The 57671-nt window shown below is 62.6% G+C and carries 46 protein-coding genes (2 of these 46 running past the window's edge); 30 read left to right on the top strand and 16 right to left on the bottom strand.

The genetic code is table 11. The features are described from left to right. The 4 genes from DS839_RS15135 to DS839_RS15120 all read right to left on the bottom strand — a co-directional run. Positions 1 to 156 carry the 5' end (the start) of a DUF2231 domain-containing protein gene (locus DS839_RS15135; protein ID WP_119271197.1) on the bottom strand. 366 nt of this gene lie to the left of the window's left edge, so only the first 156 of its 522 coding nucleotides appear in the window; the start codon lies at positions 154 to 156; its stop codon lies beyond the left edge, outside the window. Between the two features lie 75 nt (positions 157 to 231). Continuing rightward, entirely contained in the window at positions 232 to 951 is a 720-nt protein-coding gene (locus DS839_RS15130) for a hypothetical protein (RefSeq protein ID WP_119271195.1), read from the bottom strand. A gap of 146 nt (positions 952 to 1097) precedes the next feature. Beyond that, positions 1098 to 1340 carry a DUF2630 family protein gene (locus tag DS839_RS15125; RefSeq protein ID WP_119271193.1) on the bottom strand — a complete coding sequence of 81 codons (243 nt, stop codon included), beginning with the start codon at positions 1338 to 1340 and terminating at the stop codon, positions 1098 to 1100. 91 nt (positions 1341 to 1431) lie between these two features. Continuing rightward, positions 1432 to 4230 (bottom strand): ATP-binding protein, encoded by a 2799-nt coding sequence (locus DS839_RS15120; RefSeq protein WP_162918541.1) that lies wholly within the window; start codon positions 4228 to 4230, stop codon positions 1432 to 1434. A 308-nt stretch (positions 4231 to 4538) separates the two neighbouring features. Between DS839_RS15120 and DS839_RS15115 the strand changes: the two genes are divergently transcribed. From DS839_RS15115 to DS839_RS15085, 7 genes are all read left to right on the top strand, one after another. Then, positions 4539 to 4949 (top strand): DUF302 domain-containing protein, encoded by a 411-nt coding sequence (locus DS839_RS15115; RefSeq protein WP_119271189.1) that lies wholly within the window; start codon positions 4539 to 4541, stop codon positions 4947 to 4949. An 81-nt stretch (positions 4950 to 5030) separates the two neighbouring features. Further along, entirely contained in the window at positions 5031 to 5537 is a 507-nt protein-coding gene (locus DS839_RS15110; protein WP_162918540.1) for a (2Fe-2S)-binding protein, read from the top strand. Next, the gene (locus tag DS839_RS15105) at positions 5534 to 6550 is read left to right on the top strand and encodes an FAD binding domain-containing protein (protein WP_119271185.1); all 1017 of its coding nucleotides are present in this window, start codon (positions 5534 to 5536) and stop codon (positions 6548 to 6550) included. The genes DS839_RS15110 and DS839_RS15105 overlap by 4 nt, the downstream gene beginning before the upstream one ends. Before the next feature lie 106 nt (positions 6551 to 6656). Beyond that, the gene (locus tag DS839_RS15100; RefSeq protein WP_119271183.1) at positions 6657 to 8927 is read left to right on the top strand and encodes a xanthine dehydrogenase family protein molybdopterin-binding subunit; all 2271 of its coding nucleotides are present in this window, start codon (positions 6657 to 6659) and stop codon (positions 8925 to 8927) included. Positions 8928 to 9007: 80 nt separating this feature from the next. After that, a complete protein-coding gene (locus tag DS839_RS15095) occupies positions 9008 to 11890 on the top strand; it encodes an ATP-binding protein (protein WP_119271181.1) in 2883 nt (960 codons plus the stop codon). A gap of 167 nt (positions 11891 to 12057) precedes the next feature. Continuing rightward, on the top strand, positions 12058 to 13356 hold the full coding sequence (locus DS839_RS15090) for an epoxide hydrolase family protein (protein ID WP_119271179.1): 1299 nt from the start codon (positions 12058 to 12060) through the stop codon (positions 13354 to 13356). A 108-nt stretch (positions 13357 to 13464) separates the two neighbouring features. Then, the gene (locus DS839_RS15085; RefSeq protein WP_119271177.1) at positions 13465 to 14487 is read left to right on the top strand and encodes an alpha/beta fold hydrolase; all 1023 of its coding nucleotides are present in this window, start codon (positions 13465 to 13467) and stop codon (positions 14485 to 14487) included. On the opposite strand, the gene DS839_RS15080 is transcribed toward DS839_RS15085, so the two are convergent. Then, the gene (locus DS839_RS15080; protein WP_119271175.1) at positions 14484 to 14786 is read right to left on the bottom strand and encodes a DUF1330 domain-containing protein; all 303 of its coding nucleotides are present in this window, start codon (positions 14784 to 14786) and stop codon (positions 14484 to 14486) included. The genes DS839_RS15085 and DS839_RS15080 overlap by 4 nt on opposite strands. 301 nt (positions 14787 to 15087) lie before the next feature. Here DS839_RS15080 and DS839_RS15075 point away from each other — a divergent pair, with 301 nt between their 5' ends. Both DS839_RS15075 and DS839_RS15070 read left to right on the top strand, forming a co-directional pair. After that, positions 15088 to 20931: a DUF6531 domain-containing protein gene (locus DS839_RS15075; protein ID WP_119271173.1), complete on the top strand. Its 5844-nt coding sequence runs from the start codon at positions 15088 to 15090 to the stop codon at positions 20929 to 20931. Between the two features lie 92 nt (positions 20932 to 21023). Then, a complete protein-coding gene (locus DS839_RS15070) occupies positions 21024 to 23345 on the top strand; it encodes a PASTA domain-containing protein (protein ID WP_119271171.1) in 2322 nt (773 codons plus the stop codon). A 96-nt stretch (positions 23346 to 23441) separates the two neighbouring features. Here DS839_RS15070 and DS839_RS15065 read toward each other — a convergent pair whose 3' ends face one another. Beyond that, complete coding sequence (locus DS839_RS15065) at positions 23442 to 24272, bottom strand: hypothetical protein (protein WP_119271169.1); 831 nt, start codon at positions 24270 to 24272, stop codon at positions 23442 to 23444. 144 nt (positions 24273 to 24416) lie between these two features. On the opposite strand from DS839_RS15065, the gene zwf reads away from it, so the two are divergent. From zwf to DS839_RS15050, 3 genes are all read left to right on the top strand, one after another. After that, the gene (zwf, locus tag DS839_RS15060; protein WP_119271167.1) at positions 24417 to 25880 is read left to right on the top strand and encodes a glucose-6-phosphate dehydrogenase; all 1464 of its coding nucleotides are present in this window, start codon (positions 24417 to 24419) and stop codon (positions 25878 to 25880) included. Between the two features lie 15 nt (positions 25881 to 25895). Beyond that, positions 25896 to 26282, top strand: coding sequence for an ester cyclase (locus tag DS839_RS15055; RefSeq protein ID WP_119271165.1), 387 nt, complete (start codon positions 25896 to 25898; stop codon positions 26280 to 26282). 87 nt (positions 26283 to 26369) lie between these two features. Continuing rightward, a complete protein-coding gene (locus DS839_RS15050; RefSeq protein WP_119271164.1) occupies positions 26370 to 27095 on the top strand; it encodes a hypothetical protein in 726 nt (241 codons plus the stop codon). Positions 27096 to 27111: 16 nt separating this feature from the next. On the opposite strand, the gene DS839_RS15045 is transcribed toward DS839_RS15050, so the two are convergent. After that, positions 27112 to 28308 carry an MFS transporter gene (locus DS839_RS15045; RefSeq protein WP_119271163.1) on the bottom strand — a complete coding sequence of 399 codons (1197 nt, stop codon included), beginning with the start codon at positions 28306 to 28308 and terminating at the stop codon, positions 27112 to 27114. 185 nt (positions 28309 to 28493) lie between these two features. Between DS839_RS15045 and DS839_RS15040 the strand changes: the two genes are divergently transcribed. From DS839_RS15040 to DS839_RS15010, 7 genes are all read left to right on the top strand, one after another. Further along, positions 28494 to 30131 carry a PEP-utilizing enzyme gene (locus tag DS839_RS15040; protein ID WP_368911670.1) on the top strand — a complete coding sequence of 546 codons (1638 nt, stop codon included), beginning with the start codon at positions 28494 to 28496 and terminating at the stop codon, positions 30129 to 30131. Beyond that, positions 30128 to 31381 (top strand): PEP/pyruvate-binding domain-containing protein, encoded by a 1254-nt coding sequence (locus DS839_RS15035; protein WP_119271162.1) that lies wholly within the window; start codon positions 30128 to 30130, stop codon positions 31379 to 31381. Before DS839_RS15040 ends, DS839_RS15035 begins: the two co-directional genes overlap by 4 nt. 50 nt (positions 31382 to 31431) lie before the next feature. Further along, entirely contained in the window at positions 31432 to 31866 is a 435-nt protein-coding gene (locus DS839_RS15030) for an antitoxin Xre-like helix-turn-helix domain-containing protein (RefSeq protein WP_119271161.1), read from the top strand. Beyond that, positions 31853 to 32554: an RES family NAD+ phosphorylase gene (locus DS839_RS15025; protein WP_368911669.1), complete on the top strand. Its 702-nt coding sequence runs from the start codon at positions 31853 to 31855 to the stop codon at positions 32552 to 32554. The genes DS839_RS15030 and DS839_RS15025 overlap by 14 nt, the downstream gene beginning before the upstream one ends. 82 nt (positions 32555 to 32636) lie before the next feature. Beyond that, entirely contained in the window at positions 32637 to 34220 is a 1584-nt protein-coding gene (locus DS839_RS15020) for an adenylate/guanylate cyclase domain-containing protein (RefSeq protein ID WP_119271160.1), read from the top strand. Between the two features lie 57 nt (positions 34221 to 34277). After that, complete coding sequence (gene soxR, locus DS839_RS15015) at positions 34278 to 34733, top strand: redox-sensitive transcriptional activator SoxR (protein ID WP_119271159.1); 456 nt, start codon at positions 34278 to 34280, stop codon at positions 34731 to 34733. A 73-nt stretch (positions 34734 to 34806) separates the two neighbouring features. Then, entirely contained in the window at positions 34807 to 36270 is a 1464-nt protein-coding gene (locus DS839_RS15010; protein WP_119271158.1) for an MFS transporter, read from the top strand. A gap of 4 nt (positions 36271 to 36274) precedes the next feature. On the opposite strand, the gene DS839_RS15005 is transcribed toward DS839_RS15010, so the two are convergent. Together DS839_RS15005 and DS839_RS15000 are read right to left on the bottom strand one after the other, a co-directional pair. Next, the gene (locus DS839_RS15005) at positions 36275 to 36817 is read right to left on the bottom strand and encodes a DUF4865 family protein (RefSeq protein ID WP_119271157.1); all 543 of its coding nucleotides are present in this window, start codon (positions 36815 to 36817) and stop codon (positions 36275 to 36277) included. After that, positions 36817 to 37215, bottom strand: a complete 399-nt coding sequence (locus DS839_RS15000; RefSeq protein ID WP_119271156.1) for a tautomerase family protein — start codon at positions 37213 to 37215, stop codon at positions 36817 to 36819. Before DS839_RS15000 ends, DS839_RS15005 begins: the two co-directional genes overlap by 1 nt. Positions 37216 to 37311: 96 nt before the next feature. Between DS839_RS15000 and DS839_RS14995 the strand changes: the two genes are divergently transcribed. Then, on the top strand, positions 37312 to 38223 hold the full coding sequence (locus DS839_RS14995) for a LysR substrate-binding domain-containing protein (RefSeq protein WP_119271155.1): 912 nt from the start codon (positions 37312 to 37314) through the stop codon (positions 38221 to 38223). A gap of 8 nt (positions 38224 to 38231) precedes the next feature. On the opposite strand, the gene DS839_RS14990 is transcribed toward DS839_RS14995, so the two are convergent. From DS839_RS14990 to DS839_RS14960, 7 genes are read right to left on the bottom strand one after another with little or no spacing between them, the layout of a single operon-like run. Continuing rightward, positions 38232 to 38528 (bottom strand): HigA family addiction module antitoxin, encoded by a 297-nt coding sequence (locus DS839_RS14990; protein WP_119271154.1) that lies wholly within the window; start codon positions 38526 to 38528, stop codon positions 38232 to 38234. A 26-nt stretch (positions 38529 to 38554) separates the two neighbouring features. Then, a complete protein-coding gene (locus DS839_RS14985) occupies positions 38555 to 38833 on the bottom strand; it encodes a type II toxin-antitoxin system RelE/ParE family toxin (protein ID WP_119271250.1) in 279 nt (92 codons plus the stop codon). A 59-nt stretch (positions 38834 to 38892) separates the two neighbouring features. After that, positions 38893 to 39846 (bottom strand): ABC transporter ATP-binding protein, encoded by a 954-nt coding sequence (locus tag DS839_RS14980; RefSeq protein WP_119271153.1) that lies wholly within the window; start codon positions 39844 to 39846, stop codon positions 38893 to 38895. Beyond that, on the bottom strand, positions 39843 to 40799 hold the full coding sequence (locus tag DS839_RS14975) for an ABC transporter ATP-binding protein (RefSeq protein WP_119271152.1): 957 nt from the start codon (positions 40797 to 40799) through the stop codon (positions 39843 to 39845). The genes DS839_RS14980 and DS839_RS14975 overlap by 4 nt, the downstream gene beginning before the upstream one ends. Beyond that, complete coding sequence (locus DS839_RS14970; RefSeq protein ID WP_119271151.1) at positions 40796 to 41677, bottom strand: ABC transporter permease; 882 nt, start codon at positions 41675 to 41677, stop codon at positions 40796 to 40798. The genes DS839_RS14975 and DS839_RS14970 overlap by 4 nt, the downstream gene beginning before the upstream one ends. Continuing rightward, positions 41670 to 42626 (bottom strand): ABC transporter permease, encoded by a 957-nt coding sequence (locus DS839_RS14965; protein ID WP_119271150.1) that lies wholly within the window; start codon positions 42624 to 42626, stop codon positions 41670 to 41672. Before DS839_RS14965 ends, DS839_RS14970 begins: the two co-directional genes overlap by 8 nt. A gap of 36 nt (positions 42627 to 42662) precedes the next feature. Beyond that, the gene (locus DS839_RS14960; protein WP_119271149.1) at positions 42663 to 44342 is read right to left on the bottom strand and encodes a peptide ABC transporter substrate-binding protein; all 1680 of its coding nucleotides are present in this window, start codon (positions 44340 to 44342) and stop codon (positions 42663 to 42665) included. Between the two features lie 190 nt (positions 44343 to 44532). On the opposite strand from DS839_RS14960, the gene DS839_RS14955 reads away from it, so the two are divergent. The 10 genes from DS839_RS14955 to DS839_RS14910 all read left to right on the top strand — a co-directional run. Continuing rightward, entirely contained in the window at positions 44533 to 46947 is a 2415-nt protein-coding gene (locus DS839_RS14955; RefSeq protein ID WP_119271148.1) for a GcvT family protein, read from the top strand. A 21-nt stretch (positions 46948 to 46968) separates the two neighbouring features. Further along, positions 46969 to 48222 (top strand): sarcosine oxidase subunit beta family protein, encoded by a 1254-nt coding sequence (locus DS839_RS14950; protein WP_119271147.1) that lies wholly within the window; start codon positions 46969 to 46971, stop codon positions 48220 to 48222. A 15-nt stretch (positions 48223 to 48237) separates the two neighbouring features. Further along, complete coding sequence (locus DS839_RS14945; RefSeq protein ID WP_119271146.1) at positions 48238 to 48507, top strand: sarcosine oxidase subunit delta; 270 nt, start codon at positions 48238 to 48240, stop codon at positions 48505 to 48507. Further along, complete coding sequence (locus DS839_RS14940) at positions 48504 to 51284, top strand: 2Fe-2S iron-sulfur cluster-binding protein (protein WP_119271145.1); 2781 nt, start codon at positions 48504 to 48506, stop codon at positions 51282 to 51284. The genes DS839_RS14945 and DS839_RS14940 overlap by 4 nt, the downstream gene beginning before the upstream one ends. Further along, the gene (locus tag DS839_RS14935) at positions 51277 to 51801 is read left to right on the top strand and encodes a hypothetical protein (protein ID WP_119271144.1); all 525 of its coding nucleotides are present in this window, start codon (positions 51277 to 51279) and stop codon (positions 51799 to 51801) included. The genes DS839_RS14940 and DS839_RS14935 overlap by 8 nt, the downstream gene beginning before the upstream one ends. 6 nt (positions 51802 to 51807) lie before the next feature. Then, positions 51808 to 52470: a TetR/AcrR family transcriptional regulator gene (locus DS839_RS14930; protein WP_119271143.1), complete on the top strand. Its 663-nt coding sequence runs from the start codon at positions 51808 to 51810 to the stop codon at positions 52468 to 52470. Positions 52471 to 52528: 58 nt separating this feature from the next. Continuing rightward, on the top strand, positions 52529 to 53875 hold the full coding sequence (locus DS839_RS14925) for a c-type cytochrome (RefSeq protein ID WP_119271142.1): 1347 nt from the start codon (positions 52529 to 52531) through the stop codon (positions 53873 to 53875). A gap of 2 nt (positions 53876 to 53877) precedes the next feature. Further along, on the top strand, positions 53878 to 54354 hold the full coding sequence (locus DS839_RS14920) for a (2Fe-2S)-binding protein (RefSeq protein WP_119271141.1): 477 nt from the start codon (positions 53878 to 53880) through the stop codon (positions 54352 to 54354). Next, positions 54354 to 56573, top strand: coding sequence for a xanthine dehydrogenase family protein molybdopterin-binding subunit (locus DS839_RS14915; protein ID WP_119271140.1), 2220 nt, complete (start codon positions 54354 to 54356; stop codon positions 56571 to 56573). The genes DS839_RS14920 and DS839_RS14915 overlap by 1 nt, the downstream gene beginning before the upstream one ends. A gap of 68 nt (positions 56574 to 56641) precedes the next feature. Next, positions 56642 to 57671: the start of a GH36-type glycosyl hydrolase domain-containing protein gene (locus DS839_RS14910; protein WP_119271139.1), read on the top strand. 2222 nt of this gene lie beyond the right edge of the window; only the first 1030 of its 3252 coding nucleotides appear in the window; the start codon lies at positions 56642 to 56644; its stop codon lies beyond the right edge, outside the window.

The raw sequence follows: 57671 nt of genomic DNA, 5'->3' as shown, positions 1-57671 counted from the left end.
GCGCGCCCAGAAGGCATCGCCGGTGCCCTGGAAAGCCAGATCGGTCAGGAGTGCCCCGATGAGGAACGCGATCGGAAATGCGACCAGAAGCGGGTGGAGCGGATGTCCGTCTATTGCCGCCGTGCTGCGCAATCGCGAAGGCTGCCTACTGTCCATTGGGTGCCTCCTTTATGAACCAGGGCCAAACACCTGACGGGGGGCAAGGTTCCTATTTGGCGCGGCCGGCGGCTGTTATGAGAACCGCACGTCGCTGATATCGATCGAGACCAGCAGCGTGGAGAGATCCGGCCTGCGGTCGGACCGGCAGACATAGACCCGCCGTTTGCTGGGCAGGCGAATGCCGTCCGCGCCGATATAGTCGTGGACGAGCTGCGCGGCGGCAAATCCGCCGGCGACATCAACCGCATAGTCATGCCGGCGCAGCAACAGGTCATCGCCGAAGTAGAAATCCTGCACCGCGCTATGGGTTGCGATCATGCCGGAGAATTCCGCGCGCAATACGCTCCAGGTTTCGCCATGCTCGATCCACGGCTCGATCTCATAGACCCGGACTCCCTCGCGCGCGAGAAGGAAAGGCGTCGTCAAATAGAGCCACAAGGCATAGCCGTTGAAATAGGCACGGTGCAGCGGATCCCAAGCCGTCCTCACGTCGTGGCCGGTGAACGCGGCGCGGGGATTTTCGCGCTCGGCCACGATCGAGCCGTCACCACGACGGATCGCTATCCGGTCGGGGGCAAATTCGGTGTGCCAGTCGGGATCGCCAAAGGGCTTGAGGGAAGCGCGCTGCTGATGCAGGTCCACGGTCATCCGGCGCGGGTCCGGGTCTTGAGCCAGCCCCTTCAGCGCCCAGAGGCCGCCGCCCGTGACGATCGTCGCCTCCACCCGATTGAGCGCGCGCCAGCGGCTGAAACCGCCATGGGCACGCACGATGTCGGACAGCAGTTCATTCATTCGCGTCGCCTCCGGAAACCTCCACGCCGGGAGAATCGGACAAGAGCGGCGACAAAGCGAGTTTACTGTTGTTAAGAGGTGTAAAGGCGCGGCAGCGACGCGGCCCGCGCGACCGAGACTATCGAACCCCTAATGAGGTACTCTCTTTAGCCTTGATATTTCTCGACAATTCGCGCGTCGCGAAGCTGGGCCTCGCTCGGGTCCTTGCCATATTCCCGCAACGCGCGCCGCTGCCTGAGCAAATCCCAGCACTGGTCAAGCTGCACGCCAATGCCGCGCAGCTTCTCTATGTCAGCGTCCGAAGGCTCGCCCTTCTTATAGAGCCGCTGCTCCTCCGCCACGAGTTCGCCAATCTTGTTGAAGACCGAGGCATCGGTGTCCGTTTTCATGGGATGGCCTTTCTCTTCATTCAGCCTGTCTGAGTGGGAACATACACTTGCCAGCCGTCCGATCAGAGTAAAAGGTTGTTAATTCTCCAAATCACGAAAGAGCGGTCAGCAATGTCCTGGCCTCGCGCATATCCTGAGTGTCAAAGTCTTCGCTGAAACTTCCAAAGGCCCGCGATAAAGCGCCTTGCGCCTCCGCATCGCGGCCCTGGGCGCGGTGAAGCTTCGCCAAGCTCACAGCAGAACGCAGCTGCCAGGCGGCGGTTCCCTGGCGCTCGGACGAGGCGATCGCTTCCAGGAAGCATTGTTCCGCCTTCTGCGCGGCATCGGGATCACCTGCGCGCAACAGGATTTCGCCGCGGATGCGCAGCAATTCCGCAAGAAACCAGCGCTCGCCATTGCGCTCACAACGGGCGAGCGCCTTGTCGACGGCCGCGAGCGCCTCCTGCGGCCGATGCGCGCTTCCGAGCGCTGCCGCATATTCACCGAGAAACATGGTGTAGTAGACGCCGTACTGAATGTCGCGCAGGTCATCGACTGCCGCGCCCAGCATGAGTACGCCATCATCGATCCCATCGCGCCTGGTGACGAGGAGGGCATGGAAGCAGCGCCCGTAGATCCGCCAGAAGTCCAGGGCCTGGCGAGCCGATTGATCGAGAAGCATCGTGACATAGCGCTCCACGGCCTTGAGATCGCCGACATAGAACGCAATCGGACATGCGGCCTGGACCAATATCTGGCAGAGCGAAAGCACGTTCTTGCCGGCAATCGCGCCTTCGACCATCGTCTCGACAAGGCGCATCGCCTGACCGGCGGATCCCTGCAGCCACAAGATGCGCGCCAGAAAGCACTGGGCCGTGGCGCGCTGGTCGAAGACGTAGCGAATGATCTCAGCGCCGATCACCGGGGATTCGTAATGGTCCAGCATGCGCTCGATGTAGCGCCGGGCCTCCTGCTGATCGCCCATGAGGTGAAACAGGTAGCCGATCATGCGATCGCCGACGAGGCGGTCCTGCTCATTTGCCTGGCGGGCGGCCAGGTCGGAGAATTTCTGCGCCATCGTCAAAGCGGTGCGCAATTCGCAGCGGTTGAGAAGAGCCGCCCACAGCCCCCAGAGCGCCCGGAGCTGATGATCGATGTCACCTTGCTGTTCCGCGAGCTCGAGGACCTGCTGCCAGGCGGCCTCGGTCTCGGGCACCAAACCCGTCGTCTGCATCAGCGCCCAGGCGCGGGCGGCGTGAAGACGCATGTCGCGGTCGCTGTTCCGGCTCGCTTCAGGTGCGGCGAGGGCGCGGTCTATGCGTTCGGCGCATTCGCTGATGAGCGACAGCTGAAACCACAGTGGGATAGTGGCGATGGTGAGCGCGACGCCGGTTGCGGCATCGCCCGAAGCTGAAAATGCCCAATCCAAGGCCGCTCTTGCATTGTCGAGGAGGTGGCGATGGCGGTCGAGCCATTCAGCCGCGGGCCGCGTCTCCCAGCTGGCCTCGGCCCGTTCCAGCAAGGCTTTGTAATGCTCGGCATGAGTTCGGGCGATCCGATCGCGCTCACCGCTTTCTTCGAGCTTGAACAGCGCATAGTCGCGCGTGGTGTCGAGCAGCCGATAGAAGGCCGTCGTGCTGTCCGTGTCGGCCACGACGAGCGATTTGACGACCAGGTTGGCGATGGCATCCACCGCGTTGTCAGGCATGATGCCGGTGCCTGCCAAGACGGCGCTGGCCGACTCCATCGTGAACGGGCCGGCGAAAACGGCGAGACGGCGCAGGACCAGACCCTCGGCGTCAGGAAGATGGGAGTAGCTCCAGTCAAGGGTCGCGCTCAGTGTCCGGTGGCGCGGCAAAGCCGTGCGCCGGCCTTGCATCAGAAGCTGGAAGCGATCGCTGAGCAGCGCCGCCAAGCCCGTTACGCCGAAAGCATCGACGCGTCCCGCCGCGATCTCGATCGCCAGCGCAATGCCATCAAGCCTGCGGCAAATCGCGGCCACAATAGGTGCGTCCCTGTCGGTGAGCTCGAAATCGCCGCTGCTTGCGAGGGCCCGCTCGACAAAAAGCTGAACGGAAGGAAAAGCGAGGGCCTCGGCCGCCGTGAGTTTCGCGGCGTCGTCCGGAACACCCAGGGGCGCCAGGCGGTAAACATGCTCGCCTTCCGCGCGCAGGCTCTCCCGGCTTGTCGCCAGGACGAATGTTCCTTTGGCGCCTTTGAAGATCTCCTCGGCGAGGACTGCCGCTGCTTCGATCACATTCTCGCAGCTGTCGAGCACGATCAGGATATTCTTCTCTTTCAGGAACTGGATGAGGTGCGGCAAGGGATTGTCGGAGCGCACCGCGACGCCGAGCTGGGCTGCGAGCGCCGATGCCGCGAGCTGCGGGTCGGTCAGCGGGGCAAGATCGACAAAACAGACACCGTCCTTGACCGAGGCCAGAACGCGATCCGCGATGGCAATGGCGACGGTCGTCTTTCCGATGCCTCCGGGACCGACGATCGAAATGAACCGATGCTGTCTCAGCCGCTCGGCAAGGTCTGCGACGATATCGGCGCGACCGACCATGCGGGCGAGCGGCACCGGCATGCCCGCCGGCCTGTCCACTGGCTCCGCCGGCACGACGGCTGCGCTCGCCTGCGTCGTGCTGACAGGGGCGACGAAGCAATAGCCGCGGCCGGCAATGTTGCTGATGTAGCGCTTGCCGTCCTGACCATCACCCAAAGCGCGGCGCAAGGTCGCGACATGAACCCTGAGATTGCCCTCTTCCACGAAGATGTTCGGCCAGACCCGCGCCAGCAGCTCCTGCTTGCTGACGATCTGGCCCTGCTTCTCAACCAGGGCCAGCAGGATGTCGCAGGCCCGGCTGCCGATACGGACAGGCTTGCCGGCGTCGAGCAAAAGCTGCCGCACGGGGAAAAACTCGAATGACCCGAAGGAAATGCAATGATCGGTTGAAATCCTGTCCTCGTCCGGCATTTCGTATTTTTGAACAACTCCGTGAGGACAAGTCGCGACGGATTTATACTTCAATTTTACTCCCACATCCCTGCTGAATCCAGCCGATGCCAGGGTTGTGATTTCCCCGGGGGCGCAACGCCGCTTCGGTCTTGGAATTCAACGACTTCTACCTGGGTAACGAAGATTCACAACCATTAACTCTGCCCCCGGCTGCACTGCAGGCATGCTCGCTTGGGGGATCCAGCGAGAAGAGGATGAGAATGGAGATCGCCGGCTTCAAGACGCAAAGCAGCGGCTTCGGGCCCGATGAAACGATAAAGCGCCTTGCGGCTGCGATCGAGGCGCGCGGAATGACCGTCTTTGCCCGTATCGATCATGCTGCCGCCGCCCACCGGGCCGGCCTGACGCTCTGGCCGACAGCCGTGATCCTCTTCGGCGATCCCCATATGGGAACGCCGCTGATGCAGGTCGCCCGGACAGTGGCCATCGACCTGCCGCTGAGAGCCATGATTTGGCGGGACCCGTCCGGAGCAACCTGGCTCTCTTACAACGATCCCAAATGGATCTTCGAGCGGCACGGCTTGGATCCGAATGCAGACCCCGCTCGTGCCCTCAGGGAAGCCCTCATCGCCAGCGTCCAGGAAGCGGTTGGCGCGCTTCAACCCGAATAACGAAAATTTACAACCATTAACTCCCACCCTCCGAGCCCGCGGCGCATGCTGGCCACATCTGAGAAACGCGGAGTTGAAAAAATGGCGCAAACAGGCAAAACCCAGCCCACCATCCCGATACCGCCGAGGATCCGGACGACACTCATCGTCAACGGCGTCGAAAGGGAACTCGACGCATCGCCGTGGACGACGCTGCTCGATGCCTTGCGCGACCACCTCGATCTGACCGGCACCAAGAAGGGCTGCGACCATGGCCAATGCGGCGCCTGCACGGTGCTGGTCGACGGACGGCGCGTCGTCTCCTGCCTGACGCTTGCCGTCATGAAGGATGGCGCCAGGATCACCACCATCGAGGGATTGAGCGAAGACGGCACGCCCAATGCCCTGCAGCAGGCCTTCATCGATCATGACGCCTTCCAGTGCGGCTATTGCACGCCCGGACAGATCTGCTCGGCTACGGGCCTGATCGCCGAAGGCAAGGCCAAGACGGCCGAAGAAATACGCGAGCTCATGAGCGGCAATATCTGCCGTTGCGGCGCCTATCCCAATATCGTGGCGGCGATCCAGCAAGCGATGGGACAGTCATGATCAATTTCGAATATCAGCGGGCGAGCGACGTCGCCGAGGCCATGCGCTTCATCACCGCCGATCCATCAGCGAAATTCATCGCGGGCGGCACCAACCTCATCGACCTCATGAAGGGAGATATCGAACGCCCCTCGCGCCTGATCGACATTTCGCGATTGCCGCTCAAGGCCATCGAGGCAACGGCCGATGGCGGACTGCGCATCGGCGCGCTCGTGCCGAATTCCGATCTCGCCTATCATCCGCTGATCACGGAACGCTATCCCTTGGTCGCGAGCGCGATCCTGGCCGGCGCATCGGCGCAATTGCGCAATATGGCCTCGACCGGCGGCAACCTGCTGCAGCGGACCCGCTGCCCATATTTCTATGACACCGCCACACCCTGCAACAAGCGCGAGCCCGGCAGTGGATGCTCGGCCATCGAGGGGCTCAACCGCATGCATGCGATCCTCGGTGCAAGCGACGCGTGCATCGCAACGCACCCTTCCGACATGTGCGTGGCGCTCGTCGCTCTCGATGCCAAGGTCCATGCACGGGGACCGGCAGGGGAGCGCGTCATCGCCTTTTCGGACTTCCACCGACTGCCAGGGGATACGCCGCAACACGAAACCAATCTGCACAGTGACGAGATTTTGACGGCGATCGAGCTTCCGGCGCAAGGCTTCGCGGCAAACCACTCCTATCTCAAGATCCGCGACCGCCTCTCCTATGCCTTCGCCCTGGTATCGATCGCCGCCGCGCTCGAGCTTGACGGCAACAAGATCACCGAAGCCCGCCTGGCCTTGGGCGGCGTCGCGCACAAGCCGTGGCGCGACCGGGAGGCCGAGGCGAGCTTGCGCGGACAGACCGCCGATGCCGCCGCCTTTCGTCGCGCAGCCGATATCCTGCTGCACGGTGCCAAGGGGTACCCGCACAATACCTTCAAGATCGATCTCGCCCGCCGCGGGATCATCCGGACGCTGACCCAGGCCGCGCGCGGCACGCCGCAAGTGCAATCCAGCAAGAAGATCATGTGAGGCTTGAATGACGACAGACATCAGCCGCCGCGACGTCCTGCAAGGTGCAGTCGCGCTGGGAGCCCTCGGTCACGGAACATGGGCCAAGGCAGAGGAGACAACGCCAATGACGACAGCGACGCAGCAGGCCCTGACGCCGGGCAACGGCAAGCCCTATGTCGGCGCCGCCATACCTCGCATCGACGGCCACGCCAAGGTCACCGGCGCCGCCAAATACGCCGCCGAGTTTACTGCCCCGGGCCTGCTTCACGGCAGCGTCGTCACTTCCACCATCACCAAGGGCCGCATCACGCGGATCGACGCAAGCGCGGCGCTCGGCGTCGAGGGCGTGATCGACGTGCTCACGCATGACAATCGGCCGGCGATGGCGAATAGCGATAAGGCCTATCACGACGATGCCGCGCCCGCCGGGTCGCCCTTTCGGCCGCTCTATGACGACAGGATCATGTTCAACGGCCAGCCTATTGCGCTGGTCGTCGCCGAAGCGCCGGAGATCGCGCGTTTCGCGGCGTCCCTCGTGCGGGTGGACTATGAGAGTGAGCCGCATGTCACGGACATATACCGCCAGCGCGACCATGCGGTTGCGCCGAAAGCCCCGACCAATCCCTTCGAGGCCATGTTCGCGCCGCCGCCCGCCCGTGGCGATGCCGATGCCGCACTCGCCGCGGCAGAGACGCAGCATCGGGCCGAATACTACGTCCCGATCGAGCACCACAATCCGATGGAGCTCTATGCCACGACGGTGATGTGGGAGAAGGACGGCAAGCTCACCGTCTATGACAAGACCCAGGGCGTGCAGAACGTGCAGCGCTATCTGTGCGGCGTGTTCGACATGAAGCCGGAAGATGTGCGCGTCATGTCGGCCTTCATGGGCGGCGGATTCGGCTCGGGGCTGCGCCCGCAATATCAAGTCGTGCTGGCGGTTCTGGCAGCTCGGGCCACGAAGCGCCCGGTGCGCGTCGTGCTCACCCGGCAGCAGCTCTATGAGCTGGGTTACCGGCCTGCCATGATCCAGCGGATCGAGCTTGGCGCCAAGGCCGATGGAACCCTCGCGGCCATCACCCATGACGCGGTCACGGTGACATCGCAATATGAGGAATTTCATCGCCAGGAGACGGGCTGGTCGGCTCTCCTCTACGCTTGCGCCAATGCGAAATATGCCCACAGGCTCGCGCGTCTCGATTTGGCGACGTCGGCCGATATGCGCGCGCCGAGTGCCGCCTCCAGCGTCTATGCGTTGGAATGCGCGATGGACGAGCTTGCCGTGGCGCTCAAGCTCGATCCGCTCGAGCTTCGCTACAAATGCTATTCGGATCGCGACCAGATCGCCGATCGGCCCTATAGCAGCAAGGCCTTGCGCGATTGCTATCGGCAGGGTGCTGAAGCTTTCGGCTGGGACAAGCGCAATCCCGTAGCGCGCTCGATGCGCGACGGCGGCGATCTCGTCGGCTGGGGCATGGCGACCGGCATATGGGAAGCCTTGCAAGTGCCCATTACCGTGCGTGTCGGGCTCGATGCGCAAGGGCATGCGGAAGTGTCCAGTGCTACATCCGACATCGGCACCGGCACCTATACGATCATGGCGCAGGTCGCGGCCGACATGCTGGGCCTGCCGATCGCGAATATTGCGATCAAGCTCGGCGATTCGACCTTGCCGAGCTCGCCGGTCGAGGGCGGATCCTGGATCGCGGCCTCGGTGTCGAACGGGATCGTCACGACATGCGCGTCGGTGCGTGAAGAATTGCTGCGCCTGGCAAAGCAATTGCCGAATTCACCGTTCGCGAGCGTTCAGCCGCAAGATGTCCTGCTGGCCGAGGGCAGGCTGGTGAGCAGCAAGGATGCTTCGCGTGCCGTGCCGGTCGGCGATATCCTGCGGCATGCCGGCGTGAACCGTATCGAGCAGGAGAAGACCACCGAATTTCCCGATGACGGCTCACATGCGCACAACACCCATTCGGCGATCTTCGCGGAAGTGAAAGTGGACGAAGAGCTCGGCGTGATCCGCGTGACCCGCGTGGTCAGCGCCGTCGCCGGCGGGCGCATCCTCAACGCCAAGACCGCCCACAGCCAGATCCTGGGCAGTGTCGTGTGGGGCATCGGCATGGCGCTGCATGAGGAAACGCTGATCGACCACAGATTCGGGCGCATCATGAACGCCAACATCGCCGAATATCATGTGCCGGTGAACGCCGATATCGGCGACATCGAGGTGATCTTCGTCGATGAACGAGACGATCTCGTCAATCCGCTCGGCATCAAGGGACTGGGCGAGATCGGCATCGTCGGGGTCGCCGCGGCCGTCGCCAATGCGGTCTATCACGCGACCGGCAAGCGGGTGCGCGACCTGCCGATCACGCTGGACAAGGTGAGTTCATGATACACACCCGCCGGAGTCGACAGGACTAACGCCCTCCATTAGGTTTCCCCGGGGCCAATCCTTGTTGAACGGAGCTAGGGGTGACCGATCAGGCTCCACTTGCGCCGCCGGGCGTTTTCGAGTTCGGGCCCTTTCGCCTGCTCCCCGCCCGGAAGCTGCTGCTCTTGTCCGACCAACCCGTCCGCCTGGGCAGCCGGGCGCTCGATATCCTGATCATGCTCGTCGAGCGTTCGGGCGAGCTTGTCGGCAAGGACGAGATCATCGCCCGGGTCTGGCCGAATACCTTCGTCGAGGAAGGCAGCCTCAGGGTTCATGTCGCGGCGATCCGCCGGGCGCTCGGCGACGGTCAGGCCGGAAAGCGCTACATCGCCAATGTCCCGGGCCGCGGCTATCAATTCCTGGCCCAGGTCGAACGCGCCGCAGGGCAGCCTGCGGCAGGGCAACCATCGCCCGCATCCGGTGCCGGGCAGGGTCTCCCGCTTTCGCTTGCCCGCATCGTCGGCCGTGACGATACCGTTCGCCTCATCGCAGCACGGCTTGTTCAATCGCGCTTCATCACCATCGTGGGACCAGGAGGAATTGGCAAGACCACGGTCGCGCTGGCGGTGGTCGATGCCCTGGCTCAGTCCTTTGCCGACGGCGCCCGGTTCGTCGATCTGGCACCGATCGGCAATTCCGGGCTTGTCGCAAGCGCGGTTGCGTCTGCGCTGGGCCTCCCGATTCGCACCGACGACCCGGCCACGGACCTCGCCGCCGCCCTTGCGGACAGGAAGATGCTGATCGTTCTCGACAGCTGCGAGCATGTCACGGAGACCGCGGCCCTGCTGGCCGAAGCATTGCGAAAGGGGGCGCCCGGCGTGCATCTTCTCGCAACCAGCCGCGAACCGCTGCGCGCCGAGGGCGAACGGGTGCATCGCCTGTCGCCGCTCGCCACGCCATTGTCGCCCGCCGGCCTCACGGCCGCGCAAGCCTTGGCGTTTCCGGCGATCCAGCTCTTCGTCGAACGGGCCGCCGCAAGCCTCGACGGCTTCACGCTGAGCGATAGCGACACTCCGCTCGTCGTCGATATCTGCCGCAGGCTCGACGGCATTGCGCTCGCGATCGAAATCGTGGCGGGTCGCGTGGATACGTTCGGCATCGCCGGCATCGCCGAGCTCCTGAATTATCGTTTCGGTCTGCTCCTGCGCGGCCGGCGCACGGCGCTGCCGCGGCATCAGACGCTCAGTTCCGCGATCGACTGGAGCTATACTCTGCTGCCCGAATGGGAGCGCGTGATCTTCAGGCGCTTCGCGGTATTCGCGGGCGGCGCCACGCTCCCATCCGCGAGCGCCGTCACCGCCAAGGCGGACATGGCCGCCTCGGATGCCGTCGAGGCCATCGCCAATCTGGTCGCGAAATCGCTGGTGACTGCCGATGTCATGGGGACCACCGCCCGATACCGTCTGCTCGACACGACGCGCGCCTATGCGCGCGAGAAGCTGATCGAGAGCGGAGAACTCGAGCCGTTCACCCGTCGGCACGCGGAACACTACAAGGAGTTGTTCGAGCGCGCCGAGATGGAATGGTCGACAAGGGCCAGCGAGGAATGGTTCGCCGTCTATGGTGCGGACATCGACAATGTGCGGGCGGCATTGGACTGGACGTTCTCACCCGACGGCGATGGATCGATCGGTGCGGCGCTCACCATCGCCGCCGAGCCCCTGTGGACTTATCTTTCGCTGATCGACGAATGCCGCCGGCGCGTGGAGCAGGCCCTTGCAGGCCTGCCACCGGAAAGCCATGGCACGCGCCGCCATATGCAGCTTCTGGCGGCGCTCGGCTCGACGCTGCTCTATGGGAATGAAGGTGGCGGGCGGGGCGTCCGCGAAATCGGGGCGATCTGGGCCCAGACCCTCGAGATCGCCGAAAAGCTCGACGACATCGACTATCGCCTGAAGGCCCTGTGGGGATCGTGGATCGATCATTTCAACCGAGGAGAACATCGCGCTGCCCTGGAGCTGGCCCGGAAGTTCCGCGACCTGGCCGCCAACGCGTCCGCGTCAGCCGACCAGTCGGTCGGGGATCGGATGATCGGCTTTTCGCTGCACCTTTTGGGGGACTTGGCCGATGCGCGCCGGCACATCGAGCGCATGCTCGGCAGCTATGTGGCCCCGCTCCGCCGCTCGCATGTCATTCGCTTCCAGTTCGACCAGCGGATCACCGCCGAAATGACCCTGGCGCAGATCCTCTGGCTGCAGGGACTGCCTGATCAGGCCATGCGCACCGCAGAGGCTGGCGTAGAGGAAGCGACCGCGCTCGGCCACGCGATGTCCTTATGCAACATCCTGGCACAGGCCGCCTGTCCGATCGCCCTTCTGACCGGCGATCTCGAGGCAGCCCACCGCTTCATCGCCCTGTTGCTCGCCACCGCGGCCAAGAATGCGCTCAACATGTGGGAGATATGGGGGCGCTGCTTTCACGGGCTTCTCCTGACGCGCAGCGGTGATCCGGCTCTCGGCCTCGAAGAGCTTCGCAAGGCATTCAGCGAGCTTCCGCCGGCACGCTTCGCGTTGCGCTACACGGCCTTCCTTGGCGAACTGGCCGAAGCTCTCTCCAATGCAGGCCAAGTGGCGCAAGGCGTTGCGGCTATCGACAAAGCCCTGGAGCGATCCAGGCACAATGAGGAACTGTGGTGCCTGGCCGAACTTCTTCGCATCAAGGGACAGATCGTGCTCAAGGAGGGTGGAGCGCATGCGGCGCAGGCCTCGGAGCAGCATATGATGCAGTCGCTCGCCTGGGCCGGCCGTCAAGGGGCTCTCGCGTGGGAACTGCGCACGGCGACAAGCCTGGCGCGACGGTGGCGGGAGGAGGGACGCGCGGAAGCGGCACGCGATCTCCTGGCCCCGATCTATGCGCGCTTTCATGAAGGCTTCGGTACGGCCGATCTTATTGCGGCGCACAATCTCTTGCAGGCATTGCGATAAGCGGATTTGTCAAGCGACCGCCAGATTCAGCCTTGCAATTCAAGCTTTTCACCCCCGGCTAACGAAAATTTACAACCATTTACTCCCCTTGCAGCGGCGCCCGGCGCACACTGCCCGGCGTCAGATGAGCTGCGGCAGTAAGGCCCATCGAATCCGAGGAGGACATCATGACCGACCAATCCGCAGGACTTACGCGTCGTGCTTTGCTTGCCACGTCCACCGCTGCTGCCGGTCTTGGGATGGCGGCCCTTGCCACATCCGAGGCGGTGGCGGCCACCGACCCCAACGCGATCCGGCCCTTCAGCGTGAAGGTCTCGGATGACGAGCTCGCCGACCTGCGCCGGCGCATCACGGCGACCAAGTGGCCCGAGGCGGAAACGGTTAGGGATTCATCACAAGGCGTGCAATTCGCGACGATCCAGAAGCTCGCGCATTATTGGGCGAGCGATTACGACTGGCGCAGGATCGAGGCGCGGCTGAGTGCCATTCCACAATTCATGACCGAGATCGACGGGCTCGACATCCATTTCATTCACATGAAGTCGCAGCACGAGAATGCACTGCCGGTGATCATCACGCATGGCTGGCCGGGCTCGATCCTCGAGCAGCTCAAGCTCATCGATCCGCTGACCAATCCCACGGCCCATGGTGGGAGTGCCGCGGACGCGTTCGATGTGGTCATACCGTCCCTGCCGGGCCACGGCTACTCAGCCAAGCCGACCGCGACCGGCTGGGATCCCCAGCGCATCGCACGCGCCTGGGTGGTGCTGATGAAGCGTCTGGGCTACACCCATTATGTGGCGCAAGGCGGCGACTGGGGCGATGCCGTGACGGAGCAAATGGCTTTGCTGAAGCCGCCGGGACTGCTCGGCATCCATGTCAACATGCCGGCGACCGTTCCCGACGATGTGGCAAAAGCCCTGCATGACGGCGGCCCGCCGCCCGCCGGCCTCTCGGCCGAAGAGCGGAAGGCCTATGACGAGCTCGACACCTTCTACAAGCACGGTCTTGGCTATGCGATCGAGATGGGCAACCGGCCGCAGACACTATACGGGATCGCGGACTCACCGGTCGGCATGGCGGCGTGGATGATCGATCATGACGAAAAGAGCTATCAGCTGATCGCCCGCGTTTTCGACGGACATCCCGAAGGACTGACGCGCGATGACATTCTCGACAATGCCACGCTCTACTGGCTGACGAACACCTCGATCTCGGCGGCGCGTCTCTATTGGGAGAGCAAGCTGGCCTTCTTTGCGCCGAAGAACGTCACCATCCCCGTGGCCGTCAGTGTCTTTCCGGACGAGCTCTATGAGGCGCCGTTGAGCTGGGCCACTCGGGCCTATCGCAAGCTCATCCATTACAACAAGCTGCCCAAGGGCGGCCACTTCGCCGCCTGGGAGCAGCCGAAGCTCCTGACGTCCGAGCTCCGCGTCGCCTTCAGGTCGCTGCGCAAGGGCAGTTGAAGCAAGCAAGACCGGCTTGCCGTCTCGTCTTCCTCCCAGATCGGGCGATCGGTGTAGAATGAGCACCGATCGCCTGTTGTCATTTATCTTTTGAGAAAGCGGTTCATCATGGACGCAATGAAATCTCGCGAGACCATCGATCACCGGCGCCGGCGCATTGTCGGCGCTGCGGCCATTGCCCTTGCCGCCATCGAGCTCGGCATAAGTCAGCCGGCGCAGGCAGCATCTGCCTCCTTCGGCGCGCTCAAGGAAATCGAGGCCGGTGTCCTGAAGGTGGGCTATGCCGAAGCAGGCCCTGCCGACGGCGCAGCCGTCATCCTGCTGCATGGCTGGCCTTACGACATCCATATGTATGTCGACGTGGCACCACTCCTGGCGGCGAAAGGCTATCGGGTGATCGTGCCTTATCTGCGCGGCTATGGCACGACGCGCTTCCTGGCGAAGGAGGCGATGCGCAACGGCCAGCAACCGGCGCTCGCCGTCGACATCATCAACTTGATGGATGCGCTGAAGATCGACAAGGCCGTGATCGGCGGCTGCGACTGGGGTGCCCGGACTGCCGACATTATCGCAGCACTTTGGCCGGAGCGCTGCAAGGCGCTGGTCTCGGTGAGCGGCTATCTCATCGGCAACCAGCAGGCCGGCAAGCTGCCGCTGCCGCCCAAGGCCGAATTGCAATGGTGGTATCAATATTATTTCGCCACCGATCGCGGCCGCGCCGGCTACGAGAAATATACGCGCGACTTCGCCAGGCTGATCTGGCAGCTGGCGTCGCCGAAATGGAATTTCGACGACGCCACCTTCGCGCAGAGCGCCGCCGCTTTCGACAATCCCGATCACGTCGCGATCGTGATCCACAATTACCGCTGGCGGTTGGGCCTGGCGGAGGGCGAGGCGCAATTCGACGATCTGGAGAAGCGATTGGCGCAGGCGCCGGTCATCGGCGTGCCCACGATCACGCTCGAAGGCGACGCCAATGGCGCGCCCCATCCCGAGCCGGATGCCTACCGAAAGATGTTCTCCGGCCCATATGCGCACCGCACCATCACGGGGGGCATCGGGCACAATCTGCCGCAGGAAGCCCCGCAAGCCTTCGCTGACGCCATCACCGACGTCGATAGCAAAAGCTAGCCACCCGCAACGGGGTGCACGCCTTCGACAAAGAGCAGCCGCCGGTCGAGGGCGTGGGGGCGGAATTTGAGCGCCTCGGCATAGGCGGGTGATGCATACCATTCCTTGGCAATCGCCATAGTCGGGAATTCGACGATGATCGTCTTGCGAGCGGGACCGCCTTTGATGAGCTCCGCCGTCCCGCCACGGGCCAGGTAGCGCCCGCCATATCGGGCGATGCTGTCGGCCGCCAGGCGGCGATAGGAGTCCATCGATTCACGGTCGCGGATTTCGACCTCGGAGATCACATAGGCTGCCAAGGCGTCACTCGTTGGCAGAGTCCAGGACAGGGGTGCCCCATCGAGGTGAACTAGTCTTGGAGCACCTTCGTTGGGCTGACCGCAGTGTCGAGCTGGGCAAGGTGTATCTAGCCAGGCAGTAACATTTTGAAATGAGTTGTGGTTTTGGTCGTTTGATGATTTCAAAATCCAATTCAGCCTCGCTGTTTGGGAAGGCGGCTCGGCAATAAAGCCTGCGGCACCGCCGTAACACGGGCATCAACTCGAAAAGGTGATATAGTAGTTGAAAGGACGGCAACGCGGGGTCGAGAGAAATCGAGACATGCCCGAGGGATACGCCGATAGCCTTTCATCTCCTCCCGAAGGATCTACGGAGTGGTGGCTGCGCCAGATCTCGCTTGATCTGAAAAAGCTCTACGGGGAAGGCCACTACAAGGATCCCTGCTCGGCGGCGGAAGAATTCTACAACAACAACGTCGAACGAGACGCCTTGGGCACGCCGACAGGCAAACTGGTGTTTAAGGAGGATTCCGAGAAGAACACGTGGCAGCTTCTTACGCGGGCCTGCGAGGAGTTCAAGTTAATCCATGGCGGTACCCCGGAGCCGAAACCAAAGCCGACGCGCGTCACCAAGGCAACGGCGACGAATCCCGATGTTCCGCCTCCCGAATCTGACACACCCGAGCACCAAGGCGCGCCGGATGTCGAAGTCTGGGGGCTGCTCAGCATACGTCCGAAACCTGCGCACGTTACGCTCCAGACAGCACCCTATCGCGTGTACGATCCAACCGAGCCTATTCCTGCAGAGGAAATTCCCCAGCGTCTGGAACCTACGTCACCGGCTGGTCCGCCTCCCCCGCCCGATGACTCAGAATTGATTCGTCGTCTTCTGGTCAATGAACCGCTCCCGGAGCAGCGGAGCTGGAGTCACTCTGGCCAAATAGCTCTCTTGCCCGTCGGTGATGGCGATCCGGTCGATCTCTTCACGGGCGCTCTAACGATCAGCGAGGTTGATTTCGACATCCCCACGCCATTCCTCCCCCTGCGCTTGGTGCGCATGTACCGCAGCGGGCTTCCATATTTTGGTCCGTGGGGCTTTAACTGGGATCACAATTACAACGTATATTTGCGTGAATTATCCGATGGCGGCATCGCCCTGTGGAGCGGAAGCTTACATGAAGACTATTTCCGCTGGACGGGCGACGCGTTTGAGCCGGACTACGGAGTCCATAAGCGTCTAGAACGCCTTGGCGAAAAACAGTACAGGTTGACTCACTCAGGTGGCGTCACCTGGGAATTTGCCTATCCCGAAAACTGGTCCAACCTGGAGCGCATTCCGCTACTGGACATCTTTGACCGTCACCGGAATAGGATCAAACTCGGGTACGACGGAGAGAACCGTTTGCACCATGTTCGCGATGAGGCTGGACGTGGCCTTTTCTTCCATTACGGTACGTGCAACCTCCTGGAAGCGATCGAAGATCACAGCGGCAAGCGGCGTGTTGAATATTGGCACCATCCCGAAATTGAGCATCTCGTCGGCGTGAAAACGTTACCGACCGCCACTTATCCTAAAGGCGCCACTACGTGTTATGAGTATGACTTTCTCAACCCCCATCCCGCCGCGCGACACAACTTGCGAAGAGTCGTCGACGCTGAAGGCCAGACCTATCTGCAAAACGAATACGGCGGACCTGAAGCTGGCTGGGCATTCAACCGGATAACGCAACAACTGCATGGCGATTTTCTGTACCAGTTCGAGTACGAACAAATACAGTATGTTCCAGAGGATCCCGTCTACGCCGATGTGCTAGCCAGACGCACAGTTGTTCACCCGCCGGACGGTTCGCTTCACACCTATACATTCAACTATCGTGGAGATCTGATCAACTATCGCTTCCGGCTCAACCGTGATGGGTCCTATCGTGTGGTCGTATACGCGTGGGAGTACGACACACAGGGCAACATGACGAAAGAGATTGGTCCAGCTGTCACGACCCATTTTGAGTACGATCACGAGAATCAGGATCCCTGCGCGCGCGGCAATCTACGGAATGTAGCGCTTGAATCCCGGCTAATGCCGGATAAGCGTACGATGTTTCAGGGCTGGTATGATCCAATCTATCAGCTTCCCCTGCTCATCCGCGACGAAAACGATCAAGCTACACAATTTGAATATGACATCGGCGTGGGGGCGACCGGAAGGCTGCGGAGAATCGAGCTGCCGACGGTGACTCTGCCAGAGGACGGCGGCACGCAAGAATGTGTTACTCGGTTGGAAACCAATAGCCGCGGACAAGTGATGGCGATGATTTCGCCAGGAGGCGTCCGTGACGAACTCTACTACTATCCCAAGGACCAGCAACAACCACCGTCAGGGTCCAGCGAGCCGAAGCCTCCGATCTTGGAAGGCTTCATCAAGACATTGATTCAAGATGTGGCCGGGGTCGCCTACAAAACTGAATACACCTACGATGCTGCTGGTCTGCCGGCGAAAGTTTCCAAGCCCGCAGGCGTTGTCACCGAATTCATTTACAACGCGCTAGGACAACTTGAGGAGAAGGCGCTCCCCGCAGTCGCAGGTTCTGTCGCTCGAACGCGCACGAATTTCACGAGAGAGGGTGTACCGCTTCGCGTCGAGCGGCCAAGAGGCGACTATGCTGATAGTGTCATCACCCAGGATGCGATTGTTGATGAATACCGGCTGGATATCCTTGGCAACGTCAAAGAGCTGATCCTAGGAGCCAATACAAACCGGCCGCGAAATACGAAGTTCTATCGTGATCATGCTGGCCGCGCGCGTGAGACAATCGATCCCACTGGCACGCGCGCTCAACGCTGCTTTGATGAGCGCGGTTTGCTGCTGGAGGAAACTATTGGAGCCGAGACAGCAGAAGCGCTTACGACACGTTTGACCTACGATGTGGATGGCTCACTGCGCCGCGTCAAAGAGCCGAATGGGACAGTCACCGAGGTAACGAAACGAGATCTCTGGCGGCGTCCTCTCGAAATGCGACTTGCAAACGGTGCTCTAAAGAAGTTCGAGTGGCAGCCAATGGACCGTTTGGGGGAGATCCGTGTCGAAGAGGAGCCGGGTGATGGGACGCGCATCCTCGCACGTGAGCAGTTCGATTATGACGAGCGAGGCCGATTGATACGCGAGAGAGTCCACATCATCAACGACAACCCGGGCGGAACCCAAGTGCTCAGCACTACGTACGTCTATGATCCTGATGACCGACTTCGCAGGATCCGTATGCCCCGTGGCGGCATTCTGAAGTTTGACTATGATGGCGTGAGTCGCCTTGTCCATGCGGAGGATGTGTTTGGCAATGTCGAGACCACCGTGTATGGCACAAATAACAATTTGGCCACCGTTACGCGCAAGGAAATCGAGCCGGGCGGCACGCGCACGACGTCCTGGCAATATGAATATGATAGTCGCCGCAGGCTGGAGAAGATAACGTCGCCCGGTGGGGCCGAAGTTACGCACGTCCATGATGACCGCAACCTCATCGTGGAGCGTCGCGAACCACTCGGCGTCATCACCAAATATCGCTACGGCTTGCTGGGGGAACTTGAGCAGAAGCTACTCGACCCGACTGGTCTAAACATCAAATCAGAATACAAACATGATCTGCTAGGTCGTCTTACACACTTCGTTGATCCGATCGGAGAGACAACACAGTGGCATCGTGACGCGATCGGCCGTATTGTCGATGTGGTGCTGCCCGACGGATCGCACTGGCAACAGAGTTTCAACAGCCAAGGGCAACTAGCGACGCGTACTACACCTGCGGGCTCGCAATTTCTGTTCACTTATTACGCGCACAGCGGTGAGCTGCGAAGCATCGAGTGCGTGCCCGGGATAGTCGTCCTTGCCGTCCCTAAACACGAGTTCGCCTACGATCTGCTCGGCCGCCAAGTACAAGCATCCTTCCCCAACCACACGGTTGTGCAGAAATTTGATAGTGTTGGGCGCTTGGTTGCTGAATCCAGTCAGGGCAAGACCTTGCAGGTCAGGTTCGATGACCTCGCTGGCCAGGTTGACCTCGTTTATCCCGACGGTCGCGTGGAACGGACGACGGTCGATCTCGGTGGTCGACCGACACAAGTATCATTGGTTACACCTGGCTCGCTTGGCGGGACTCCCGACTCATTCATTGCCCAGTTTGTGTACGCAGGTAGGGACCGGCTACATTCCATCGTCACCAGAAACGGCATCACTGCTGAACTGGTCTACGATGATGCGCTCCGTCTCATACGACTTGGGCACACGAAGGCGGGGCAGGTGCTGGAGTCCTGTCGATATCGCTATGACCGGCGGAATCGACGGCGACTGATGCAACTCCTGGGACCTCCTCAAAGCAATCGATTGCACCGCTTCGACTCCCGGGACCGGCTCAATTATGCGTCTTCAGATTTTCCTCTAGCTCAAATTTCCGATGCGGCGACGCAACAGGAACAGGACCTAGACATCGCGGCTGCCGAGCAGGCGAGCGCGGCCGCTCAGAGGAAGGAAACATTCTCACTCGACGACGCCGACCGCCGCCAGCAGCGACAGCTTATGCTCAGCAGCAGCTCTATCAACACGCTTTACAACTATGCGACCGGGCACAAGGTCACGCAAATCGGCTCCGAAACGATCTTGTACTCCGCCGATGGACCACGAGAGAAGGATGGGAAGCACCGCTACGACATTGATGCATTGGGCCGGATCGTACAAATTCGGGAAGCCGCATCGGGCTCCGTGCAAGCCAAGTTTACTTATGATCCTTTATCGCGGCCTGCGAGAATGGATGTCGGCGGACAAACATATCAGCGTTGGTTCAGGGGCAGCCGGTGGGTTCATGAGGAGAGATTTCCACTTGCTGGTGTGCGCCAGATGACGCCACATCCACTCTGGCCTTCACCGATCGAGCAGCGAACAACCGGAAGCACGACAACACTTCACTTCGATGGCTTGTTCTCGACCCTCTTCGTCACGGACGCCACCGGAGCCGTGGTGGAGCGCGACCGCTTCGATGTCTTTGGCAAAGAGTCGCGCTTCATGGCCGACGGTATCACACCGTTTTCGGTCAGTGTGGCGGAATCAGATCCGATATTCGGAGCAATGCCGTTGCTTTCTGCGCTCGGTCTATATGAAACCCCTGCACGGCTTTACGACCCGGAACACGGATTGTTCATCTCACGCGACCCGAAACTCTATGCGGACGGTCCATCGCCGTATCTCTATGCGCTTCACAATCCCGCGGATTTCGTAGATCCGCGCGGCACTGACAAAAAAGCCTCAGACGATTTCGTTAGGCAAACCATTGCGGTACTGCGTGCCACAGAAAGACCCGAGTACAGGGCCGCCTTTATGGCGAACCTGGCTGCTCAGCGCCCGGATCTCTTCAAAGCGTCAGCGGTGGAACGCGGCGTGACCAATGTTGTTTTGGGAATAGCTGTAGTCGGTGGTGCAATCCTCGCTGTTCCGTCAGGGGGCAGTAGTCTTGCAGTCGCGGGTGCTTTCGTCACAGCCTTCGGAGGAGGCACTGCAATTGGATTTGGTGCTATCCAGATAACTGGGGGGCTATTTGGCGGGGTGTCCGCCGAGGAGGCAGAACAAATCGATGTGCTAGTCAGTCACACATCAACTATCTTTGATCCTTACTCCGGACCTGCTTATCTGACGATATACGTGTTGACGGGCGACGCAGATCGAGCACTTCACGCCGGAATGTATTTTGGTCTTTTGAGTCTGGGAAGTGGTGGCAAGGTCAACTACTCCAGGCTTTACGCCGCACACCCGGGATGGAACGTAGGTAGAGAAGCCGCGATGAATCGCGCGTTAAAAATGATCCTCGCGGACCCGGAACATCCCCTACGTTTCCTAGTAAATCCCACCACAAAAGATTGGATGGCGCGTTCGCACCTTAGTGAGCTACCGGCTGTTCAGGCGGGGCATAAAGTTTCAAGGTGGACGGGAGAGCCAGAGTTCATTGGAATAGAAGAAGCGTTTCCCAATCAGTGGACCGGTTGGAGGGGCGAGAGAGGGAAGCGGGCATGGTGGGATAAGGAGTTCATCGATGTTAGAGGCATCCCGGTTGAAGCCGAGTCTGCAAAAGGCTGGGCAGCACAGCCTGAAGGTATCAAGCTCTTACCCTTCATTAGTCCCCGATAGAAGGCGTCAACCGGCGGCATGTGCGCTGGGGAGTTGCATCCGCGGTGCTTCTTCTTCTCGCGCTGTTTCCGAACCCTGGATGGGAGGATCTCATGACGATTAGCGCTCTCTCTCTACCCGTTGATATCCCGTGGAAGCGGCTTTGCGTCAGTGCGGACATGATTGATGAAAAGGTCTGCGACCGGGTATTTCCATATCGCTGGCGCTCCTCTGTCGCCATCTTCTCATACGAACCTCCAGATGAACACCAAACATATGAGAACATGATCGTCTCATACCTGAAGGTTGCGTGCACTATCACCGGTTTGCAGGTGGGTGACGAAATCAGGCAACAACTGGGGATTCCTCCTGATACCAAAATAACTCCCTTTAGCGACACTAGCGTTACTCAATTGGGAATCGATTCACTAAACGAATATTATGGCTGCTATGGAGCGATTCTCGAGGTATCGCTCAAGCCAACGGGCTCCGCTGCCAGCGACAAATCCAAATATCCCTACTTTATGGACTTCGAACCCAAGAAGCGCGAGGTGTACGAACTTGTCTCCGAAACTGGCGAAGTCATGTCACGATCCCTTTCTGGCATCAAAGTCCAAAAAGGGATGACTACAACACAATCTCATGAAGTCTTGGATGTTTTCAAAGGAGGCAGCCTTGAAGCGAAGGGGCCCGGAGGAGCTGGAGCTGGGATTTCCGTTCAGGGAGAATGGGGTACAAAAGACGTAACTCAGCAGGAATATTCCAATCTCCGTTCGAGCGACCAATCGCGGGAGATGCGAGAGCTGTTCTCCCATACTACACAACTCACGCAGATGTATCATCAGTTCACGAGCTACCATTTGGGCACAAATCGGGCCGTTTTCTTCGTTCTTCCCCGGCCCCATATTGTTCAAACTGAGCATACTTTTGTTAATGGACCACGCGAACTTGAAGGAATACAGGAAGTCTTTCTGGTCGTCATGCGACCCAAAGAGGTGCAAGAATTCTGTGTCGAGGCGTATCTGGAAACAGCTCATATCGCTTGGGAGAAACAACACGGCAGATCAGAAAAATTAGTGCATCTCCAAGCATCGTTTCCGCAGGACCCTAAAGCGGCAGGATATGGGCCGCCGGATGCAACGGCATACAATATAGATTACCACTCATGGGATTATACGGCGACCTACACAGCGCCACCAGGGCTGGAAATTGACGTCGATCGCAATGGTGCAGAGGTTAAGGCGGTTCAGACTGTTCCGTCCGAGATCGATTCGCCTGGTAGTAAAATGAACAAAGCACCGGTGCAATATACAGCGCCCGAAGTGGTCATGGGCACCGAGCTGAACCAAGTAAGCGTCACCGGGAAAGTTGGCCCCCAATTCGTGAGAGACCAGGAATTTCCCGATGATACTGTCATTCGAGCCTGCTTGCCTCCACTAAGTGTAAAAATCGATCTTCTCGTTTTTCTGCGCAAGAGCGGCTTGGTACCTACTGAGGTCCCTGCAACGCTTTTCATAACGGGCCGCGGAGTGTGCTGCTGTCCTCCTGAACGGGTCTCTGTCCGTCCGATTGGTACAGCCGTCCTCATTGAAAGGACCAGGCCTGAGTGGTCTAATTTGGGCATAACTGCGGGTACGATGTTGGTTAAGCAGGCAAATAGGCTTCGCGCAGAGATCGGCACCGCGATGCTTCAGAGCGTTAATGATCCCCACCGTTACCCCCGGGACACGGTAAGCATGCTCGAAACGCAATTCCTATCCCGCCGCATCGCTAACAAGATCGGGCTCCCGGGCCATCCGGATAATCAGTTGGTTCAGGACATAGACGGCGTGAGGTCTGATGTTCGTGACAGAATTGTCGCCACCATGCCCCGCTTGCGGCGGGCAGACGTGCTGCGTATGCAGCTGCAGGAGACGATGGATCGCTTTGGCCTTACTCATCAAGAAGCCGTTCACTTGCGCCGAGCCGCATTTGGCCTTGAACAAGGGCCCCTCGATCCGAAAGACCGTTGGGATCCGCCTCGAAGCCGCGTAAAGCACAAAGTGCCTAATCTAGCTGGCATACCGCTCAAGGAGGCGAGGCTGCTACTGGAAGAAGAGGAACTCTTGATAGGAGAACTGGCCTACCAGGATAGCGAGCAACCGAAGGATATCGCCTTGAGCCAATCTCCAGCGGCTGGCGAAGAGGTCAATCGTGGAACAGAAATAAACCTAGTCCTCGCTACCGGCCTATCCGTTCTGATCCCTGATGTTGTAGGTAAGCCTCTGACAGATGCGTTGTGTATGTTGCATGATGCCGGCTTACGGTCTTCGCCTGACCTTGAATTCAGCAGTCGCCGCGAACATCCCAGGCACACGGTGATTGAGATAACCCCCAAGGCTCGCACTTACATAACCCCAAACGCACGGGTAGTGCTCGAGGTGGCGCGATCGTGACTATGGCACATCAGAACGGGCGGATGATGGGCGATACTGGACTCGAACCAATGGCCCCTGCGATGTGAAATGAGAGAGCATTTCGTCGGCCGACACTCAGAGATCGGAAAAATACGCTTCAACTGCTGTTGGATTTATGCCATCGGAACCGCGCCACCACATCGCGGGATAGCGCCAGTCGTTATAATGCTGGCTCGTATGCTCACGCTCGAAGGCTAATGTAAATTCACCAAAGTATCCGCTGCGGTTCTTCGGCTGAAGTATGCCGCAGATACAAAGGATTTCGATCAGTACCCTTCGTTCATATTTGGACGAAGCGAAAAGTCCAGCCAGTGCTTTTTCCAGGAGACTTGCAGTAGCTGTAGGTGGAAGAGACGCGGCGACCTTCAGTATCTGGCGCATCACGCGTTTGTCGGCATCTGTCGGATGCTGTGGCTCGATCTCACGGAAAAGAGACAAATCCAACCACGCATATGCGAGGTCATCACGCCGTACACCGCCCCATTTGTGCCGCTCAAAATTCAAAACGTTGAGATCGATTTCCTCAGGCGAGGGGAATTCGTAGAACCCGCAATATTGGCAACATCTTGCTCCGGACGGCACCAGCCTATTTGGAACAGAAGCAATTGTATGGGAAGGAAAATTCGCGGCGAAGCCATAGCTGCCGAGCGCCGATCTCGCATCCAGGCGACGCGTGCCCAGACTCGCCAAGAAGGCGTTTGATATGTTGGTCTTGTCGGCGAGCCTCTTCTCCGACAGAAGCTGATTGACAGCCTGATCATGCGTGAGCGAGATCGCATCGAACATATAGCGCTTGCTCTTCGCGTAAGCGAATTCAGTCGGGTCGAGTTGTCGATCTGCATCCGACTTCCAGCCCGTTTTCCAGTATGCATTGAACAGAATGTCTTTGGCTCGCTTGTCAGGCATTATTCGTTTGGCCCCCAGTACAATGGCGGACTCATCACGCGGCGGAGAGGAGATGTCAATCCGGTCAGCCTGGACGTACCGTCTTGAAGTTGGCACGAATTTCGTTCCATCATCGCCGCAGGTGAACCGAGGGGACCAGCAGCAATGGTGAAGAACGCATCCCGGATGGGTCCAAAGCATCCGCAAGTGCTCATCCTGGTGGGGGCGACGGGCGATCTCTCGCGGCGGAAGCTGCTGCCCGGGCTGTTCCACCTGTGCAGCTCAGGCTTCATCACCGGCTGCCGGATCATCGGCATGGCGCTCGAGGATCTCGACACCGACGGTTTCCGCAAGCTGGCGCGCGAGGCGCTCGAGAAATTCTCGAGCCGGGCAGTGAAGGAGGCCGATTGGAAGGCCTTCGCCGACACTTTAAGCTACGTGCCCCTCTCGGCCGGCGCCCCGGCGCTCAAGGCGGCAGTCGAGGTGGCCGAGAAGTCGCTCGGCGGCGACAGCCGGCGCATACATTATCTGAGCGTGCCGCCCGCCGCGGCTCTGGCCGCGGTGCGCCTTCTCGGCGAAGCCGGGCTCGTCGCCAACAGCCGCATCATTATGGAAAAGCCCTTCGGCACCGATCTCGCCAGCGCCGTCTCGCTGAACGCGCAGTTGCACCAGGTGTTCGCGGAAGAGCAGATATTCCGCATCGATCATTTCCTCGGCAAGGAAGCGGCGCAGAACATCCTCGCCTTCCGCTTCGGCAACGGGCTGTTCGAGCCGATCTGGAACCGCAACTTCATCGACCATGTGCAGATCGACGTGCCCGAGACGCTCGATCTCGGCAAGCGCGCCGGCTTTTATGAAAGCGTCGGCGCCTATCGCGACATGGTGGTGACGCATCTCTTTCAGATCCTCGGCTTCATGGCGATGGAGGCGCCGACCGCGCTCGAGCCCAAGCCGATCAGCGAGGAGAAGAACAAGGTCTTCCGCTCGATGCTGCCGCTCGATCCTCGCGATGTGGTGCGCGGCCAGTTCGCCGGCTACCGGTCGGAGGAGGGGATCGATCCCGAATCCGACACCGAGACCTTCATCGCCCTCAAATGCGCCATCGACAATTGGCGCTGGGCCGGCGTGCCCTTCTTCCTGCGCACCGGCAAGCGCATGGCGGAAGGGCAAAGGATCATCTCCATCGCCTTCCGCGAGCCGCCCAAGAGCATGTTCCCGGCGGGCTCCGGCGTCGGCGCGCAGGGACCGGACCATCTGACCTTCGACCTCGCCGATGCGTCCAAGGTGTCGCTCTCCTTCTATGGCAAGCGGCCGGGTCCCGGCATGCGGCTTGACAAGCTCAGCATGCAGTTCGCCATGCACGAGACGGGCTGGATCGGTGACGTGCTGGAAGCCTATGAACGGCTCATCCTCGATGCCATGCGCGGTGACCACACGCTGTTCACCACCGCCGAAGGCATCGAGCGCCTGTGGGAAGTCTCGACCCCGCTTCTGGAAAACCCGCCGCCGGTCAGCCTCTATCAGCCGGGCTCCTGGGGACCGAAAGCGATCCACCAGCTCATAGCACCGCATGCCTGGCGCTTGCCTTTCGAACGGGCCTGGCGCGATCCGAACAAGACAAGCGGGTGAAGAGGCTCGATCGCGATGACAGAGGCCGATCTGCGCGACATCTATCGAGACTATATTGCCTGTCTGAATGAGCAGGATTGGCCGAAGCTCGGACAGTTCGTTCACGATGAGGCGCGCCATAACGACCGGCAGATCGGGCTGTCAGGCTATCGCCAGATGCTGGAGCGGGATTTCGCCGAAATTCCGGACCTTCATTTCGATATCCAGCTGCTGATGTCCGATCCGCCCTATATTGCGAGCCGGCTAGGTTTCAACTGCACGCCAAAGGGAAAATTCCTTGGGCTCCCCGTAAACGGGAAGAGAGTCTCCTTCACAGAAAATGTATTCTACGAATTTCGGCGAGAGAAGATCTGGCAAGTGTGGTCGGTGATAGATAAGGCCTCTATCGAGGCCCAGCTTTAGGTCGCGACCGTCCCATTTTCTGTGGAAGTATACTTGCCGACTCGGCTGCAAGCATGGCTCCCTATGGGCGCTACCGAGGAGGGGTCGATGCGCACGGCTCATGGGTTTCTGTTGCGACAGGCGTTGCTGCTGATCGGCCTGACATTGCTGGCGAGCCAGCCGGCATTTGCATCGCAGGAACAATTCCCCGTCAATAGCACGACGATCCGCGCGCTCATCGAGTCCTCTCGCTATGACAATGGCGACATTGTTTCGCTGCGCAAGAATATCGGATTGTACATTCTCGAGGACGACGCGAGCGACGCCTCCGAGCGGGAGCTGTTCAGCAAGCTTGTCTTTTCAGAAATGCAGCTTCTCGGCCGTATGTTGCCGCTGACCTTCGCGAAGGGTCCAAGGCCCAAGGATCCACTTGCCGAGAAATTCTCTCAATTGGTCATATTCAGGGACCCCGGCGATATGAAAATCGCCGAATATGAAAGTGAGCTTCCTGGTTTCATGCGGGCGGTCGAAAATGTCAAAGACCAGTTGAGCGACGATGCCTGTCGATTCTTCTATGAACAGGACTCGACCAGTTCCGATGACCTCCTGGTCGCCTACGTATTTGTCGGTCGCAATCACCCTCGTCCCTCGACTTGCCTGCACTCCGGCATATTGAAGTCGTTCGGGGTTCAGCGGAAGCCGGGAGACAGATCGCCTTATTCCGAGCGGTTCCTGGTCGATCTCATCGGCATGCAGCTGATCGATCACTGCTCGCAGATGCATGGCCCGCAACGGGTATCTTGCGTCCTTGGCAAGATCGATGCGTTCAAATGACGGGATTTGAGAGCCGTCAGCGCGCGTATTTCAATCCGAAGCCCAGTGCCGCCAGAGAAAACAGCGCGATCATCGCCGCAAAGGCGAGGCTCGCGGTGATGGCGCCCGCCAGGGTCGAGATGATGCCGATGCCGATCACCGGCAGCGCATTGCCGCAGAAGCAGCAGATGAAGAAGGCTGACACCACCTCGGCGCGGCGGTCCTGGGGCGCTAACTGGTTCACCACTTGCAGGCCGCCGCGATAGCCCAAGGCCGCGGCGATGCCGCAGCTCGCGGTCACGATGATCATGACCGGCAAGGAAGCGAGGATCTGCGCCGCGACGATCAAGGCGGTGGTCGGGATCATCAGGCCGAGCCCTGCCAGCATGGCGGTGCGGGTCGAGAGGCGCGCCGTCAGGAGGATGGTGGCCGATGCCACGATGGCGAGCTCGAAGAAGACCGCGCCCGCCACCGCATGGCTCGTCTCGTGGAGCTGCTGCGCCAGGATGCTGGGCGCCAATGCCGCATAGAAGCCGACAAGCGCCATGGCGCCGAAGCCGCTCACGGCCGGGGCGACAAAGGGCGCGCGGATCTTCTCCGGAACCGAAAGCCGCGGCCGGAAAGAGAGCGGCGCCGGCCGGGCCGTCTCGCGCGTGCGCCAGATCAGGACCGCGACGAGGGCAAGGGCGACGAGATAGACCATGAAGGTCAGGCGCAAGGGCAAAGGCGCAAAGTCGGCGAGGAGGCCCGAGGCCAAGGCACCGACGCCGAGCCCCAGAAAATTGGTGCTGGTCGCGATCAGGCTCGCCCGGGATTTGTCTTCATGGGCGACGAGCTCGGCGAGCCAGGCGGTTCCCGTTCCCGCGCCGACGCCAATGGCGAAACCGCTCAGGATGCGGGCGATGTCGAGGGAGACGACATTGCCGGCAAGCAGGAAGATGAAGGCGCTCATAACCGCGACCGCCATCGCGGCGAGCGCCACCGGGCGGCGCCCGACGCTGTCGGAGATGCGCCCGAAAACAAGCAGCGCCGTGAGGTTGCCCACGACATAGACCGCATAGATCAAGGTGAGCGTGATCTGGGAAAAGCCGAACGCCTGCTTGTAGATGACGTAAAGCGGCGTCAGCACCGTGCTGCCGGCGAAGAGGACGGCGATCATCGCCGCTACCGTCCTCAGCGCCGCGGCGTGATCGAATTCGCTTCTGCCGGCCAGTCGTGCATGGTGAAGGGTCATGTGGAATCCATGTACTGTTCCGAGATCAGTAAGCTTAACGCTTGCTGACACGGGGTGTTTCGGCCGCGGCCGAAGTCTGCTGACAGTTTCGGCAGCAGCCGTCGGCCATTTTTCCGCTAGGTCATGGGCCCCGAAGACTGGTACGACTCCCGCTGCTCAGCCGGCCGTCCCAGGGAGAACCGCCAATGACTGCGTCAGATTCCGCCACGCCACTTCATTTCGAGCCGCCGGGGCCGGGAACCTGGGAACAGGATCCCGTGCATTTCCCGCGTCCGATGACGCATTACTGGCAGGAGATGCACCCGCCCGCCTTCAAGAAAGGCACCGGTGAATTCGCCCGCTTCTATGGGATGCTCATCGACGGCATCCAGGTCGCCTATGTCAACGGCTTCGGCTACAATCAAAAGCTGCCGGCGCCCGAAGCCGACATCCCTGAACGCTTCAAGCGCGCCGAACAGGTCTATGCGCAGAAACTCTGGCGCGAGCAGCTCAAAGACTGGGATGAGAAGCACAAGCCCTCGACGATCGCCACGCATCGCAAATTGCAGGCCGTCGATCCGGGCTCGCTTTCCGACGAAGAGCTCGCCACCTATCTGACGCGCTGCCGCGACCATCATGCGGCGATGATCGCCCAGCATATGCGGTTCACCGCCGCCGCCGTGCTGCCGACCGGAGATTTCCTCGTCCATGCCGCGGAGTGGACGGGCCTGCCGCATTCCGAGCTCTTGGGGCTGATGCGCGGTTCGGCCGAAGTTTCCTCGGGCGGTTCCGAAGAGATGGCGCGCCTCAAACGGGCTTTTGCCAACGACGCTTCGGCGCGCAAGATCCTCGAAACCGACCGCGATCCCGCCAAGGTGCTTGAACGCCTGCGGGCACATGGCGGCGAGGCCGGTGCCGCGATCGAGGCCTATCTCGATCTCGTCGGCAATCGCCTCATCGACGGCTTCGACATCGCCGAGCCGACGGCGCTGGAACTGCCGGATGCGCTTCTGCGCGCCATACGCGGCGCCGTTGTCGATGACGCTCCCGCTTCGGATGTCGAGGAAAGCACGGCTGAGATCCGTGCCCAGGTGCCGGCGAAGCACGCGCAGGAATTCGACGCGCTTCTCGCCGAGGCGCGCCTCACCTATCGGCTCAGGGACGAACGCGGCGTCTATAGCGATATCTGGGCCGCGGGCCTCATGCGCCGCGCCGCGCTGGCGGCGGGTCGGCGGGCATTGGATCGTGGCCGGATCGATGCGCGGCAGCAGATGCTGGAGGCCGGCCTTGGTGAAATGTGTGCGCTGGTCATGGGCAGGGACGGTCCGTCCGCGGATGAGCTGGCGAAGCGTGCACAATATCGCGCAGCCTATACGGCCAAGGACGCGCCGCCGGTGCTTGGTCCGCCGCCACCGCTCCCGCCCGACCTTTCCAAGCTGCCGCCCGCCGTCGCCCGCCTCATGCGCGCGACCCTCGTCAGCCTTGGCCATATCTTCGGAAGCTCAAAGGCCGAGAACAAGGAGACCGTCCTCTACGGTCTCGCCGCGAGCAAGGGTCTTTATGAGGGACCGGCGCGCCGCGTCTCGGGGCCGCCGGAATTCGGCCGCATCGCCAAGGGCGACGTGCTCATCACCGAATCGACGACCGAGGCCTTCAACATCCTCCTGCCGCTCTTGGGCGGCATCGTCACCGACAATGGCGGGCTCCTGTCGCATGCGGCGATCGTGTCGCGCGAATACGGTATTCCGGGCGTCGTCGGCACGCGCGAGGCGACGGAGAAGATCGCGGACGGCATGCTCGTCCGTGTCGACGGCGATGCCGGCGAAGTGACGGTGCTCGGGTGAAAAAGGTCGTCCCCTTCGCCAAGGCGCGCGAGACATCGCTCTATGGCTCGAAGGCGGTAGGGCTCGGCGATGCGACGCGCCAGGGCATCACCGTCCCGCCCGGCGTCGCGCTGTCGGGCGATCTCGTCGATGCCGTCGCCTCGGGCGATGAAGAGGCCATTGCCGAAGTGGAAGAGGCCATCGCCGATCTCAAACCGCCTTTCGCCGTGCGCTCCTCCGCCGTCGATGAGGACGGCGTCAATGCGAGCTTCGCCGGCCAGCATCTGACCGTGCTCAATGTCCATTCGGCCGCCGACGTTCCCGATGCCGTCCGCGAAGTCTGGTGGTCGGCCAATTCGGACTCGGCCATCACCTATCGCCAGAAGGTCGGCCTCTTGACCAAGCCGAGCGTCGGCGTCGTCGTCCAGACGCTGCTCAATCCCAGCGCCGCCGGCGTCATGTTCACCGAGCATCCGGTGACGGGGCGCGACGAGCGCCTGATCGAAGCGAGCTTCGGCCTGGGCGAAGCGGTGGTCGCAGGCCTCGTCGTCCCCGACCATTTCCGTCTCGACCGCGCCGGCCAGGTGCTGGAGCGCAAGGCCGGTCGCAAGCGCATCGCCATCCGCTCGCTGCCGACCGGCGGCACATTCGAGGAGAAAGTGCCGCCGGAAAAAGTGAATGAGCTCTCGATCGGCGACGCCGAGCTTGCCGCGTTGAGCGAGCTCGCGCTCAAATGCGAGAAGGTCTATGGACCGAGGCGCGACATCGAATGGGCGGTCGAGGACGGCAAGCTCTATCTTCTGCAATGCCGCGCGGTCACCACCGGCAAGTCTGCCGGTGCGGCGCAACCGCCCGGCCCGCCGCCCCGCGATCCGGTGACGGCGCTCAGGCGCGTGCAGCTCTTCGCCGATATGGACCGGCGGCAGGCGGAGCAGATCGCGCGTGTCGTCAAGCAGCGCCGCTTCGCCAAGGGCGAGACCGTCATCATGGAGGGGTCGGGCGGGGCCGCCTTCTTCTTCATCGAATCGGGCGAGGCCAAGGTCTCGCGCAAGGGGGTCGAGATCGCCACCTTGGGACCCGGCGACCATTTCGGCGAGATCGCCTTGATCGACGGCGGGCCGCGCTCCGCCACGGTGACGGCCATGAGCGACCTCGTCTGCTACGGCATCACCTTCTGGGAATTCCGTCCGCTGGTCGAGATGAACGGCACCATGGCCTGGAAGCTCCTGCAGGCGCTGGCGAAAAGGCTGAGGGCGGCTGATCCGGCTTGAGCTTGACACCGCGTCACATGGTGCGTATATCCGCATCAGGAGAAGCGATTATGACCGATGCAGCAGTCGAATGGGCGCAAGCCGCTCATGCCGGCTTGCAGACATTTTCCGGCGAGGCCGATCGCCGCCGGCTGACCGGTGCCGCGGTGAAGGCTGTCTTGCGGCTGGTCGAGGCTTGGAGCGGCAGCAATGCGGAAGGGGCCGCACTCCTCGGCGTTTCCGAAAGCACCTGGGACCGGATGAAGGGCGGCAAGTGGGACGGCACGCTGAGCCAGGACCAGTTGACGCGCGCCTCGGCGCTCATCGGCGTGTTCAAGGGGCTGCATCTGCTGTTCGCCGACGACATGGCCGACCGCTGGCCCAAGCTCGTCAATCGCGGCCCGATCTTCGACCGCAAGACCCCCATCCAGGCGATGATCGAAGGCGGCATCCCGCGCATGATCGAGACCCGGCAATATATCGACGCGCTGCGTGGCGGGCTCTGACATCGCGCCGCCCTTGCCGTTGGTACGTGAGGCCTTCCCGCGCACCATAAGGCTCGTCTCCAGCGCGCGCCTGCGTCAGGCCGTCATGACGCCGCTCGCCGACACTGCCGATGAGCTCGACCTCCTCGCCGAAATCGAAGGGGCGACGAGCGGAAGACTGATTGCGGAAGAGCGCGGCCTCGGCGGGCTCACCGCCAACGAGCTCGTGCATGGCGTCCCGCATGCGCGCTTCATCAATGCGAGCTTCGCCTATGCCAAGCCGCGCGAGCCGATGCGATTCAGCCCGGCCGACCGCGGCGCCTGGTATGCCGCACTCGCGGTCGAGACCTGCATCGCCGAGGTCGGCCATCACTTGACCAGGGCGCTTGCCGATGCGGGCGACTTCACGGCGGTCGTCGACTATATCGAGATGCTCGCCAGCATGTCGGGCCTGTTCGTCGATCTGAGGACGCTTCCCGGCCATCCGAGCCTCGATCCCGACCCGGTGATCGGCTATCCGGCCGGCAATGCGATCGCCAATCTGGCGCGCGCCGAGGGCCATAACGGGATCATCTACCCTTCCGTCCGCCACGCCCAAGGCACCTGCATTGCGGCGCTGTGGCCCAATGTCGTCCAGTCGGTGGTCCAGGGCGCCATGTACCGCCTGACCTGGTCGGGCAGGCCCGACTATGCGTGGGAACATATTTAGCGGCTTTTGCCGCCGTTTCTAAGGTGAACCTAAAGGAATTTTCGGACATAGTGCCGGCCTGAGCAAAACCGGTGATTCCGCCATGACCGCCAATCAAGCGAACAGAAGCCCTGGAAGCCTGCCAAAATGGGCGATTGTAATCGGCGTATTGCTGCTGCTTGCCGGCCTGCCGCTCGCGGCTTGGCTCGATCTGCGCAATCTTTCGGAACAGTCGCTGCGCCTCCAGGCGAGCGACCTCAATTCCGTCATCACCAGCGTGCGCGGCTATTACGCCAAGAATGTCGTGGCGCGCGTCCTTGCCCATCCCGAGACGACGCAAGTCATCCACAACTATGCCGATGTGCCGGGCGCCATCCCCATACCGGCGACGCTCTCGCTCGAATTGGGCAAGGTGATCGGCGAGCAGCAAGGCAACATCTCCTATCGCTTCGTCTCCGATTTCCCGTTCCAGGGCAGAGCCCCCCATGAGCTCGATGCTTTCGAGAAGATGGCGCTCGCGAAACTCAGGACTGACCCGAAGCAGCTGGTCAATGACGTGTCGTGGAACAATTTCGACGGCCGCGTCCGCCTGGTGGCGCCCGTGCTCATGGCAGCACCCTGCGTCGCCTGCCACAATTCGCATCCGGAAAGCCCGAAGCATGACTGGAAAGTCGGCGACGTGCGCGGCATCCAGGAAGTGATCGTCGACCAGCCGATCGCCAAGAATCTGTTCTCGTTCAAATGGCTCATGGGCTATTTCGGCCTGATGGCCGCCTTCGGGCTCGGCGTCGTCGGCTGGCAGAACCGGCAGTCCAAGCTCATCGCCGGCATGAACAAGGAGCTCGAAAACAACAACGCCTTCCTCGCCGCGGTGTCGATGAAGATCTCGCGCTATCTCTCGCCGCAGCTCTATAAGAGCATATTCGCCGGCGAGAAGGACGTCGCCATCCAGACCGAGCGCAAGAAGCTCACCATCTTCTTCTCCGACATCAAGGATTTCACGGCGACGACCGAGAAGCTGCAGCCGGAAGAGATCACGGCACTGCTCAACGAATATTTCACCGAGATGTCGGCCATCGCGGCCAAGCATGGCGGCACCGTCGACAAGTTCATCGGCGATGCGATCCTGATCTTCTTCGGCGATCCCGAAACCAAGGGCGTCACCGAGGACGCGCTGGCCTGCCTCAGGATGGCTTTCGAGATGCAGGCGCGCACCACCGAGCTCAACGCCAAGTGGCGCGGCATGGGCGTCGAGGAAAGATTCCTGGTGCGCATGGGCATCAATACCGGCTTCTGCAATGTCGGCAATTTCGGCAGCGCCGACCGCATGGACTATACGATCATCGGCGCGGAAGCCAATCTCGCGGCCAGGCTGCAATCCATCGCCGAGCCCGGGCAGATCGTGCTCTCCTACGAAACCTATGCGCTGGTGCGCGAGATGTTCACCGCCCATTCGCTGTCGCCGATCCAGATGAAGGGCATCAGCCGTCCGGTCGTGCCCTATGTGATCGACGGCGTATTGGCGAGCGGCGGACAGGTGTCGAGCCTGATCAGCGAGCATATGCCGGGGCTCGATCTCTACCTCAATCCGTCATTGCTGGACGATGCCGCCGTGGCGCGCACGCGCATGCTGCTCGAGAAGGCGATCGCGACACTCGAGGCGCGGCCGAAGCGCGCGGCGACGTAACTCTTTCTCTCCGGCGCGATTCCCTCTAACCTCATGCAGTATTGAGGTTCAGGGCCCATGGCAGAGAACGGCGTCAAGATCATCCTAACGGTCGGCGAAGTGGCGCGGCGCAGCGGCATCGCCGTCTCCACCATCCACTTCTACGAGACGAAAGGCCTCATCGAAGGCTGGCGCACGCAGGGCAACCAGCGCCGCTATCACCGCGCCGTCCTGCGCCGCATCGCCATCATCCGCATCGCGCAGCGCGCCGGCATCCCGCTCGCCGTGATCCGAGACGCGCTTTCCGACCTGCCGCATGACCATGTGCCGACCAGCCGCGACTGGCGGCGGTTTTCCGCCACATGGCGGGAGATGCTCGAGGAGCGCATCGACAGCCTGATGCAATTGCGCAACCAGATCACCAGCTGCATCGGCTGCGGCTGCCTGTCGCTGAAGGATTGCCCGCTGCGCAATCCGGGCGACCGGCTGGCGGAACTGGGGCCTGGTCCCCGGCGCTTGATGGCGCGGCGGTGATCTTCACCGCTTGACCTCAAGCATGCTTGAGGTTCTAGAAGCCTGTCGGCAAACAGTTCGAGGAGGCCGACAGGTGCAGAGTTCGATCGATGAGACCCTATCCGCAAGCGGAAGCGAAACCGTTTCAGCCCAGCGACCCTCGGGCTGGGGCGAATTGCTTGGCGGCCGGAACGGCGTCTATGCGCTTGCGCTGGCCGGCGGCGTCACGCTGCATGCTGTCAACATGTATGTCGCGACGACGGTGATGCCCTCGGTCGTGGCCGATATCGGCGGCCTCGATTTCTATGCCTGGACGACGACGTTGTTCGTGGTCGCATCGATCCTCGGCGCCGCTTTGACGGCGCGGCTTCTCAACAGCGCCGGCCCGCGCGGCGCCTATATCGTTGCGACAATCCTGTTCGCCGCCGGCACGCTCGTCGCCTCGCTTGCGAGCAACATGCCGGTGATGCTCGCGGGCCGCAGCCTGCAGGGGCTGGGCGGCGGCTTCCTCTATGCGCTGGCCTATGGATTGACGCGGATCGTCCTGCCGGAAAGGCTGTGGGGCCGCATGATCGGCCTCATCTCCGCCATGTGGGGTGTAGCGACGCTCGTCGGACCGGCGATCGGCGGCATCTTCGCCGAATATGGCGCCTGGCGCGCCGGCTTCTGGTCGCTCCTGCCGGTTTCAGGCCTGTTCGCCGTCCTCGCTCTCACGACCTTGCCGCGTGCGAGTGCCCACCGCAATGAGCGCTCGGCGATCCCCGTTCCACAACTCGTCCTGCTGACGGCCGCGGTGCTGGCCGTCTCGGCGGGAAGCCTGTCGCCCGAGACGCTCTGGCAGCTCACCGGCCTCGCCGCCGCCTTGCTGATGATCGGGCTCATCGCGGCGATCGAGACGCGGGCGACGGCACGCCTCCTGCCCAAGCGGTCCTTTACGCTCGCCACACCCCTGGGCGCGCTCTATCTCGTCATCGCGCTCCTCATGCTCGGCATGCAGCCAGAGGTCTTCGTGCCCTATCTGCTGCAGCAATTGCACGGGCAATCACCCTTGTGGGCCGGCTACCTCGCCGCTTTGATGTCCATCGGCTGGACCGCGGCCACGCTCCTTAGCGCGCGCTGGCAGGAGAAGAGCGGCGCGCGCCTGATCGTGGCGGGCCCGGCATTGACGCTCGCGGGCCTCGTGCTGCTGGCGATCTTCCTCCCCGCCCATGGCGGCGGAAGCTGGCCGCTGCTGGCGCCCATCTGTCTCGGTCTCGTCCTGATCGGCTTCGGCATCGGCCTCGCCTGGCCGAGCATCGTCACGCGCGTCTATCAGAACGCGCCGGCTACCGAGCAGGATCTTGCGGCCGGCGGCATGACGACCGTGCAGCTTTTTGCGATCGCTTTCGGGACGGCATCGGCGGGCATGGTGGCGAATGTCGCCGGCATCGCTACGCCCGGCGGCCTTGCCGGCGCCAGCCACGCCGCACTCTGGCTAGCCGTCGTCTTCGCTGCCGCACCCGCTTTCGCCATCGCGGTCGCCTTCAAGGTTGTCCGCCTGACCGGCCGCACGAGTTGAGGCGTTACGGCAGCGATATATGCCCGACATCGTAAAGCTGTGCATCGCCGGCAAGGGCTTTCGGCAATTCGCGCCACAGGCGGAAACGCACCAGGGTCCATGCCGTCGGGTCGAAGCCCACGACATCGGCGAGCGCATCGCTCGCGATACTTGCCGCTTCAGTCGTTGCCTGGCGCAGCGCCGCGAGGTCGGAATAGGGAGCGATCGCCGTGATCTCACGGCTGGCGAAGCGTGTTACCGACAGATCCTTCGCAAGCTTTGCATGCCACACGGTCCAGGTCGCGACTCGCGGCCAGCCGAAATCGCGCGTCAGTGCCGCGAAGCCAGGACCGGTGAGGAAATTGCTCATGCCATCGGGATGGTCCCAGACATAGAAGGGGGCGTAGAGGTTCTCGGCACTTCCGTCCTTCTTCTTCGCCGACAGATAGGCCTTGAAGCGTAACAGCGGAAAGCCGTCGAGCATCGGTCCCTTGTCGCGGATGCGGCGCTCGATGATCGCCATGTCGTAATCGGCGGGAAGCGTGAAACTGTACTCCATGGCGAGCATCAGGCGGCCACCTCAGATGGAGTAGCGGCACAGACGCCGGACGAGAAGGACCATTCCTCGAAAGTGGACGAGGCGATGACGATCATCACGTCCTCGGGGCGGATGCCAGGCGCCGCGGCGAGGCGTTCGACGAGACGGCGATAGAAACGCTGCTTGACCTCGAGCGCGCGCGGCTTGCCGGTGGTGATGTGGAACAGGATGAAATCCTCAGACCGCGGGCCGCCGAGATAATCACGGTCGAAGACGAGCTCGTTCGGCTGATGCTGGTGAAAGACCTGGAAGCGGTCCTTCTCGGGCACCTCGAAGCTGTCGACCAGCGCCTGGTGCAGGCTGTCCGAGACGGCCTTGAGATAATCCGGCGACTTGCCGGCCAGAAGCGATATGCGGGCGAAGGGCATGGCACTCTCCATTTGTGGATTGACAACGCACAATATGGCGCTTCGTGATTGTCCTGAAAATCTGATTATTCAGGATAGTTAGTCCTGATTTTTAGGATGATTATCGTGGGTTTCACCAATCTCGACATGGATGCGCTCCGAAGCTTCGTCACCGGCATGGAGCTTGGCTCCTTCGCCCGTGCCTCCGACCGCCTGGGCCGCTGCACCTCGGCGGTGAGCGCGCAATTGAAGAAGCTCGAGGAGCAAGCAGGCATTCCGCTGGTGCGCAAATCGGGGCGGGGCCTTGCCTTGACCAATGGCGGGGAGGCGCTGCTTTCTTACGCCCGCCGTCTGCTCGACCTCAATGACGAGGCGGTGGGCGCCGTGCGCGGCGTCGAATTGGAAGGATGGATTCGCTTAGGACTCCAGGAGGATTTCGGCGAGGCGATGCTGCCGGACGTCCTCGGGCGTTTCGCGCGCTCGCATCCCAGGGTCAGGATCGAGGGGCATGTGGCGCGTAACAGCGCGCTCATCGAGAAGATCGCGTCGGGCCGCCTCGATCTGGCGCTTGCCTGGGACGGCGGCGAAGCGCCGGCTTTCGTCGAGCGCATCGCCAAGGTGCCGCTGTGCTGGCTGGGGCCAGCCAGCGATGCGACGGTCTGGCATCGCGACGATGATGAGCCTTTGCCGCTCGCGGCACTCGAGGCGCCCTGCATGCTGCGGACCATCGCCTGCCAGGAGCTCGACAAGCATGGCCTCTCCTGGCGCCTCGCTTTCGTAAGCCCGAGCCTCGGCGGCCTGTGGGCGGCGACGGCAGCGGCACTCGGCATCACGGTGCGCACGCCGATCGGACTGCCGCGCGGCGTGCGCGTGCTGGATCCTTTAGCGCACGGCCTGCCGCCGCTGCCCTCACTCGGCCTCGTGCTGCATCGTGCCGACAAGGAATCAGGTCCCACGGCTGAACATCTGGCGGCGATCATGTTGCAAGCACTGCGCGATACGCTCAATGAGGACTGGCTGGTGAAGTGAGAGCGGCTTTACGCCGTTTCGAGGGTCGGGATTTTCTCGACTTCTTTTGCCAGTTTCTGTTGAGCCTCCCAAAGGTCCACAGCCTGTTGCATACCAAGCCAGAGGTCAGGGCCGTTGCCGCAGAGCTTGCCAATCCTGACAGCCATTTCCGGCGTGATGGGGCCTTTCTCAGCCAGAATTTTATGCAGCGTCTGGCGAGAAATAAGCAACTTTTCGGCTGCATCCGAAACGCTGATCTTCAGCGCAGGGAGAACATCTTCCCGGAGAATGGCACCGGGATGCGTGGGCTTTCTACTCTGGGTCATCTGACCGCTTCCTAGTCTCAGCACTATCAGTGATATTGCTCAAAGTTAACGTTATAAGCGTCACCGTTCTCGAATTCGAAAGTGATGCACCATGGCCCGTTCACATGGACCGTAAATCGCTTCGGTTTGAAACCTGCCAGGCCATGAAAATCGAAACCCGGCAAGTTCATGTCTTCCGGCTTCTTTGCGACCTTCAAGGCATCAAGCCTACGGATAATCCGAGCATGGAAATTCTTCTGAATATGACGGGTGGTCCCCGTATCGTTCAATTCCTTCAGGCCCTTCGATTTCCAGCTTCGAATCACAAAAATCACTGTGTAATCTTATAGATTACTTTTGTCAACTATTAGTTTACAAATGGCATCTATTCCAGCGGATGGTGGCAGGCGATCTCGTGGCCCTTGCCCATCTCGCGCATCGGCGGATCGACACTGCGGCAGATATCCGTCGCCCGCGGGCATCGCGTATGGAAGCTGCAGCCCGAGGGCTTGTTCGCCGGGTTCGGCGTCTCGCCCTTCAGGATGATGCGCGTGCGCTTCTTCTCGCGGACAGGGTCGGGAATCGGGATCGCCGACATCAGGGCCGCGGTATAGGGATGGCGCGGCGTCTTGAACAAAACGGCGCGCGGGGCGCGCTCGACGATGCGCCCCAAATGCATGACCGCCACGTCGCGGCACATATGCGCGACCACGCTCAGATCATGGCTGATGAACAGCATCGTCAGGCCGCGCTCCATCTGGAGCTTGCGCAAGAGATTCATGATCTGGGCGCGGGTCGAGACGTCGAGCGCCGAGACGGGCTCGTCCGCCACGATGAAGGCGGGATCCGTGCTGATGGCGCGCGCGATCACGGCGCGCTGGCGCTGGCCTCCGGAGATCTCATGCGGATAGCGCGACAGGAAGGCGGTCGAGAGCCCCGCCTGCTCGATCGCCACTGCCGCCTGACGCTGCGCCTCGGCGCGCGACCAGCCTTGCACGCTCAGATGCTCCAGCACCGTGGCGCCAATGGTCATGCGCGGATTGAGCGCGCCGGAGGGATCCTGGAAGATGATCTGGCGCTCGCGGCGCAGGCGCTTGAGGAAGGAAGGCTCGGCATCGGCGACATCCTTGCCTTCAAACAGGACCTTGCCGAGAGTCGGCTTCTGCAGGCCGACCAGCGTGCGCCCGAGCGTGCTCTTGCCGCTGCCTGACTCGCCGACAAGGCCCAAGGTCGCGCCGCGATCGACGGCAAGGTCGACGCCGTCGAGCGCATGGAGGACGCGCCGGCCGATGCGATAATGGCGCGCGAGGCCCCGGGCTTCGGTCAGAACTTCCGTCATGGAGCGTTCCAGCAGGCGATCGAATGACCGTCGCCGATGTCCCTCAGCGACGGTGGGACGCGGCAGGCCTCGCTCGCTTTGGCACAGCGCGGCGCGAAACGGCATCCGGTCTGGCGCTCCGCCCCTTGCACGCTGCCCGGAATGGTCGGCACCGGCTCGTCCCAGCCGCTGTCGAGCTGCGGGATGGAGCGCAACAGGCCGAGCGTATAGGGATGGGCGGGCCTGGCGAACAATTCCTCCGTCGCCGCCATCTCGACGATCTCGCCCGCATACATGACGGCGACGCGATCGGTCATGCCGGCGACGACGCCCAGATCATGGGTGATTAGGATGACGCCCATGCCCGCCTCGCGCGCCAGGCCGCGCAACAGATCGAGGATCTGCGCCTGCACGGTGACATCGAGCGCCGTCGTCGGCTCATCGGCGAGAAGCAGCTTGGGCGAGCAGGCCATCGCCATGGCGATCACCACGCGCTGGCACATGCCGCCCGACATCTCATGCGGATAGACGGAAAAGCGCTCCTCCGGCGCGGCAATGCCGACCTTGCGCAAAAGATCGATGGCGCGGCGGCGGGCCTCGTCGCGCGGCAGATGGAGATGCGCCTCGAGCGCCTCGACGATCTGGTCGCCGACCCGGATCATCGGATGGAGCGCCGTCGCCGGGTCCTGGAAGATCATGCCGACCGCGGCGCCGCGCCTTTCGCGCATGGCGGCTTCATCGAGCGCCAGGAGATCGACGCCGTCGAGCCGGGCGGACCCGCCGAGGCTCGCATCGCGCAAGAGCCGCATCAGCGCCAGCGCGGTCGTCGACTTGCCGCAACCCGATTCGCCAACGAGGCCCAGCATCTCGCCTTGCGTCACGGCGAAGGAAATGCCGTCGACCGCCCTGGCCGGTCCGAAGGCGACGGAGAGATTCTCGACCTTAAGCAACGGATCGGAGCGCCGGTCCGTCATCGGTCGCGGATCCGGGGATCGAGGGCATCGCGCAGGCCATCGCCGATGAAGTTGAAGCTGGTCACGGCGAGCGTGATGGCGAGCCCCGGGAAGACGGCGAGCCAGGGATCGACCTGGAAATCGCTCTGAGCGTTGGTCAGCATGTTGCCCCAGCTCGCCGCGGGCGGCTGGATGCCGTAGCCCAGGAAGCTGATATAGCTTTCGAGCAGGATGGCGTTCGCCGTATTGAGCGTCGCCGCGACCAGCACCGGCGCCAGCGTGTTGGGCAGTATCTGGCGCAGCACGATGCGCCAGGAGGGCGTGCCGATCATCCGGGCCGCGGCGATGAAGTCGGCCGATTTCAACACCAGGATCTGCGAATAGACGATGCGGGCGATCTCCATCCAGCAGGTGAGGCCGATCATGAGCGCCATGGAGGCGAGGCTCGGCGTGACGAAGGCGGCGACGAAGAGCAGCAGGAAGACGCTCGGGAAGCACAGCATGATGTCGGTCAGGCGCATCAGGAGCACGCCGATCCAGCCGCCATAATAGGCGGCGAAGGCGCCGACGGAGAAGCCGACGATCACGGTGACCAGCATCGCCGCGATGCCGACGGAAAGCGAGATCTGGCCCGCATACATGAGACGGGTCAGCACGTCGCGGCCGAGATCGTCGCTGCCGAGGATGTGGCCTTCGGTCAAAGGCGGGGCATAGCGGTTGGCGATGTCGAGCTCTTCGGGATCATGTGGTGCCAGCCACGGAGCGCCGGCCGATCCGATCACCAGCACCGCGAGCACGATCAGAGCGAGGAGGGCGAGGCGATGGCGCAGCAGGCGGCGGAAGGCGCTGACGCGGCGCGGCGGCGCTACGGCCTGGGGCTCGAGTGCCACATCACTCATCATGGAGCTTCACCCGTGGATCGACAAAGGCGATGATGATGTCGGCGAGAAGATTGCCCAGGATGACGACGACGGCGCCGACCATCAGGATGGCCATGAGCACCGGATAGTCGCGGGTGCTCAGCGCCGAGATGAACAAGAGGCCCATGCCAGGCCAGCTGAACACGGTCTCGGTCACCAAGGCGCCGCCGACCAGCAGCGGCAATTGCAGGCCGGCGAGCGCCACCAGCGGCACCAGCGCGGCTCGGAGCCCGTGATTCACCAGCACGCGCGAGGAACTGAGCCCCTTGGCGCGCGCCGTGCGCACGAAATCCTGGTCCAGAATGTCGAGCATCGATGAGCGCGTGTAGCGGCTCCATTGCGCCACCAGCACCAGCGCCAGGACGACGACCGGCAGCACCAGATGATGCAGCCGGTCGAGGAAGCCGCCACCGCCCGTGCTCGTCATGCTGCCCGCCGGGAACCAGCCCAGCGTCTGGGCGAAGAAGAAGATGGCGAGCAGGCCGAACCAGAAGGTCGGCAAGGACAGCGCGATCATGGCGCCGATGGCGGTCGCATAATCGAAGATCGAATTACGCCTGACCGCCGCCAGCGTGCCGATGGCGACGCCGATCACCAGCGCCAGAGCGAGGCTCGTGCCCATGAGCAGGAAGGTTGCCGGCAGGCGGTCGAGGACGATCTCGCGCACCTGCTGGCCGCCGAAGAAGCTGTAGCCCCAATTGCCGCTGAGCAATCCGCCCGCCCATTTGAGATATTGGACATAGACGGGCTGATCGAGGCCGAACAATACCTTGATCCGCTCGATGTCCTGGGCGGTCACCGTCGGGTTCAAGGTATAGACCGCGAGCGGTCCGCCCGGCGCCAGATGCATCAGCGCGAAGCCGACGATCGAGACGCCGAGCAGAAGGATCGCCGACTGCACGAGCCGGTTGATCAGGAAGCGTGCCATTCCCCGATTGTCTGGCTTCGCTCAGGCGAGGTCAACTCAACTCGCCGTCCAATCCGCCGGATTCCAGGTGTTGATCGGCGTATAGGGATTGAGCACATAGCCGCCGACACGGTCCTTCACGCCGACGATCGTCTGATAGGCGAAGATCGGCGCGAAAGGCAGGTCCTCCAGCAGGATTTCCTGGATGCGGTCATAGATGGCCTTGCGGTCCTCCTGCTTGACCGTCGCGACACCTTTGGCGCAGAGCTCGTCGATCTCGGGATTCTCGTATTGGACATAGTTCGAGCCGCTGCCGCCCTTGGCCGGTATCGACTTGCTGATGATGCGGTCGCCATAATCGGGATCGGGATAGAGCAGCGCATCCCAGCCGACCATGAGCGTGTCGAACTCGCTCTTGACCGTATAGTCGCCCCAGACGACCGAGGCCGGCATGTTCTTGATGGTCATCTCGACATTGACCTTCTTGAGGTTCTGCTGGACGAGCTGCTGCGCCTGCTCGCGCGCCTTGTTGCCGGCCGTGGTCGACATGGTGAAAGCGAGACGCACGCCGTCCTTGGCGCGAACGCCGTCATCGCCGACCTTCCAGCCCGCTTCATCGAGAAGGGCCGCGGCCTTCACAGGATCGAAGCCCGGATCGACCAGCTTGTTGTTGTAGGCCCAGTGATTGGGCGGCAGATAGCTCAGGCTCGGGATCGGCACGCCGTAATAGACGGCATCGATCCAGCCCTTCTTGTCGATCGCCATATAGAGCGCCTTGCGCACGCGCTTGTCCTGGAACTGCGGCTTGCCGCAGTTGAAATAGATGAACTCGACGAAAGGCGAGGCGCTCGGCTCGACCTTGCAGTTCGGAAGCTGCTTGGCCTTGGCATAGAGCAGCGGCGGAATACCCTGCAGCTCATAGATGTCGACCTCGCCGGTCTGGAACTGGGCATAGAGCGTCTGCTGGTCGGGCACGTATTTCTGGATCAGGGAGGTGAGCTTTGGTGCGCCGCCGTGATAGTCGGGATTGGGCTCGAATTCGATATGGCTGCCGGCGACCCGGCTCTTGAACTTGAAGGGCCCGGTGCCGATGGGCTGGACATTGAAGGGCGCCGTGTTGATGTCGATGCCGCTCAATATGTGCTTCGGAATGATGCTGGTCTTCTGCCACGACACCACATAGGGCGCAAAACTGTCCTTGAGCTTGATGCGCACAGTGTTGTCATCGACCGCCTCGTAGCTTTCGACATGCTCATGGCCGTTGCGGCTCCTCACAACCACCTTGGGATCGCGGATGACGTCGAGGGTGAAGATCACGTCGGCGGAGGAGAAGGGCTTGCCGTCATGCCACTTGACGCCGGGGCGGAGCTTGATGGTCCAGGTGAGGCCGTCGGCGGAAATGCCGCCATTCTCCGCGGTCGGGATCTCGGCGGCGAGATTGGCGATGAGCTTGCCTGAGGGATCGAACTTCCAAAGCGCGTCGAAGACGATGAATTCGACCGAGGTCTCGACGCCGGTGTTCACATAGAGCAGCGGGTTGAAGTTCACCGCTTCCTGGGTGACGCCGATGACCAGCTGGCCGGCCGCCGCCTGGGCGGGCGTCGCCGCGAGGTTAGACAAAGCCGCGGCGCCGAGCCCGCCGGCCAAAGGCACCGTCAGGCCAAGCAGGCTGCCGGAGCGCAAGAGTTCCCGGCGATTGAGCGAAGCTTTGTTGAATTCATCGGCGATGTCACTCATTTCGTTTCACTCCCTTGGTTTTGCGGCCTTTCCCGACCGAAGGCTAACAAGGCTAGCTCATCGCTCAGTACTAGACAAGCATGTACATTAAGTCCTGCCGCTATCGTTATGGATATTGCAGGTGCTCAGCAGAGTACTAGACATATGTGTCCATTATCTCTAGCCTCCGAGTTCGGTGAAGGAGAGACGGATGAAATCGCATTATCGGGCAGTGGTGATCGGCGGCGGCGTGGTCGGCGCCTCGGTCCTTTATCATCTGGCGAAATTCGGCTGGCGCGACCTCGTGCTGATCGAGCGCGAGGTGCTGACCGCGGGATCGAGCTGGCATGCGGCCGGCGGCTTCCATGCGCTCAATGCCGATCCCAATATCGCAGCGCTCCAGGCCTATACGATCGATCTCCTGTCGGAGATCGAGAAGGAATCGGGCCAGAATATCGGCATGCATATGACGGGCGGCATCGCCATCGCTGCCGCACCCGAACGCTGGGAATGGCTCAAGGCCTCCTACCGCGTCTTCCAGACGATCGGCATCGAGGATGCCCATCTGGTCGGCGTCGATGAGATCCGCAAGCTCTGCCCGATCATCAATACCGATGGCCTTATCGGCGGCCTCTTTGCCGAAAGGGAAGGCTATATCGATCCCGCCGGCACGGTGCATGCCTATGCCAGGGCGGCGAAGAAGCGCGGCGCGGAAGTGATCGAGCACAACCGCGTGATCGAGCTCAAGCATCGTCCCGACGGGCAGTGGGACGTGGTGACGGAGAAGGGCACGATCACCGCCGAGCATGTCGTCAATGCCGCAGGGCTGTGGGCCAAGCAGGTCGGGCGCATGGCCGGCATCGAGCTGCCGGTCTCGCCCATGGAGCATCATTATCTCGTCACCGAGACCATCCCCGAGGTGAAGGCGCTCGACAAGGAACTGCCGCTGGTCGCCGATCTCGAAGGCTTCACCTATATGCGCCAGGAGCAGAAGGGCATGCTGCTAGGCATCTATGAGATCAACCACAAGCATTGGAACATGGACGGGGCGCCGTGGGACTACGGCTTCGACCTCATCCAGGAGGACAAGGACCGCATCGCCGACGAGCTGGCGCTGGGCTTCAGCCGCTATCCCTGCCTCGAGACGGCCGGCATCAAGCGCTGGGTGAACGGCGCCTTCACTTTCTCGCCCGACGGCAATCCGCTGGTCGGGCCGGTGCGCGGTGTTCGCAATTACTGGGTCGCCTGCGGCGTCATGGCGGGCTTCCTGCAAGGCGGCGGCGTCGGCAAGTCGCTCGCCGAATGGATGATTCATGGCGAGCCCGAAGCCGATGTCTTTGGCATGGACATCGCGCGCTATGGCGACTTCGCATCGAACCGCGAATATACCCGCCAGACGACCGGCCAGTTCTATTCACGCCGCTTCGTCATGAGCTATCCCAATGAGCAATTGCCGGCCGGCCGTCCGCTCAAGACGGCGGGCGCCCATGACGCCATGACCGAAGCCGGCGCGCGGTGGGGGAATTCCTGGGGCATGGAAGTGCCGCTCTATTTCGCGCCCAAGGACTTCGACGAGCCCCCGACACTTCGGCGCTCGAGCGCCTTCGCGATCGTCGGCGAGGAATGCCGCAAGGTGCGCGAAGGCGTCGGCCTTCTCGATATCAGCGCCTTCTCGCGCTACGAGGTCTCAGGCGCAGGAGCCGAAAGCTGGCTCGACCGGCTCGTCGCCTGCGCCTTGCCCAAGCCCGGCCGCGCCAGGCTCGCGCCCATGCTGGGCGAGAACGGCAAGCTCAAGGGCGACCTCACGCTCTTCAACTGGGGCGACGGTACCTGGTGGATCATGGGCTCCTATTATTTGCGGCAATGGCATATGCGCTGGTTCGAGCAGCATCTGGCGGAGAATGTCGCGGTGCGCGACATCTCCGATGATGTGGTCGGCTTCTCGCTCGCCGGACCCCGGTCGCGCGAGCTGCTCAGCCGCGTGACGCATCAGGACGTGTCGCATGAGGCCTTCGGCTTCCTCGCCTGCCGCAGCCTCGATGTCGGGCTGATCCGCGCCAGGGTCGGCAGGCTCTCGGTCGTGGGCGAGCTCGGCTATGAGATCAGCTGTCGCGCCAATGAGCATAGGGCGCTGAGAAGGACATTGCTGGATGCGGGCAAGGATCTCGGCATCGTCGAATATGGCTTCAACGCCGTCAATGCGCTCAGGCTCGAAAAGAGCTTCGGCATCTGGTCGCGCGAATTCACCCAGGGCTACACGGCCGCCGAAACCGGCATGGACCGCTGGATCGCCTTCGACAAGGGCGATTTCATCGGCCGCGCCGCGGCGCTGGAGGAGAAGGCTAGCGGTGGCCCGCGCCGCTGCCTCGTCACGCTCGCGATCGACGCCGAGGATGCCGATGCGACGGGCTTCGAGCCGATCTGGCTGAAGGGCCGCCGTGTCGGCTTCATCACCTCGGGCGGCTATGGCCACACCGTCGGCAAGAGCCTCGCCATGGCGCTGGTCGAGCCGGAGGCGGCGGAGGCGGGGACGGAGCTTTCGACCCATATTGTCGGCGTTGAGCGGCAAGCGCGCGTCATCGAAGCCTCGCCCTATGATCCGAAAGGGACCAAGATGCGCGCGTGACGATTTGATAAAGGCCGACGCATGACCCGCCGCTATTCCGCCTTCTCGCTCCTCAAGGAAGGACTCGCCGGCCAGACCGGCTGGGCGCCGGCCTGGCGCTCGCCTGAGCCCAAGAAGAATTACGACGTGATCATCATCGGCGGCGGCGGCCATGGCCTGGCGAGCGCCTATTATCTCGCCAAGACACATGGCATCGGCAATGTCGCGGTGCTGGAGAAAGGCTGGATCGGCGGCGGCAATACCGGGCGCAACACCACCGTGGTGCGCTCGAATTATTATTATCCCGAAAGCGTCGCGCTCTATGGCCTCTCGCACCGGCTCTATGAGGGGCTCGCACGCGAGCTCAATTACAATATCATGCTGTCGCAGCGCGGCATGATCAATCTGTGCCACAGCGCGATCGAGATGGAAATCGCCGCGCGCACCGTCAATGCCATGCAGATCAACGGCATCGATGCCGAGCTGTTCTCACCTGAGGATGTCCGCCGGGTGGCGCCGATCTTCAATTTCTCCCCTGAGGCGCGCTTTCCGGTCTTCGGCGGCGTGTGGCAAGGAAGAGCCGGCACCGCGCGCCATGACGCCGTCGCCTGGGGCTACGCGCGGGGCGCGAGCGGACTTGGCGTCGACATCATCCAGAACTGCGAGGTTACGGATTTCATCATCGAGGGCGGGCGCTGCCGGGGTGTGAAGACGAGCAAAGGCGCCATGCGCGCCGAGCGCATCGGCATGGCGGTCGCCGGGCATTCCTCGGTGCTCGCCGCCAAGGCCCAATTCCGCCTGCCGATCAACTCCTATGCCTTGCAGGCTTGCGTGTCGGAGCCGGTCAAGCCGATCCTCGACACGGTCGTGGCCTCGCCCGGCACCGGGGTCTATGTCAGCCAGTCGGACAAGGGCGAGATGGTCATTGGCGGCGCGCTCGACCGCATTCCCTCTTACGGCCAGCGCGGCGGCCTGCCGGTGCTCGAAGGCGTGATCTCGGGCCTCCTCGAGATGATTCCGGCTTTCGGCCAGCTCAAGCTGATGCGCCAATGGGCCGGCATCGTCGATGTGGTGCCCGATTCATCGCCGATCATCGGGCCTTCGCCCGTGCCCGGACTCTATCTCAATTGCGGCTGGGGCACCGGCGGCTTCAAGGCCATCCCGGCGGGCGGCACGCTCTTGGCGCATCTCCTCGCCACCGGCAAGCATCACGATATCAGCCGTCCCTTCGACCTCGATCGCTTCGCGACCGGTCGCCTCATCGACGAGGCGGCGGGCTCAGGCATCGCGCATTAGGACAAGGAGAGAACGATGCAGATCTTCATCTGTCCTTTCTGCGGCCCGCGCGCCGAGAGCGAATTCCATTATGGCGGCGAAGCCGGAAACCTCAGGCCCGACGGCGCCGATGTGCCGGCCGAAGACTGGGCGAACTATCTTTACATGCGCGCCAATCCGAAGGGCGCCGCGCGCGAAGTCTGGCTGCATATGACCTGCGGCGAGTTCTTCGTGATGGAGCGCGACAGTATCAGCCACAAAGTCCACACCGCGACGGCGATCGCCGACACGAGCGAGGCGAAATGAGCTCGATGCGTCTTCCCTCGGGCGGCAGCGCCATTGATCGCTCGCGCGCGATCTCCTTCAGCTTCGACGGGCGCGAGGTCGCGGCCTTCCACGGCGACACGATCGCTTCCGCCCTGCTTGCCAATGATGTGGCGGTCGTCGGCCGCAGCTTCAAATATCACCGGCCGCGCGGCATCTGGGGGGCGGGTGTCGAGGAGCCGAACGCCCTTGTCGATATTGCCGGCAGTGGCCCGAATATGCGGGCCACGACCGAGCCCGCCCGGCCGGGGCTTATCGCGCGGAGCGTCAACGCCGCGCCCGATGCGCTCCATGACACACGAGCTTTCCTCGACCGCTTCGCGCGCTTCATTCCGGCTGCTTTCTACTACAAGACCTTCATGTGGCCCGACTGGCATCGCTTCGAGCCCCGGATCCGCGCCATGGCCGGATTGGGCAAGGTCGATCCCACCTGGAAAGCGGCGAAAGCCGCCGATCGGGTCAACCATCACTGCGACGTGCTGGTGGTGGGTGCAGGCTCGGCGGGCCTTGCCGCCGCGAAGCGTGCAGCGGAAGCGGGCAAGTCGGTCATGCTGGTCGATGAGCAATCAATAGGGGGCGGCTCGCTGCTGCATCGCGACGGCGAGATCGACGGCAAGCCCGGCCCGCAATGGGCCGAAGAGACGGTCGCGGCGCTGAAGCGTGACGGCCATCCGGTCCTCACCTCGACCACCGCCTTCGGCATCTATGACCACAATCTCGTCGCCCTGAATCAGCGCCATCATGACGGCCGTCCGGACACGCTGTGGCGGGTCAGGCCGCGCCAGGTCATTCTCGCAACCGGTGCCATCGAGCGGCCTTTGCCCTTCGCCAATAACGACCTGCCCGGCATCATGTCGGCGGATTCGGCGCTCGTCTATTTGCGCCGCTATGGCGTGCGCGTGGGCCGGCGCATCGTGATCGCCACCAATAATGACAGCGCCTATGAGGTGGCGGGTGCGCTCGCCAAGGCGGGTGCCGAGGTCGTGCTGGTCGAGATGCGCAAGGACATGGCGCGCGCCGCGCCAGAGGGTGTGGGGTGGCTTGCCGGACGCAGCATCGTGTCGGCGCGGGGCCGGATGCGTGTCGAAGGCGTGACACTCGATGACGGCATATCATTGCCTGCCGATTGCGTGCTCGTCTCCGGCGGCGCCACGCCGACCATTCATCTCTATGCCCAAGCGAAAGGCAAGCCAGTCTGGAACGAAGCGCGTGCCGCTTTCCTGCCGGGCGATCCGGTCGACGGGATCACGGTCGTGGGCGCCGCCATGGGCGAAACCAAGGACGGCGTCCTGGCGACATGGCCGGATGCGCGTGCGAAAGGCCGCGTGTGGATCGACTATCAGAGCGATGTGACGGCGAAGGATGTGTCGCTCGCGGCGCGCGAGAACTTCGTCTCGGTCGAGCATCTCAAGCGCTACACCACGCTCGGCATGGCGACGGATCAGGGCAAGACCTCGAACCTGCCGGGTCTCGCGCTGATGGCCGGCATCACCGGGCGTTCCGTCCCCGAGACCGGCATCACCACCTATCGGCCGCCTTTCACGCCGGTGCCGTTCACCAGCTTCGCCGGCCTCAATGGCGGAGAATTGATGGTGCCGGTGCGCCGGCTGCCGCTCGAGACGGTACATCGCGCGCAAGGTGCTGTGTTCCAGGAATATGGCGGCTGGCTGCGTCCGGCGCATTATGGCGGCGCCGATGCCGAGCGCGCAATCCAGGAAGAGGCCCGGCGGGCGCGCCAATCGGCGGCGCTGTTCGACGGCTCGACCCTCGGCAAGATCGAGGTGATGGGGCCAAAGGCCGCCGAATTCGTCGACTTCATCTGCTACAACACCATGTCGACGCTCACGCCGGGCCGCTGCCGCTACGGCTTCATGCTGTCGGAAACGGGCGTCGTCTTCGATGACGGCATTTTGGTGCGGTTGGACGAGCATCGCTTCGTCGTCTCCTGCTCCTCATCGCATGTGGCTTCCGTGCATGCCAGGCTCGAGGAATGGCGGCAGGATCGCTTTGGCCGCGAGGCGGTCCATATCCACAATGCCACGGCCGAGATGGCGACGCTGACCGTTTCGGGTCCGCAATCGAAACCATTGCTCGCGGCACTCGATCTCGGCCTCTCGCTCGATGATCGCGATTTGCCGCATATGGCGGTGGGCGAGGGTAGCTTCGGTGCCGACAGGCTGCGCATCGCGCGCGTGAGCTTCACCGGCGACCGCAGCTATGAGCTGTCGATCCGCGCCGACCGGGCCGAGCCGCTCTGGGCGCGGCTCAAAGAGGCGGGCAAGGCTTTCGATGCGGTGACCCTCGGCCTCGAGGCGCTGATGATCCTGCGCGCCGAGAAGGGGTATATCGTCATCGGCAAGGACACGGACGGCACCACCATGCCGCATGATCTCGGCGTCGCGGGACCGCGTACCAGGCGGCGGAGCGATTATGTAGGCCGCCGCTCGCTCTTCACCGATGTCGCCAACAAGGACGACCGCCTGCAACTCGTCGGCCTCGCGGTCGCTGAAGGCGAGCCGCCGCTGCCGGCCGGCAGTCATGGCGTCGCGCACGACAAGGGCAGGATCCGGAGCCAGGGCTTCGTGACCTCGAGCCATATGAGCCCGACACTCGAGCGACCGATCGCGCTTGCGCTCATCGAGCGCGGCGCATCGCGCCATGGCGAGACCATTGACATCCAGCATCTGGGAGCGGTCCGGCGCGCGACGATCACGCCGCCTTGCGCCTTCGATCCGGAAGGAGAGCGGCTCAATGCGTGATCTCGCCGAAAAGTGGTCGGCCGTGCCCGATTGGAAAACCGCGGTCATCACGGCGGAAGGCCTCGCGATCCGCTCGGCTTCGGGCTTCAGCCAATGCCTGGTGAGCGGTGACATCGCTGCCTGGAGCAAGGCGTCGGGCATGGCGGCTGAAGCAGTGGGCGCGCTCGCGACCGCGACCGGCCGGAGCTACGCTTTGCGCATCGCCCGCGACCGTATCCTGGCGGTGTCGGAAACGCCTTTCGACATCGCGCCTGGCTGGCATGAGGAAGGCTTCGCGGTCAGCGCTCACGATGCCGGTCTGCATATGTTCGAGATCGAAGGCCCAGGCCTGGCCTCGCTGCTGGCGCGCGCGATGACGCTCGATCCCCAGGCGACGACGCCCAGCGCCGCCGTCCTTTTCGCCGGGGTCAATGCCTTGTGCTGCCGCCATGGCCATGGCGATCGCCTGCGCCTCCATGTGGATCGCGGGCTAGCACCCTATTTGTGGAAATGGCTTGAACAAACCTTGGCGTTGTAAGAGCGTATGGCCAGGATCATCCGCGTGGCGAAGAACGAGGCCCAACGGGCCGCCCTCTCCGGCAATATCAAGGCGACGCGGGAGGACTGGCTCAATATCGCGCTCGAGACCCTCATTTCGGAAGGGGTCGAGGGCGTGCGCATCCTGGCGCTCGGGCACAAGCTCGGCGTGTCGCGCTCGAGCTTCTATTGGTATTTCAAGAGCCGCCAGGATCTGCTCGACCAGCTTCTCGAACATTGGCGCAACAAGAACACCCGCTTCATCATCGAAAGGGCGAAGCGGCCGGCACCCTCCGTGACGCAGGCGGTGCTCAACGTCTTCGAATGCTGGGTGGACGAGAATCTGTTCCAGCCGCGGCTCGATTTTGCCATCCGCACCTGGGCGAGGAGCTCGCCCGAGGTCCACGAGATCATCGATGCCGCCGACAATGACCGGGTCGCCGCCATCGGCGACATGTTCGCGCGCTATGGCTATGACGAGGTCGATGCCTATGTCAGGGCGCGCGTCCTCTATTTCATGCAGATCGGCTATTACTCGCTCGAGATCGTCGAGCCGACGGCAAGCCGCTTGGCGCTGGTGCCGGCCTATCTGCGCAGCTTCACCGGCCGCGAGCCGCTCGAGGGCGAGGTCGAAGCCTTCCACCGCTATGTCGAGGCGATCGGCGTATAACGGAACTTTCACCGCCGCCATGCGTTGTCGCCCGACTTAGCCGAATTGCCAGGCACTGATGCGCGGTTGGAAAATCCTGGGCCTTGTGGCCGTCCTCCTCATTTGCGTGGGAATAGCGTTTGCGGCATTCGCCTGGCGGCCGGAGATCGCAGCTATCGACGTTACGGCACAGAATTTCGACCCGGCTCTGGTCAAGAAAGGCACCGAGCTTGCCGCGGTCGGCAATTGCATCGCCTGCCACACCGTGCCCGGCGACAAGGCTTTTGCCGGCGGCCTTGCCCTTCCGACACCCTTCGGCACGATCCATTCCACCAACATTACGCCCGACCCAGAGACCGGCATCGGCCGGTGGTCGGAAGCGGCCTTTCTGCGCGCGATGCGCGAAGGTGTCGACCGGCAAGGGCGGCATCTCTATCCCGCCTTTCCCTATGATCACTTCACCCATGTGACCGACGACGACAACCGCGCCCTCTATGCCTATCTCATGACGCGCGAGCCGGTGAAGGCGACAGCGCCCGCCAATGACCTGATGTTCCCGCTCGGCTTCCGCCCGCTGCTCGCCGGCTGGAAGCTCCTCTATCTCGATGATGGTCCGTTCCGGCCCGATCCCAAGCAAAGCGAAGAGTGGAATCGCGGCGTCTATCTCGCCGAGGGGCTCGGCCATTGCGGCGCCTGCCACACGCCGCGCAACCAGCTCGGTGCCGAAGACAAGGATCGGCATTTCGCCGGCGGCGAGGCGGAAGGCTGGGTCGCCTATGCGATCGATGAAGCCTCGCCGGCGCCGACGCCCTGGGACAAGGCGGCGCTCGCCTTTTTCCTGCGCCACGGGTGGCACGAGAAGCATGGCGTCTCGCGCGGGCCGATGGCCGAGGTGACCGGCAATCTCGCGAGTCTGCCCGACAGCGATATAGAGGCGATCGCCATCTATGTCGCATCGCTGATCGGCAAGCCTGAAACGCAGCGCCAGGCGGCGGTGCAAGAGACGGCTGCCGTGACGACGGTTGCGGCCCGCGACGGCAGCGAGGCGCAAGGTGCGGCGATCTATGAATCGGCCTGCGCCATGTGTCATGAGAGCGGGCGGCCGCCGCCCTTCGGCGGACTCGATTTCCGGCTGAGCACGGCGGTGAATTCGCCCAATCCGCAGAACATCGTCAATGTGACGCTCTTCGGCCTGCCGCCGGCGGATGGCGAAGCGAGCGCAATGATGCCGGGCTTTGCGGCGGCATTCAGCGACCAGCAGATCGCCGACCTCCTCGCCTATATGCGCCAGCGCTTCTCCGGCAAGCCCAACTGGGAAGGTGTTGCCGAAAGGGTGCGCAAGACGCGGAGCGGCGACTACAAGGTCGCGGTCAGGCCGGCGGACGGTATCGAACGGGCGCCCCAGAATGTGGGCGCGAAGGAGTAGAAATGGCCGTTACGCTCAATGTGAACAACAAGACGCATGAGATCACCGCCGATCCCGCGACGCCGCTTCTCTATGTGCTGCGCGACGAGCTCAAGCTCAATGCGGCGAAATTCGGCTGCGGTCTCGGGCAATGCGGCTCCTGCACGGTGATGGTCGACGGCGAAGCCATGCTCTCCTGCGTGACGCCGGTGATGGCGCTCGCAGGGCGCAAGGTGACGACCCTCGAGGGCTTAGGCACGATCGAGGCGCCGGCACCGATCCAGGCCGCCTTCATCGAAATGCAGGCGGCGCAATGCGGCTATTGCATTCCCGGCATGATGATGAGCGCGCAGGCGCTCCTGCAGAAGAACCCGGAGCCGAGCGACCGCGAGATCCGCGATGCGCTCCGAACCAATCTTTGCCGCTGCGGCACGCATATGCGCATCCTCGCGGCGATCAAGCGCGCCGGCCAGGTGATGAAAACGGGGAGGACCGGCTGATGAACATGCAAATGAACCGCCGCGCGCTGCTCACCGGCGGTGCAGCGCTGATCGTCTCCTTCTCCCTCGTGCCGGCAGGCGCGCAGGAACCGGCACAACCCGCCCCGGCAGGCCCCAAGCTGCCGGGCAGCCTGGATGAGGCGCGTCACCTCGACAGCTGGATCCGCATCGATGCGGACGGGAAGATCACCGTGTTCACCGGCAAGGCGGAGCTCGGCCAGGGAATCAGGACGGCGCTCATCCAGGTGGCGGCGGAAGAGCTCGATGTCGAGCCCCCGGACATCGAGCTCGTGACCGCCGATACCGGCCGCACGGCAGATGAAGGTTTTACCGCCGGCAGCCAATCGATGCAGAACAGCGGCACCGCCATCCGCAACGCGGCGGCGCAAGTGCGCGAGCTCCTGCTTGCGAAGGCGGCAGAGAGATTCAGCCTTGCCGCAAGTGAGCTGAAGGCGGCCCAGAAGACGGTGACCGCGCCTGACGGACGGAAGGCTGGCTATGGCGAGCTTGCGGCGGCGATCGATCTCCATGTCGAGGCCGCACCGCAATCGGCGCTCAAGGCGCCTTCGGATTTGCGGATCATCGGCCTGTCGCTGCCGCGCGTCGACATTCCGGGCAAGGTCACGGGCGGCGTCGCCTATGTGCAGGATCTGAGGCTCGAGGGCATGGTGCATGCGCGCGTGGTGCGGCCGCCGAGCTATGGCGCGACGCTTGCCGATGTCGATACCACAAGCATTGAAGCGATGCCGGGCGTGGTCTCGGTCCTGCGCGACGGCAATTTTCTCGCCGTGGTGGCCGAACGCGAATACCAGGCGGTGACCGCCATGCGGGCTCTGGCCGCGGCGGCGCAATGGGTCGAGCGCGAGACGCTGCCGGACGAGACCGATCTACCCCCTGTGCTCGAAGGACTCGCGCGCGAGGTCGGCACCGTTGCCGAGGCAGGGGCACCAGCCTTCGGCGGTGATGTGTTCGAGGCGCGCTTCACGCGGCCCTATCAGATCCATGGATCGATCGGGCCGAGCTGCGCCGTCGCACTCATGACCGAGGACCAGGGTCTGAAAGTGTGGTCGCATACGCAAGGCGTCTTCCCCGACCGCGAGGCGATCGCAGAGATGCTGGCGATGCCGGAAGAGCGTGTGCAGGTCATCCACATGGAAGGCTCGGGCTGCTATGGCCATAATGGCGCCGACGACGCGGCGGCCGATGCGGCGCTCATCGCCGTGAAGCTCACTGGGCGGCCGGTGCGCGTGCAATGGATGCGCGAGCAGGAACATGCCTGGGAGCCTTTCGGCCCGGCTATGCTGATGAAAGTCAGAGGCTCGCTCGATGCGAATGGCCGCATCGATAGCTGGAGCTTCGATCTGTGGAGCAACACGCATTCGACGCGGCCCGGCGGTGCGGGGGCGCTGCTCGCCGGCATCCATAAATCGGCGCCCGCAACGCCGCGCCCGGCAAAATTGCAGATCAGTCCTTCCGGCAATGGCGACCGCAACGCCAATCCGCCCTATGCGATCGCGAACAAGAAGGTGCAGTGGCATTTCCTGCCCGACATGCCTGTGCGCGTCTCGGCACTTCGAGCCCTTGGCGCCTATGCCAATGTGTTCGCGATCGAGAGCGCGATCGACGAGCTTGCGATCATGGCGGGGACCGATCCGGTCGAGTTCCGGCTGAAGCATCTGGACGACCCGCGCGCCAAGGCGGTGGTCGAGCTCGCCGCCGAGCGCTTCGACTGGGCGAAAGAGATGCCGCCCTATCACGGCAAGGGCTTTGCCTTCGCGCGCTACAAGACGCTCGCCGCCTATCTGGCGCTGGCGCTCGAAGTCGAGGTCGAACGCGACACGGGGCGCGTGCGCGTGGCTCGCGCGGTGGCGGCCATCGACAGCGGCCAGGCCGTCAATCCCGACGGGATCAGGAACCAGACGCAAGGCGGCATACTGCAAGCTATCAGCTGGACGCTCTATGAGGCGGTCACTTTCGACCGGACCCGCATCACCAGTACCGACTGGTCGAGCTATCCAATCCTGCGCTTCGCTAGCGTGCCGGACACGGTCGAGGTGCATGTCATCGACCGGCCCGGGCAGCCTTTCCTCGGCACGGGCGAAGCGGCGCAAGGGCCGACGGCGGGTGCCGTCGGCAATGCCATCCGCCATGCCATCGGCAAGCGGCTTCATGATCTGCCCTTGACGCGCCAGCGGGTGAAGGCGGCGATGGGTGTCTGAAGCGATTGACAAGCGAGCGCTCCTGCGCTCCTTCTCTCTTCGGGCTGGCATGATTTGGGGGACGCCGCATGACATCTGACGCAACGGCCAGCTTCACGACACCGCGCGAAGGCGACATCGGCTGCCGGCAAATTGCCAATGCGTCAGGATTGTCGGCAAGCGTGCTGCCCAATGGCGCGCTTTTCGTCCTCGAGCACCAGAGCGAGCGCGGACGCATCATGCTCAATCAGGTGCCGGGCTCGCCCATCCATGGCGGCATCGGACGGCTCTATCTGCGCATCGGCGGTGATCGGCCGCGCATCGTCGAGATCGTCGGGCCCGAGGCCGGGTTTCGCTTCGGCGCCGATGCCGACCGCTTCGTCTGGGAAGGGGTGGCGGACGGGCTTCGCCATCGCGTCACATTCTGGCTCGCGCCCGCGAGCAATGCCTGGCTTTGGCATGTCGAGATCGCCAATGAAGGCAAGAGCAAGATCGCCTGCGACGTGCTGCTCGTCCAGGATCTGGGCCTCGGCGATCGTGGCTTCGTTGCCAATAACGAAGCCTATGTCTCTCAATATATCGATCATCATGTCGTGCAGGACGCGGCGCTGGGCCCGGTGATCATGAGCCGGCAGAATTTGGCGCAAGGCGGGCGCTGGCCCTGGGTCATGCAAGGCTGCCTCGACGGTGCCGTGGCCTTCGCCACCGACGCGCTGCAAGTCTTCGGCCCCTTCTATCGCGACCGGAGCGGCATCGATCTTCCATTCGGGAAAGACTTGCCGAGCCTGAGGCTGCAGCATGAGGTGGCTTGTGCCGCGCTCCAGTCGCGGCCGGCGATGATCGAGCCCGGCGCGTCCGCCCACTGGACCTTTTTCGGCTGGCATGAGCCCGATCACGCGGATGCTTCGAGCGATGCCGATCTGGCGAAGCTCGAGCTCGTCAAGGCTGCGCGCGCCGGCTTCTCGTCAAAGGACATCGCACTGGCAGCGCCGGCGCGCGGCCTGGTGCAGGATGCGCCACCGCTCACGACCGAGCCGCTGAGCGCTGCCGAATTGGCGCGTCGCTATGAAGAGCGCCGTCATGAGGAGCGCCAGGATGGAGAGCTCCTCTCCTTCTTCG

Source organism: Taklimakanibacter deserti, assembly GCA_003574785.1.
The sequence above is the reverse complement of the archived record's forward strand: the minus strand, read 5'-3'. Positions and strand labels throughout refer to the sequence as shown.

Coding starts and splice junctions, on each gene's coding strand:
- DS839_RS15130 (WP_119271195.1), bottom strand. CDS start 951: ATGAATGAACTGCTGTCCGACATCGTGCGTGCCCATGGCGGTTTCAGC.
- DS839_RS15125 (WP_119271193.1), bottom strand. CDS start 1,340: ATGAAAACGGACACCGATGCCTCGGTCTTCAACAAGATTGGCGAACTC.
- DS839_RS15115 (WP_119271189.1), top strand. CDS start 4,539: ATGGAGATCGCCGGCTTCAAGACGCAAAGCAGCGGCTTCGGGCCCGAT.
- DS839_RS15110 (WP_162918540.1), top strand. CDS start 5,031: ATGGCGCAAACAGGCAAAACCCAGCCCACCATCCCGATACCGCCGAGG.
- DS839_RS15105 (WP_119271185.1), top strand. CDS start 5,534: ATGATCAATTTCGAATATCAGCGGGCGAGCGACGTCGCCGAGGCCATG.
- DS839_RS15100 (WP_119271183.1), top strand. CDS start 6,657: ATGACGACAGCGACGCAGCAGGCCCTGACGCCGGGCAACGGCAAGCCC.
- DS839_RS15090 (WP_119271179.1), top strand. CDS start 12,058: ATGACCGACCAATCCGCAGGACTTACGCGTCGTGCTTTGCTTGCCACG.
- DS839_RS15085 (WP_119271177.1), top strand. CDS start 13,465: ATGGACGCAATGAAATCTCGCGAGACCATCGATCACCGGCGCCGGCGC.
- DS839_RS15075 (WP_119271173.1), top strand. CDS start 15,088: ATGCCCGAGGGATACGCCGATAGCCTTTCATCTCCTCCCGAAGGATCT.
- DS839_RS15070 (WP_119271171.1), top strand. CDS start 21,024: ATGACGATTAGCGCTCTCTCTCTACCCGTTGATATCCCGTGGAAGCGG.
- DS839_RS15065 (WP_119271169.1), bottom strand. CDS start 24,272: ATGCCTGACAAGCGAGCCAAAGACATTCTGTTCAATGCATACTGGAAA.
- zwf (WP_119271167.1), top strand. CDS start 24,417: ATGGTGAAGAACGCATCCCGGATGGGTCCAAAGCATCCGCAAGTGCTC.
- DS839_RS15055 (WP_119271165.1), top strand. CDS start 25,896: ATGACAGAGGCCGATCTGCGCGACATCTATCGAGACTATATTGCCTGT.
- DS839_RS15050 (WP_119271164.1), top strand. CDS start 26,370: ATGCGCACGGCTCATGGGTTTCTGTTGCGACAGGCGTTGCTGCTGATC.
- DS839_RS15045 (WP_119271163.1), bottom strand. CDS start 28,308: ATGACCCTTCACCATGCACGACTGGCCGGCAGAAGCGAATTCGATCAC.
- DS839_RS15040 (WP_368911670.1), top strand. CDS start 28,494: ATGACTGCGTCAGATTCCGCCACGCCACTTCATTTCGAGCCGCCGGGG.
- DS839_RS15030 (WP_119271161.1), top strand. CDS start 31,432: ATGACCGATGCAGCAGTCGAATGGGCGCAAGCCGCTCATGCCGGCTTG.
- DS839_RS15020 (WP_119271160.1), top strand. CDS start 32,637: ATGACCGCCAATCAAGCGAACAGAAGCCCTGGAAGCCTGCCAAAATGG.
- soxR (WP_119271159.1), top strand. CDS start 34,278: ATGGCAGAGAACGGCGTCAAGATCATCCTAACGGTCGGCGAAGTGGCG.
- DS839_RS15005 (WP_119271157.1), bottom strand. CDS start 36,817: ATGCTCGCCATGGAGTACAGTTTCACGCTTCCCGCCGATTACGACATG.
- DS839_RS15000 (WP_119271156.1), bottom strand. CDS start 37,215: ATGCCCTTCGCCCGCATATCGCTTCTGGCCGGCAAGTCGCCGGATTAT.
- DS839_RS14995 (WP_119271155.1), top strand. CDS start 37,312: ATGATTATCGTGGGTTTCACCAATCTCGACATGGATGCGCTCCGAAGC.
- DS839_RS14990 (WP_119271154.1), bottom strand. CDS start 38,528: ATGACCCAGAGTAGAAAGCCCACGCATCCCGGTGCCATTCTCCGGGAA.
- DS839_RS14980 (WP_119271153.1), bottom strand. CDS start 39,846: ATGACGGAAGTTCTGACCGAAGCCCGGGGCCTCGCGCGCCATTATCGC.
- DS839_RS14975 (WP_119271152.1), bottom strand. CDS start 40,799: ATGACGGACCGGCGCTCCGATCCGTTGCTTAAGGTCGAGAATCTCTCC.
- DS839_RS14970 (WP_119271151.1), bottom strand. CDS start 41,677: ATGAGTGATGTGGCACTCGAGCCCCAGGCCGTAGCGCCGCCGCGCCGC.
- DS839_RS14965 (WP_119271150.1), bottom strand. CDS start 42,626: ATGGCACGCTTCCTGATCAACCGGCTCGTGCAGTCGGCGATCCTTCTG.
- DS839_RS14960 (WP_119271149.1), bottom strand. CDS start 44,342: ATGAGTGACATCGCCGATGAATTCAACAAAGCTTCGCTCAATCGCCGG.
- DS839_RS14955 (WP_119271148.1), top strand. CDS start 44,533: ATGAAATCGCATTATCGGGCAGTGGTGATCGGCGGCGGCGTGGTCGGC.
- DS839_RS14950 (WP_119271147.1), top strand. CDS start 46,969: ATGACCCGCCGCTATTCCGCCTTCTCGCTCCTCAAGGAAGGACTCGCC.
- DS839_RS14945 (WP_119271146.1), top strand. CDS start 48,238: ATGCAGATCTTCATCTGTCCTTTCTGCGGCCCGCGCGCCGAGAGCGAA.
- DS839_RS14940 (WP_119271145.1), top strand. CDS start 48,504: ATGAGCTCGATGCGTCTTCCCTCGGGCGGCAGCGCCATTGATCGCTCG.
- DS839_RS14935 (WP_119271144.1), top strand. CDS start 51,277: ATGCGTGATCTCGCCGAAAAGTGGTCGGCCGTGCCCGATTGGAAAACC.
- DS839_RS14930 (WP_119271143.1), top strand. CDS start 51,808: ATGGCCAGGATCATCCGCGTGGCGAAGAACGAGGCCCAACGGGCCGCC.
- DS839_RS14925 (WP_119271142.1), top strand. CDS start 52,529: ATGCGCGGTTGGAAAATCCTGGGCCTTGTGGCCGTCCTCCTCATTTGC.
- DS839_RS14920 (WP_119271141.1), top strand. CDS start 53,878: ATGGCCGTTACGCTCAATGTGAACAACAAGACGCATGAGATCACCGCC.
- DS839_RS14915 (WP_119271140.1), top strand. CDS start 54,354: ATGAACATGCAAATGAACCGCCGCGCGCTGCTCACCGGCGGTGCAGCG.